Below are 54,759 nucleotides of genomic sequence, written 5' to 3'. Positions count from 1 at the left end.
GAACGGTGAGGGCAGCCCGGGTGCCCAGCAGACGTCCCTGGGCTCGAGCATGGGTTGCAGCAACACGGTCGGCAAGTAAGACGCCGCCATTCCCCGGTGCCCCGCATTGTTGACGGGGCGCCGGGGATTTTCGTTTCGTCGCAAGCCTTCCCGGATAACCAAAATGCCGGGCCAGGAATCATCCTGGCCCGGCATTTGTCGTCATGCTCAGAACTCGATGTGCGGCTTCTTGAAATTCGCGGGCAGGGGGGTGTTGTTGGAGCACTCCACGACCGGCCCGACGCTCGCGGACCCACCGTCCAGCATATGGTCCTGCCAGTCCACCACATGCGGCTGGTCTGCCGTCGAGCAGTCCTGCGCCTGGTTGACGATATGCGCGTCGTCCTTGTCGATGTGCGTCTCACTCTTGCGAACGCAGACGGTGTCACCCTGTGCCGTTGTCGCGCAGTTGCCGTCGTCCGCGTAGGCGTACGGGGCGCCGAGGCAGATCGCGGCGAGACTGGTGACGAGCCCCGAGATGGCGGCGATCTTCTGCGAAGTGAACATGTGCGGTATTCCTTTACGACGGAGGCCCGAGCGCACCTGCCATTGACCGGTGTGCGCTCGAGCCCGAGAAGGTCAGAACAGAGAATTCTGCGTCTGGACGTGCTGTCGGCCGCGACGGACGGCAAGACGGCCGCAGCCCGGACGCGTGCCCTGATCGAGCGGCGCGTCCGGGCTGCATGTGCCACGGGGATTCACTCAGCACACCGTTGAACCCGCTGAAGCGGTGCGGGACCGAGACGTTGTGCTCGTGCAATGTGCGTCAGGCTTCCCGAGAGTGTGGGGGTGCCCGTCGTGGCGCTGTGCGGATGGGCTTGCGGCGCGGTTCTTACTCTTCGCCCTGCTCGTAACCCTGCTCGTCCTCGGGGTTCTTGTGCTCCTCCGGCTGAGCCTCGGGCTGCTGCTCCTCCGGCTGGGCCTCCGGCTGGGCCTCGGGCTGCCCCTCGGGCTGACCCTCGGGCTCGCCCTGCGGCTGGGCTTCGGGCTGGCCCTGCGGGACGGTGAAGTAGTCGCCCCCGAAGGCGACGGCGCTGGCCGACGAGTTGGCCACGGCCGAGATCGGCGGAGGCGCCTCGCCGTTGTCGCCGGCGAAACCGACGCCGGCACCGAGGGTGGACAGCCCCGCAATCGCCGCCGCTACGACTGCAGCACGCTGGAACATACGCATGGTTGACCCTTTCTCACCCGGGCAGAACCGCCCGGCTTGGCTACTCGGTGTGAGCATATACACACACTGTGTAGCTATCGAGGATCTAGATTCCCCATGTCGCGTCGTCGGCCTGAGTGGATCGGTGCGGCAGGCCGGTTGTCTCAGGTGCGGTGCCGGTCGCGTCGGGTGGTGTCGCTGCCGAGGGGGTGCAGGTCACCTCGGGGCCCAACCGGGCCCGGCCGTTGCCCAGGGCGGCGGGCACCGTCACGGGCTGTACCGGCGTGCAGGTCTCCTGGTGGGGGATGACGCCGTCCTCGGGAACCACCCCCACGATCCGCTGGGTGCAGGTGAAGCCGCCCAGCAGGTCGCGAGTGCAGGCTCCCGGGCCCGCCGCTGCATGCGCCTGGCCGATGCCGACGCAGGTCATGAGGAGGCCCCCGGTCAACGCCGAAAGGGCCGCGATCTTCCTTCTGTTGAACATCTGATGCGTCGTCCTTCGTAGAGGTGCCCGGGCGAGGCGTCGCGCCGACGGCACTACCGAGTTCAGCCCGTGAAGGCGGTGTTGAACTGGCCGCAGGTGGTGTCCATGGTGGTCGCGAGGCCGAGCACGCCGACCGGGACGTTGTTCTCGGCCACCGTCTGCGGGCTGCATTCCTGGTAGGGGCGGTAGAGGTTGTTCACCTGAAGCCCCCCGTCGGAGGTGTCGGCGGCGGCTGCGGTGCCGGCGCCGACGGCGGACAGGCCGCCCGCCGCCACTGCTGCTGCGATCACGACCTGCTGAAACTTGCGCATGGAACACCTCGTTCGTTGCTCGTACGTCACAGCCGATTGCCTAGCGTGACTGACCGAATACTAGCAGTAGTCACAGCAGGCGCCGCGCGCAACAGGCGTGTTCCTGAGGGGGATACACCCGGCACCTGATCCGGGTTGACGCCAACTGCCCGCCTCGGCAACGGGTTGCCGACGGGCGACGGGCCAACACGGTTGAAGCAGAAGCGCAGTCGCGTCAGGTGAACACCGGCTCCGCGACCCGCAAGCGACCGTGTGAGGGCACCGAGACGATCACATCCCGCAGTCCTTCGGCGTACCGCCGCACGTTCTTGCAGGCGACCTCCGTGTCCGGGTAGCGACAGGCGAACCACAAGCCCTCGTGCAACCGGTTGACCCAGGCGCACACCTGGTCGCCGTACGACACCCGGATCAGCCCGTACGCCCTCTGCTCCGCCCAACGGGCCGAGCCGGGGATGAGGCGGGCATCCACGTACGAGACCATCGAGTACATGTCGGGTGACGTCGGGCGGAAGTCCGTACCGAGCAGACGCAGGACACGGGCCAGCGGGATGCGCGCCAGCGACCGGTTGGCCCGCAACTCGGCGCGGACCGCGACGAGCGCTTCGTCGAAGTCCCGGGCCGCGGGCACCTCGATCGGAGCCCCGCCGACATACCAACCCACGGAATCCGACCACGCGGACTTCAGCCGGGTGTGGAAGGGCACGACCGTGCGGTAGACCGACTGTCCGCCGAGTTGGTGGACGATGAGACTGGTCGCCGCCAGGATGCCCACCAGACTGCCGCCGTAGGGACGGCAGTACTCCTCGAACGCGGCGGCGGCGCTCGCGTCGACGAGCGGCTCGCACAGCAGCTTCTGGGCGGGCAGAACCCCACCTGGCCGCACACCGAGGTCGACGGGGAACTCCGGGAGCCTTCCGTCGCACCGGCCCACGAACTCCCGCCAGCGCGCGACGATGGCGTGGGTGTCGTCGATCCCGTCCGCGTTCGCCCGTTCCTGCTCGCAGAAGTCGACGTAACTTCCCACAGGCGCACCGGCGATGGGCCGTCCCTTGACGCCGGCCAGGTACAGCTCGCTGATCTCCTCCGGGATGCGCTGCAGGGAGTAGGCGTCGACATTGGTGTGGTCGAAGGCCATGTACACACTGACGGAGTCCTCGCGAACGACCGCCGCGTACATGAGGTTCGGCCAACCCAGTGCGTCCGCCGCGATGTCGAACCGGCCCTGGAGGTAACTGACCAGCGCCTCCGGGTCGGTGAAGTCACCGACCACCTCGCGTTGCAGCGACACGTCGCTCGCGTCGAGCGTGAAGCGCTGCATGTCGTCCCCGGCCCACCGGAAACCGCTGCGCAGCGTCTCGTGCCGCAGCGTCCAGTCCCGCAGAGCCCCTTCCAGCGCGGGGAGGTCCACGGGGCCCGGCAGGTCGAAGGCCGCTCCGATCCACGTCGGTACGAACAGACCGTCCTCGCGCACCGACCGCGCCGTCCTGACGTGCGACTCCTGGATGTACGCCGGCGGCCGTGGATCCGGTGGCAGCACCGCCGCAGCCGCGACGGTCGCCGCACTGACCGTCCACTCGACGAGCTGTCCCGGCCGGACCTCGCAGCGCTGCATGTCAGAAATTCGCACGGTGGTGTCTCCTTCGCAGAAGACACCAGCTTGATCAAGGGGCCGCCGTGTGGCAGCAGTGGCCGTCGTGTCGCCGACATTTCAGCAACACGTGTGACGCCTCGAACGACGAAGCGATCCACGGGAGATGGCACGCTCGGCTCAACGGCCGTAGCCAGGACGGGTTTCGTGACGGCCCGGTTGAGCACGAGTGTCGCACAACAGGCCCGGGCGGCAAGCGGGTTGACCACGGGTCGGCGCACCGAGGGCGCAAGAAGGCGGGGCCACCGAACAGTTCGGTGGCCCCGCCCTCCTGTCGATGTCAGCCCTCGCCGTTCTGGGACAGGACCGAGACGTCCTCCAGCAGGTGCGCCAGCGCGCCGTCGCGCTTGACGTTCGAGGAGTTCTCGGTGCACTGCTGCTGCATGTGGTCGGACAGGATCGGAACGTCCTGGATCGCGCCACCGATGGCCCCGTTGGCCGAGGCCGGAATGTCGTTCAGGGCGACGCACGGCTTGTTGAAAGAGCCCTGGATGAGAGCGATCTGCGGGCTCATCTTCCCGTACGTGGTCGAATTGCCGAAGGACTGCCATCCCGCGTTGCCGTTCGTGACGCTCGGGCCTTGGTCGTTCCCCACCGCCAGTGCCTGCGGTACCGCGGCAGCGGAGGCGCCCAAGGCGGAAGCGGCGACAGCTGCAGTGGCGACAAACTTCTTGATCACTGGCCAACCCTTTCTGAGGAAACGTCTGCGCGGGAGCGCTCTGGTTCAACTGTGTCGGCGCAGCATGGTTTCTCGCGTTCACTCCGTCGGCCCATACCGAGGGCGCCCGGCGAGCCTCTTCGGCCCTGGTGGTCAGGGCACCGGCATTTCATGCGGGCCAACCGGGTGAATCCCCGCAACCAATTCACGGGGGTCCGGTTGATGAGGCCGTAGGACATGCGTCGCTACGACGAAAGGAACGCGAAGTGCTCAAGAAGGCAATGGTTGCCGCGGCGGCTGCCGCTTCTGTCATCGGAATGTCGGTGGCGGCCGCGCCCCAGGCGCTTGCCATCGGCGACGATAAGGGGCCGACCGTGGCCAACGGCAACGGCGCCTCGTCGAAATTCGGCAACTCGGTGACCAAGGGCGACATGAGCCCGCAGCTCTCGCTGGTGCAGGGCACGCTCAACAAGCCCTGCCTGGGCGTCCAGGACACCGACGTCGCCGTCGACGGGTTCATCGGCGGCACCATCCAGGACATCCCGGTTCTCTCGGACCACCTGCAGCAGCAGTGCAGCGACAACTCCTCGAACGTCAAGCGTGACGGCGCGCTCTCGCACGTCCTGGAGGACGTGTCGCTCCTGTCGGCCAACAGCGAGAAGTAAGCCGCCGCGCAGGGTGAGGGCGTCGGCGGCCGTGTAGCTCTCTCGGCGGTACGGCGGCGGTATTGTGCGGCCCATCCGAGTGAATGTCGGAGTGTCGCGCGTTCATTTTTCCTTCTTCGGTCAATTTTCTCGTGTGCAGGCTGCTGGTCATGGTGCGAGCCGTACGGCTGTGCTCGCGCGGTTTCGGCCGTCAATGAGGCATGACCGCAGAGAAGGGAAAGTTCATGAAGAAGACCGCTGCTGTCGTTGCGGGCGTGATCATGGCTCTGGGCGCGGCCACTCCGGCTTTCGCTGACGCGGAGGCCGAGGGTGTCGCCGTCGGGTCCCCAGGATTTCTGTCCGGCAACGTGGTCCAGGTTCCCATTCACGCGGCCATCAATGTGTGTGGCAACTCCGTGAACATTGTCGGGATCTTGAACCCGGCGTTCGGCAACGTGTGCGTGAACGGCTGACAACGTTCCGTACCAGCCGTACAGCTGCGTCATGGCCGGCCTTGGACATCGTCGTCCGTTCCAAGGTCGGCTTTCCCATTTCTTCAAGCAGGAAGACGATCAAGAGTGCGACAGACCCTGAGCAGGGGAATGTTCGCGGCCGCTGCCGCGACGAGCGTTCTGTCCCTGTGCGGTAGTCCCGCCCTGGCCGATTCGCAGGCGAACGGGTCCGCCGTGGACTCGCCGGGTGTGGTGTCCGGCAACGACGTGCAGGTGCCGGTCGACGTGCCGTTGAACCTGTGCGGCAACACGGTCGACGTGATCGCCGCACTCGACCCGGCCTTCGGCAACGACTGCGCGACGCGGGACGAGGGCGGTGCGCACGACTCCGCGGACGGCTCGGGTCATGACCACGACGAGGACGCGGACGGCGGGACCGAGGGTTCGCCCGGCGCCGGCTCCGGCAACGACGTGGGGGCTCCGGTCGAGGTGCCGGTGAACGTGTGCGGCGACAGCGCCGACCTGGCCGCCGTCCTCGCCCCCGCCTTCGGCAACGCCTGCACCGAGGACACCCCGGACGGATACGGCGACACCCCTGCGACGACTCCTCCGTCCACCCCGCCGCCCGGGGGGAAGAGCACGCCTCCCCCCGCCGACAGCGGCCACACGCCCCCGCACACCGGAAGCGAACAGCCCGCTCTGGCCGAGACCGGCAGCGCGGCCCTGCTGGGCACCTCGGCCGCGAGCGCCGCACTGATCGCGGCCGGAGCCGTCCTGTACCGGCGAAGCCGAGCAGCGTCCCGTCGATGACACGCGGAGATGCCGGCCGCGGACGCCCGGCATCCTCCCCGTGGACGCCGGGCAACCCGGCCAGGATCCATGTCAGGGACGCACGGCGGGCGCCGGCCCGCGCTGCCCCCGGCCGCTGGGCGCCGGGATGGTTCCGCCGGGTGTGCCCGTGCGCAGGCGACGCCGCACTCCGCCCACGAGTGTGCTCGCCGTGAAGGTCGCGCCGTGCACGAAGCGCATGGCCGGGCCGAAGCCGGACGCCGTCACCAGGCCCGCGAGGAACAGTCCTGGACAAGAGGACTCGAAGTCCCGCCCGACCTGCGGCGCGCCGTCGGCCACCGTCACCAGGGAGCCGCGCAGTTCGTCGGAGAGCAGCCGCAGCCGCTCTCCGGTCGCCCTGAAGCCCGTGGCGGCGATGACATGCTCCGTCTCAAGGGAACGCAGGACCCGCCCCGACCCCGACGGTTGCGATCCGCCCCCGCCGCTCACCACATCCAGCCGTACCCCGCCGTGCACCGGACGGGCCGCCGCCACCTCGTGGCCGAGCCGCACCTCGACGACCGGTTCGATCCGGTCACGCAGCCACCAGGCTCCGGCCGGCCCCAGCGCCGTGGTGCAGATCCGCGTCCGACTCGCCTCGGGAAGCCGGTAGAAGAGGCCGGGGCGTTCGGAGTAGAACCAGTTGCGCCAGCCGGGGCCGAGGCCGCTGTGAGGGGCGCGTGCCCGCTGCCACCAGGGGCGTTGCCAGGGCGGCGGCACGTCGTTCCACTGCAGCTCGTCGGCGCGCGCCAGGACGCGTACGCGTGTGCCCTGCTCGGCGAGGAGGGCCGCCGTCTCCAGGGCCGCCTGGCCACCTCCGATCACGGTGACATCCCGGTCGCGGAAGCGGACGAGATCGTCGTGATGGCTGCTGTGCGACACCAGGGAGGCGGGGAGCGCGCGCAGGGCGGCCGGCAGCTCCACGAAGGGCATCACGCCGACCGCCAGCGCGACCGTGCGGGCGTGCAGGGTCTCGCCGTCCTCGGTGACCGCCTCGAAGCCGCCCGGGCACGGGGCGATCCGCGTGATCGTGCGCTCGTCCACCTCCGGTACCGCGTTACGGGCGAACCACTGGCCGTACGCGGCGAACATCTCCACCGGGATCGGCTCCCCGTGCTCGGCTGCCACGCCCTGGCCCGCGCAGTACGCGTCCAGCCGCAGACGGCCCGCCGGGTCCGACAGGTTGGACGCCCACGGCTCGGACTTGAGGAACATCCCGCGCGGCATGTGGTCGCGCCACGAGGCCATCGGGCGGCCGAACACCCGCAGCCGCAGTCCGGCGGCCGCGGCATGGGACGCGATGGACAGACCGTACGGGCCCGCGCCCACCACCAGGAGGTCGTACATCAGCAGCTGCTCACTTTCTTCTCGTCCGACAGCTCGTCAGGGAGCCCGTTCGCAAGGGCGGGGGACCGGTAGGGCGTGGCGGGGGAGGGCGGCGGCACGGACACGGTGGCCCCGACCAGGCGTCCGGTTCCGACTCCGCCCGGCCGTCGCAGTCGCTCCCGAACGCGGCGCGACACATGGCGTGCCCACAGCCCCCGCATCACCCGGCCCGGCTCCCGGTCGTCCTCCGCGTGCCAGGCCAGTTCCCGTCCGTCGGGCGCGGGGCGCAGCAGGGTGAACGGGGAGTAGTTCTCCACCACGAAGGCGCGCCCCGGCAGGGGCGAACCCTCCGGCAGCGGACGGTGCGTCAGGTCCAGGTGCAGGGCCCGTACGACGTCCAGGTCCGCGCTGTCGGCGAAGAGCCGGAACTGGGCACCGGGGCGCGGGTTGAAGTCGAGGAGGTGGTAGGCGCCGGTCGCGCCGCAGCGGCGGAAGTCGAGATCGAGGATTCCGCGGTAGCCCAGTGCGCCGGTGAGCCGCTCGGCGAGCGCCTGCACATCCGGGTTCGGCCGCCAGCGACCCACCGCCGTCAGGCCCGCCGCGCGCGGCCAGGACCGTTCCTTCACACCGGGGCCGCCACCGATCACCGCGCCCGAGCGGGCGGCGTAACCGTGGAAGAACCAGTCGCGGTCCGGGCCCGGCGGCAGGAACGCCTGCAGCAGCAGCCGGCTGCCCGCTTCCTCGGTGCGCAGGTACAACTCGTGCGCCTCCTGCGGGCTGCGCACCACGACGGTGCTGCGCAGCCCGCCCGTCGTCGGCAGCAGCCAGGGGCGGCTCCACTTCGCCACCACCGGAAGGCCCAGCCGCCAGGCCGCTGCGGCGGCCTCGCCGGCGCTGGTCGGGACCACCGTCTCCGGATGCGGGATGCCCGCTGCCGCGCACACCGCGGCCAGTTCTGCCTTGTCGGCCACCCGCTCGGGCAGCGCCGGGGGTTGCTGCGGCAGGAGGTAGGAGGGGGCCAGCTCCTCACGCAGCCGCCCGACCGCGACCGCGCTCGCGTCGTCCATCGGGATCAGGACGGCGGGCCCGGCGATCCGGGCGGCCACCTGACGCAGTACGACAGCGATGTCAGCCGGGGACGCGCCGGGCGGCGGCGGGGGGTGCAACTGCCGTACGAAACGGGACGCGCGGACCGGACTTCCCGCGCAGTCGGCGACCAGGTGCACCTCCAGACCCGCCCGGCCGAGTGAGCGCACGGCACCCAGCGTTCCGTGGTGAAAGGGATTGGGGTCGATCCGCAGCAGTACTGCGGGGACCCGGACATCGAACGGCGACACGGCATCGTCCTTTGGTTGTTTCACTCGTGCGGGCGATCGGAGCACACGAAAGCCGTAAGCACGGTGGCGGAATTCATATTGATATGACTGAGTGTCAGGTAAGGGAAAGGCCTGAGGGCGAGGCGAAGAGAGCGAAAGCGAAAGTCCGAGCGTGGAGAGAGGAGCAGGCATGGCCCCACAGCATCGACGGACCCGGTCCGGGCGGTTGGCCGTCGTCGCGGCGTCGGTCGTCGCGACGACGGCACTGGCGTCCGGTCCGGGATTCGCGGCGGGTGCGGGGGTGGCGCGGATCGCCGATCCTCCCGCTCCGGCACCCGCCGTCACACCGGTCCCCGTGATCCCGGCCCTGCCCGAGCAGCCGAAGGTGACCCCTCCGCCCCTGCCGGCCCCGCAGCGGCCCGGAAAGCATGCCCCCGCGTTCGGCGCCTATCTCGACTACGGCCCCAGCGGCGTGGCCCGCATGCTCGACCTCAGCCGCTGGCTGGGCGGTGCCGAACTGCGCGTCGGGCACACCTATCTGCCCGGAGACCGCTGGAGCAACATCGAGGGCGCCCCCGGCTTCCTCGACGCCTGGGCGCGCTGGCGCACCGGGCGGGACGACAGGATGTTCGTCCTCAACGTCCCCATGCTGGAGCGCAACGAGGAGAACGTCTCCGACCCCGAGGTGCGGCAGCTGCTGCGCCAGGGCGCGGCCGGCCGGTTCGACCATCACTTCCGCGCCCTGGCCGAACGGCTGGTGCGGCTGAAGGTGCCGGACACGGTGATCGTGCTCGGCTGGGAGATGAACGGCACCACCTACACCCATCGCTGCGGGCCCGATCCGGAGGCATGGAAGACGTACTGGAACAGGATCGTCACGACCATGCGTGCGGTGCCGGGCCAGAAGTTCCGGTTCGACTTCGCGCCGTCCCGGGGGCGGGACGCCGTGCCCTGGACGCGGTGTTATCCGGGGGACGACTCGGTCGACATCGTTGGCATGGATTCCTACGACCAGCCGTCCGGGGTGACATTCGACGAACAGGTGAATGAGCCCTACGGACTTCAGGCGCAGGTCGATTTCGCCAAGGCCCACGGAAAGCCCGTCTCCTATCCGGAATGGGGACTGTTCCGCAACGGGGACAACGCCGAGTACATGCGGCGCATGCTCGCCTGGATGAACGAGCACAAGCCGCTCTACAACACGCTGACCGACTACTGCCCGCACGGTGTGTGGCAGTGCCCGGACAACCCGAGGGCGGCGGAGATCTACCGGTCCCTCCTCTCCGGCACCATCCCCGACCCCGTCACGGAGCCGGCCGAGCCCACGGACCCGGTCACGGAGCCCGTCGAGCCCACCGCCCCCGTCACGGAGCCGGTCGAGCCCACCGTCCCCGCCAACCCGACGAGTCCGCCCAAGTGCACGCCGGTGGATCTGGGCGACTGGGTCGAGTACTGGCTCGGCGGGAAGCTGTGCCTGCGCTTCGACTGGTTGTCGCGCAACCGGTAGCGCGGTGGGCCGGTGGCGGCGGACTCCCTCAGGACCCGCCGCCATCGGGGCGCTCCTTCCGCTCCGTCCGGCCCTGCCAGTGGAGCAGCAGTTCCTTGCCCCGCCGCCGCGCGGCCACGTCGCACTCGACCGCCGCCAGCAGCGGGGCCGTGCGCCGCCGGGCCAGCAGCAGCCGCTGGTTGACGACCTCCTTGGGCCGCCAGTGGTGCTTGTACGGCTCGTTGCCGCGCAGCAGGCTCAGCGTGCCGTGGCCGCCTTCCTGGGTGCGCCGGCTGCACGCGTCGAGCAGCATCACCGCCACGTCCGCCTTCCGTTCCCGCAGGCACGGGTGGGCGCCGTACAGGTAGCCGCCCGCGAGCCGCCGCGACAGCAGGGTCAGGTCCACGGCCACCACGTCGTCGTCGAGGCGGAACTCGGTGACCACCGCGTCCCCGGAGCGCACCATCGGCGCGACCGAGCGCACCAGGTGGTCACGGAACCGCGGTCGCAGATGCTCGGGCGTCACCCCTCGGCCCTCCCACTGGAGCGTGTGCAGCTCGATGAGCCGCCGCAGCGCCTTGTCCACCTCGTCCGGTGTCACGGTGTGCCGCTGGATCCCGAGCGCGCTCAGCTTGCGCAGCTTGGCGCGGACCCGCTGCTGGGCCTTGGCCGTGGGCAGGCGCGTGATCAGTTCGTCCATGGACACGGCGGGCAGTTCCAGGCACACCGAGTCGTCCACCCGGCGTCGGGGCCCGCTCCAGTGGCCGTAGATCCGCTCGGCGGCGCCGCCCGGGCGGACCTCGCGCAGGTCGATCAGGGCGGTGCGAGCGGCCGCGGACAGGCCCCCGGCGAGCGCGGTGACCGCCTCCGAACCGCGCTCGTCGTCCAGCAGCACGTCCCCGTAGTCGGAGATGGACCCGCCGAGCGGCACGAGGGACGGCACCGGGCGGTCCACGCGCATCAGCGGCGCGGCGGCGGCCAGGTCGGCACCGTCGCGCACCAGCACCAGCCGCAGCCGGCCGCGTCTGCCGTACGACAGCCACCAGGAGTGCAGCCAGGCGTGACTCTGGAAGGGGGTGGCGGACCCGCACCGGCGGTACAGGTCACCCCACTCCGCGGCCAGTTCGGCGAAGCCCTGTTCTGTGGTGACGAGTTCCGCCCGGTACGTCACAGCTGCCCGTGGGTGTCGGCGGCCAGGGCCGGACCCGGTACGGACGCGGGGCGCCCGGACGCGTCCCCGGACCGCCTGGGCCGGGCCAGCAGCACCAGCCCGCCGAGCAGCCCGCCCGCGCTCGCGCCCACCAGACCGAGCAGGGCCGGAGAGGCCGAGGACGGCTCGCTGGGCTTGGTGGCGCGGGCGAACTGCTGAAGCTCGACACGGGTGGCGCCCTTGGTGTCGTTCGCGTGCCGGGTCAGCGCGCGGGAGACGGCGTTGGCCATGTCGGCGGCGAGGTCGGGGCGGGTGGAGGTGGCCGTGACGGCGACCATCGGGGCGTCCGGCGAGGTCTGAGTCCGCACGCTCGACTTCAGCGTCGTCACCGGCACCCCGGCCCACACCTGAGCGTCCCCGAGCACCGCGAGCTGCGTGGCGACCCGGCCGTAGGCCTGCGCGAAGCCGGTCGCGGTCGCCGGGTCGGACTTCGCGGTCGGGACGGCGACGACGTAGGAGGTGGCGGTGTACTCGGGCGGCTCGACGACTCCGTACGCCCCGCCGAGCAGCCCGCCGACGAGGGTTCCGGCCGCGAGCAGGGTCCAGGGCGGCAGGGTCCTGACGCGGGCCAGGCCGGTGGCGGGGTGGCTTGGTCCGGTGGGGTTCTCGGTCATGAGGAAGGGACTCCCTGGGGTGATGGAGACGTGGAAGGAGCGGCCACCGCGGCCGCGTAGACGTTCAACAGGCGATCGGCGCTGCGGGTGATGCTGTAGCGGTCGGCGGCCTCGGGCGCGGTGCGCGGGCCGGGGCCCATGGCCCGGGTGGCGGTGACGGCCCGCGCGAAGGCGTCGGGGCCGCCCCGGACCAGGCGCGCGGCCGCCGCGGTCTGCGGTGGCAGGTCCTCGAGCGCCGGACAGGACGAGTAGAGGACGGGCAGCCCGGACGCCAGCGCCTCCACCATCGCCAGACCGAAGGTCTCCTCCGGGCAGGGGGAGGCCAGCAGGTCCATCGCCGAGGTGAGGGAGGGCAGGTCGGGGCCGGGGGTGCCGTCCGGGACGCAGGGGCGTTCGCCGGTGAACAGCACGCGGTCCGTGACCCCGGCGTCCTGCGCGGTCCGCCGCAGAGCGTGCTCCTCCGGCCCGCCGCCGACCAGCAACAGCCAGTGGTCGGCGGGCAGTCGGGCCAGAGCGCGGATCAGGACGTCGAAGCGTTTGGCGGCCGTGAGCCGGCCGACGCCGCCGATGAGATACGCCGTCTCGGGCAGGCCGAGCCGCTGCCGGGTGCGCAGACGACGGTCCGGGTCGAAGCGGAAGCGCTCCAGGTCGACGCCGTTGGGGACGACCTCGATCCGGGGAGCGGGAACACCCCAGCGCCTCAGCCGTTCGGCGACGGCGGGGGAGACGGCCACCGTGGTCCGGCCCAGGCGCTCGCTGGCCAGGTAGAGCCCACGTACCCCCGCCGTCAGCGGGCGGCCCTCCATCTGCGAGTCACCCAGGGAGTGCTCGGTGGCGACGATCGCCCGGACGCCCGCCAGCCGCGCGGCGAGCCGCCCGTAGACGCAGGCCCGGTAGAGGTGGGTGTGCACGAGGTCGTAGCCGCCCGCGCGGATCAGCCGGACCAGCCGGGGCAGCGCGCCCAGGTCCCGGTTGCCGGCCATCCCCAGGTGGGTCACCCGCACCCCGTCGGCGGCCAGCCCGTCGGCGACCGCGCCCGGGTTGGTGAGCGTGACGACCTCGCAGTCGACCGGCAGGTGCCGCAGCAGGAGCCGGAGCTGCTGCTCGGCACCACCGACGCCGAGGCCCGTGATGACATGCAGAGCGCGCACGTCAGACCCCCTCGACAGGGCGTCGGCGCAGGCGGTGCAGCCGGTACTTCAGAGACAGGCGTACGGCGTTGTCGCCCTGCCCGATGTACAGCCGGGGCAGTGCGTACGGGCCGTTCAGCGCACCGGGGTCGATCGCGCAGGCGTACGAGTATCCGGCGTCGCGGACGGCGTCCACGGCACGCTGGTCGATCGTGCCGTACGGGTAGCAGAAGCCGTTGACGGGAGAGCCCGTCAACTGCTCCAGCGCGGCCCGGCTCTCGACGACCTCGGCCTTCACCAGGGCGTCGTCCGCCTTGGTCAGGTCGACGTGGGTCAGCCCGTGCGAGCCGATCTCCACGCCCTCGGCCGCGGCCTGCCGGATGCCGTCCGCGGTGAGCAGCGGCTTGCGCGGGCCCAGCCGGTCCCAGGCGTTGTCCCCGCCGAGCCGGCCCGGCAGCGCGAAGAGCGTGGCGCCGAAGCCGTACCGGCGCAGCACCGGCAGGGCATGGTCGACGAAGTCGGCGTAACCGTCGTCGAAGGTGAGCCCGACCAGCTTGCGGCCCTCGCCGCGGGCGCGGGCGGCCAGCAGGTCGGCCACGGAGACCCCGGTGAGGCCGCGTCCGCGCAGCCAGCGCAGCTGCCGGTCCAGCCGCTCGGGCGTGACCGTGACGCGGTAGGGGTCGTCCGAGTCGTCGCCCACGGAGTGGTACATAGCCACCCAGGGCACCGGCCCTCTGAGAGGGGTGCTGTCAGCGGAAACGGGCATACGAGAGCCTTTGGGTGACGGTGCGTACGGAACGCAGTGCGGAAGCGACGCCCTGGACGTTCAGGGCCCTGGCGAACAGGACGAAGACGGCGACCACGGTCATGGAACCCGCGGCCAGACCCGGTACCGCCGAGCCGAACAGGCTCGCCGTGAACGCGCCGGCGACGGCTGCGACGACCGCCGCGCACAGCGTCCTGCCGAGCCCGACGAGAACCCGCCGGGTACGGATCGGGACGTTGCGCGGGCCCATGCCGGCGAGCAGCACCATGGCCGTGACGGTGATGCCGATGGCGTTCGCGGCGGCGATCCCGGCCACTCCCCACGGGCCCACCGTCCAGGAGCCGACCCCGGCGGTGGTGACGATGCCGAGGGCCATTGCGCCGAGTGGGTACCAGGTGGAGCGGCCCGCCGAGAAGTGCGACCGGACCAGGCACCCGACCAGGGTCTGCCCGAGCAGCCCGAGTGCGTACACGCGCATGACCCCCGCGGTCGCCGCCGTGTCCGCCGCGGTGAACTCACCGCGCTGGAAGAGGAGTTCGACCATCTGCGGGGCGCAGGCGATCACCGTGGCCGCGCCGAGCAGCACCAGACACGCGGCCAGCGCCAGGTCCCGCTCCACGCGGTCCCGGGCCCGCTCCGTGTCGCCGTCGGCCAGCGCCCGCGCCACCACCGGGAAGGTGACCGTGCACAGCATCAGCGACAGCGTCATCGGGATCTGGGCCACCTTCTGCGCGTAGTTGAGGTGCGAGATGGCGCCGGCCGGGAGGGCGGAGGCGAGAAAGCGTTCGATGAGGATCTGGGACTGTCGGCACAGGGCGAACAGGAGGACGGTGGCGACCATCGTCAGCGTCATGCTCTGTCCGGGCCCCTCGGCGGATGCGACCCGGGGCGCCGCCCGGCGCCGCGACTGCCGCCAGACGGACGGCAGTTGGATCGCCACCATCAGGCCACCGCCCACCGCGACCCCGACGGCAGCCGAGCGCACGCCCCACTGACTGCCGAGCACGAACATCGCGGTGATGATGCCGGTGTTGTAGGCCACGTAGATGGCGGCCGGCGCGAGGAAGGTCCGGTGTGCCCTGAGGGCGGCGCTGCAGTACCCGGCGAGCCCGAAGCCCAGCACGCTCAGCGCCGTCAGCCGGGTGCAGTCGACGGCGAGGCCGGGGTCGGGCAGCCCCGGTGCCAGGGCCTCGACCAGGTAGGGGGCGGCGCCGATGACCATCGCGGACACGCCGACGAAGGCCAGCGACAGCCAGGGGAGCGTGGCGGCCACCAGCGAGCGGACCGGGTCGCCGGGAGCGCCCTGCGCACGGCGGGCCAGCGCCAGGCTGAACGCCGGGATCAGTGCGAAGGACAGCCCGTCCTCGATGAACAGGGTGGAGGCGAACTCGGGCACGGTCCAGGCCACCAGGAAGGCGTCCGTCTCGCTCCCGGCACCGAACAGCCGGGCCAGCGCCTGGTCACGGACCAGGCCGAGCAGGGCTCCCACGATGGAGAGGGCGGCCGTGACCAGGGTGGCCTTGGCGAGGAACCCCCCGGAGACGGGGGCGAGTTCGCTCGCGTCGGCGGTGCGGGCGGAGGGAACCGCCACCGGGGTGTCGTTGTCGGCGGGCGCTTCGGGCCGGGATGGGGTCACCTTCACCGCACCGTGCCCCGTGCCGTCGTCTCGCCGCTTCCGGCCAGCGCCCACCATGCCGCCAGCCCGAAGCACACCGCCGTCAGCACCGTCGAGGGGCCGCCGATGTCGGCGTACAGGAAGTCGGTCAGCTGCCAGATCAACAGGCCGCAGGCGACGAGTGCGCAGTCGAGCCCCGGGCCGTCCCGCCGTACCCGCGACAGCCCGCGCAGCCCGCACACCAACAGGCCCAGCCAACAGCCCGCGAGCGCGAGCAGACCGAGCAGGCCCTGTTCGGCGAGGACGAGGAGGTACATGTTGTGCGGGGACAGCAGCGGCTGCTTGCGGAAGTCGGCGCCCGCGCCCTCGGTGTCGCTGCCCGCGGACAGCGCGAGGGAGGCGTGTGTGTCCCGGTGCTCGGGGAAGCCCTTCAACCCGACGCCGGTGAGCGGATGTTCGCGCCACATGCCGGCCGCCGCCGCCCACAGCGTGTAGCGGTCGGTGACGGACTGGTCGGGCGCGTCGGTGACCCGGGTGACGCTGCCGATCCGTTCCTGGAGCTGCGCCGAGCCCAGTCCGAACCCGCCCACCAGGATCACTCCCGTCGCGGCCACCACCGCGGTCACCGCCAGCGCCCGCCGCAGCCCGGCCAGCACCAGCTGTGCCCCGCACGTCGCGGCCGTCGCGATCCACGCACCGCGGCTGAAGGACAGCGCGAGCGGCAGCAGCAGCGCGACCGCGCAGCCGGCCGCGACCGCCCGCTGCCGTACGGACGTCCGGCCCAGGGCCAGCCCCACCGAGCACACCAGCCCGAAGGAGACGACGGTCGCCATCCCCATCACATCACTCGCCCCGAAGGTACCGACGGCCCGGATGTCCTGGCCCTGGTACGAGGCGCCGGTCCCCGTCATGTACTGATGCGTGCCGATCGCGCCCTGCCACACGGCGAGTCCCACGAACGCCCAGGCCAGCAGCCGGAAGTCACCCCGGTCGCGGATCAGCAGCAGGACAGCGGCCGGGACCAGCACGAACACCTGCAGATAGCGGCCCATGCCGCTGATCCCCGCTCCCGGCGAGGCCGCCCCCGCCGCGGCGAGCGCGAGCCCGGCCACGGGCAGGCCCAGCAGCACGGCCGCCGTACGGGACAGGGGGCGCCGCCGGTCCCGTACGAGACGGATCGCGCAGTACACGACGACGAGCGCGGAGGCCGCGTCGGCCGGTCCCGCGCCGCCCTCGTCGCCCGGGGTGAGCGGCAGCGCGAGCAGGGCGACGACGGCGAGAGCGGGCAGGACGGGGGGCCACTGCCGGACGCGGGGCAGGGTCAGGGCGTGGGTCATGTGCTCAGCTCCCCGTCGGGCGCACGAGCGCGGCCGCGGTGCGCAGCAGGATGCAGACGTCCTGCCACAGCGACCAGTTGTCGATGTAGGCGTTGTCGAAGCGGGCCCGGTCCTCGATGGAGGTGTCCCCGCGCAGACCGTGGATCTGGGAGAGACCGGTGATGCCGGTCTGCATGCGGTGGCGGGCCGCGTAACCCGGGTGGGCCTGGCTGAACTTGGCGACGAAGTACGGGCGTTCGGGACGCGGTCCGACCAGGCTCATGTCGCCCCACAGGACGTTCCACAGCTGGAGCAGCTCGTCCAGTGAGGTGCGGCGCAGGAAGCGGCAGAACCACGGCATGCGGTGTTCGTTCGCCACACTCCAGCGGGTCGCCGCCTCGTGCTCGTCGACCGGTCTGTGGGTGCGGAACTTCAGCAGGGTGAAGGGCCGGCCGTCCTTGCCGATGCGCTCCTGCCGGAACACCACACCGGGTCCTCCGGTCAGCCGCAGCGCCACCGCGCACACCAGCAGCAGCGGGCTGACCATCAGCAGCAGCGACCCGGAGACGGCCACGTCCAGTGCCCGCTTGCCGAGGCCACCGCGCCGCCGCGAGCCCATGTCCAGCCGACGACAGGAGAACCCGGCGAGCTGGTCCTTCGAGGCGTACGACGGTGAGTCCGGCTCCACCTCCCACACCGCGCAGCCCGACTCGGCGAGCGCCCGCAGCAGCGGGGCCTGGGCGGAGCGTGCGGAGGGATGGACCACCAGGACGTCGCGCACGCCGTTCTGGATGAGGGCCCGCTCGACCTCCTCGCCGGTCGTCAGCACCGGCAACTGACCGCCGCCGTCCGGCTGTTCGGCCACGATGCCCACCGGCCGCACCCCGCATCGCGGATGCCGCAGCACGGCGGCGGCCACCCGCTGCGCGGTCCCGGCCGGGCCGACGACCAGCGCGGCCCGCGGCCGGGCGCACCGCAGCACGCGCCGCCGCCAGTGCACGGTGCCCCGGGCCACGCAGGCCGTCGCCGACTGGAGCACGAAGCCCGTGGCGAGGGTGCGGGCGGACAGGGCGTGGTGGGGCGCGTAGGCGGCGACGAGCGCCGCGACCGCCAGCCAGGCGATCGCGATCCGGCCGCACACGGTGGGCAGTTCGTCGAGGATCCCCGGCACCGGCCGGGTCGGGTGCCGGCGCAGCAGCATCGACGCGGTCACCAGCAGCGCCACAAGGAGCACTTGGTGCTCGGCGCCGGCGAGTGTCACGGCGCCCAGCAGGGCGGCGAGGCTGTCCGCGGCGAGCAGCGGGGCCGGGGAGGCGGGGCGGGCCGGGGGTCTACGGGCCGGGAAACGGAAACCGGGTGCGGTGCCGCGCGACGGTTTGACGAACAGGGGCGCGAAACCGGGATCCCGTGGCTGGGCACCGGGCGAGGGGACGGTACTTTCCGCGGTCACGAGTGGATGAACTCCCTGTACTCGGTGGGCACGGCGCATACGGCGGCCGGGCCGCCGAGCACGTCGCGGTACACGGCCGCCACCGCTTCGGCGGTGAGCCGTACGTCGTGCGTGGACAGGACGTGGCGGCGCCCCTGATGGCCGAGCGCCTCGCGCAGCAACGGATCGAGCAGCAGCGTGATGACCGCCTCGGCGAGCGGCGTCGGATCACCCGGCGGCACCAGGCAGCGGGGGACGAGGGCGGGTGGCAGGCTCTCCCGGGCACCGTCCACGTCCGTCAGCACCACGGGGCGGCCGCAGGACATCGCCTCCAGCGGGGCGAGCGCCATGCCCTCCCAGAGCGAGGGCAGCACGACCAGGTCGGCGGCCTGATACCAGGGCGCGGTGTCGGTGACGGCCCCGGCGAACAGCACGGACCGCGGTGCGCGGGAGCGCAGCCGTTCCTGGTCGGGCCCGTCACCGACGAGCACGAGCCGGGCGTCCGGAACCCGCCGCGACACGCTGTCCCAGGCATCCAGCAGGACGTCCTGCCCCTTCTGCCGGCACAGCCGCCCCACGCACACCACGAGAGGCGCCGCCGGATCGACACCGGGAAGGACATCGGACCGTACGGTGTCGACGGGGGCGGGGTGGAAGCGGTCGGGCCGGATGCCGTTGGGGACGACCGTCCACCGCCCGCCGATCCCGGCGCGCACGCCGGTCGCGCGCTCCGCCGCGCTCACACACACCACCCGGGATGCCCAACGCGCCCCCCACCGCTCCCATCTCAGCGCGAGCGCCGCCGTCATCCCGCCGACCGCCTCGAACGACCAGGCATGCGGCTGGAACACGGTCGGGATCCGCCCCCGCACCGCGAGCCGGCCGACCAGGCCGGCCTTGGCGCTGTGTGCGTGCACCAGGTCGGGGCGCACGTCCTCGAGCACCTGACCGAGCCGCCGTACCTCCCGCACCAGGGCCGGACCCGGTGAGCGGGTGGCGTGCCAGTGCCGCACGTCGGCGCCCAGCCCGCGCACGGCGGGGGCGAGGGGGCCGTCAGGGCAGGCGACCGTGACATGCAGACCGGCCGCGAGCTGGGCTCGGGCCAGGTCCGTCACCACACGGGCGACCCCGCCGTCCACGGGCTGGGTCAGGTGCAGAACCCGCGGCCGGGGGTCGGGGACTGACTGGTGCATGCGCGTTTCCTCGCTCACGGACGGCGCTCGGGACGGGAGGGAAGGCGCCTACGCGCGGGCAGCAGCAGCGACGAAGAGCACGCCGGCCCTGGCCGCGTCGCGCTGGGAAACGAGCCGGCAGGCCGACTGGTCACCACCGGACCGCGGCGCCTTGCCGAGTTCGAAAAGACCGGACCGGTCGACGCCGGACGCGTCGAGGTCGTTGTCCGCCGCGCGGACGGTGCCCCGGACGCGGACGGGAGCGGCCGGCACCCCGAGGGCGTTACCGCCGACCCTCGCAACGTGGCACAGCGGGACCCGGGAAATACGCATGACCGGCATTGCCCTTTCGGCAGGTGGCGTGACGAATGCGATGTGCTGGCCGCATGGGTGCGTCAAGAGCTTCGCACCCTATCCGGTATGCGCATTTAGTCCGTGAAACCCGACATGTGTGTCGGACTGGTGAGGCACGTTCGTTCGTGAGATCACCCCATTGGCCGCACAACCCGCGCGGGCGTCACGCGTTGACACAGCACCGGGCATCCCCGCCCGGTCTGTGTCAATCCCCAAGGAGTACCTCCCCATGTCGCGTATCGCGAAGGGCCTGGCCCTGACCACCGTTGCGGCCGCCGCCGTTGCGGGCACCGCGGGCATCGCCGCCGCCGACAGCGGCGCGCAGGGCGTTGCCGCCCACTCCCCGGGCGTGCTGTCGGGCAACGTCATCCAGGTCCCGATCCACATCCCGATCAACGTCTGCGGCAACACGGTCAACGGCATCGCCGCGCTGAACCCCGCGTTCGGCAACGAGTGCGAGAACGACTGACCTCGGCTAGCCGCCTCCGCCGGCCGCACTCCCGTGGACCTCTCCACGGAGTGCGGCCGGTCCGCGTTTCCCCGGATGGGGGGTGACCTGCGAAGCGGGCGGTCCATGTCTTGGCATGCCCTTACCAGGGGTGATGTCCGAGGGGCGCGGCCGGAGCGGTGTCAGGGGGTGATCGTTTGGGTTGCAGGGCGTGGTGGTCGCTTCCACGGTGAGCTCAGGATCCGAGCACATCGAAAGGAACCCCATGCGTGGTCTGCCCGCACGGCGTATCGCCTCCTGCGCGCTCTGCGCCGCACTGCTCGTCGCGGTCGCCGGTCCCACCGCGGCGGCGGCCGAGAGGGACTCGGCCGCCGACCGCGTCGAGGCGGCGGCCCATGCGCCGGTACCCGTCCCCGACGCGGACGTGCTCCGCCCCCAGGTCGAGGCCCTGGCCGGACTGGGCGGCGTGCTCACCCCGGTCACCGATCTGCTGAACACCGTGCTCAAGGCCGACGACGGCCAGCTCTCCGCCGAGCAGGCGGCCAAGCTCGGGGACGCCGTCAAGAGCGCCTTCGCGAAGATCACCGGGGAGGTGGCTTCGGCGGCCGCCGTCACCCCGCCGGACACGGGTATGAGCACGACTCCGAGTACGGCGGCTCCGAGTACGGCGGCTCCGGGCACGGCGGCTCCGAGTACGGCTCCGAGTACGTCGACTCCGAGTACGTCGACGGGCGGCACGACGACGCCGAGTTCCTCCCTGCAGCTCACGCTCATCCAGAACCGCGACGACGCCGAGGCGCGGTCCGGCAAGGCGTCGGCCGACCTGCTGGACGACGTGATCGACGCTCTGGGGAAGGCAGTCGACGCCCTGCTCGCCGCGGTCACCTCCGGAGAGGCCACCCAGGTCGAGTCCACCCTCCCCGCCGTGATCAGCGCCCTGGTCGACACCGTCGCCGCCACCATGGTCGGCACCGAACTGCCCGCTCCCGACCTGGCGGGCCTGTCCTTGCTGCCGAGCAGTTCGCCGCCCGCCGGCTCGCTCGCCCCGGCATTTTCATGAAAGCCCAATATCCGCGTACGGAGTTTCCGCTCCGCCCGGGGCTCGTTGGGCACGGTGTCGGACTTCCCCGCCCGATGACATGGATTGCCGAAGAGAGGAACACGATGAAGTCCCTGAAGGCTGCTGCTGTTGTTGCCGGTTCCCTGGTTCTCGCCGGTGCCGCCGCACCCGCGTTCGCTCAGGACACCGCCGATCTCACGCCGACCAGCCTCAACGGCGCCGTCAACTCGCTCACCAAGGGCCCCCTCGACGTGCGGCCGCTGCAGCACCAGTCGGACGCGCTGAACACGGAGAACAAGAAGTCGGTGCTCCACACCGCCAAGAAGGCGACCGCCAAGGCGAACTCCAGGCGCGGACTCCTCGGTGGACTTCCCGTGGGCAAGTGACGTCATCCTCCACGCCGGGGCCGATTCCCCAGCGGCGGTCGCCGCCCGGGATCGGCCCTTCGTGCTGTTCGAGCCGGACAGCACGGCGCCGCGGCGCCTCCCTCGTTCGGATGGAGACGGCATCAGCGCTCCCCCGGCCGAGTGAGAAACGGCCACCCCACGTCCGGCCGCGTGGATACGGTCGCGCGGTGACCACAACCTCCGGCGAAGCCCGCTTTCTGCGCACCGCCGATCTCGGAACTCTCGCGATGACGGCCTGGAGCGGCGAGGCTCCCGACGGCCACGACATGCCCTTCCTTCTCGCGTATTCCCGCGGGGACGCCCCCGACGGCACCGAGGCCGCGACGGCCGCCGTCGAGAGACTGCTGAACGAGAACGGCCTGACCGTCGGCGGTGACCTCGTCGACGGGAACGTCAGGCCGAGCCTGCCGATCACCATGCTCGTGGTGGCCGGGCACGCCGTCGTCACCATGCCGCGGCTGAACGTCCGGTGCCAGGTAGGGCCGCAATGGCTCGCGGCGGTCGCCGAGCGCGGCTACGCCTACTTCGTGTTCACCACCCGCCCCTGGCCCAGGGCCGAGGGCCGGGCCGCCGTCACCTGGGACGAACTGGCCGCGTTCGCGAGTGCCGACGAGACGCTGAAGGCCGCCGCCCACATCGTCCTGCCGGCGCGCAGCCTGCGCTCCTGACACGGCGGGCCGAGAGCCGGTCGGGGGCGGCCCGAGAGCCCGTCGGGATCGCCGGCATCCGGGACGAGCCGACTGCCGTACGTCGTACTACTGCGGCAACCGGGGGAATCTCGCGCTGGTCACCCCACTAGGGTCGTTACCGGTACGGACGTTGAGCCCGCCGAAACCTGAAAGGGACCGTATCTGCCATGAGGTCGACCACCCTAGGAACCCTTGCCGCCGTCATCACGGGCGTCGCGGCCGCGGTAGGGGCTGCCGCGTCCCCCGCCGCGGCGGTGGCCACGGTACCCGTACCCGTGCCGCTGGAGGGCGCCGAGCGTGCCCTCCACACGGAGCTGCCCGAGGTCGGCGGGAAGATTCCGCTGGCGACGCCGGGGGCCCCCGAGGCACCGAAGTTCGTCGAGGGCCGACTCATGCCGGAGCGGACGATTCCGCCGGTGCCGATCAACGGCGGGCTGCCCGGCGCCGACCTGACCGCGCCGGTGCCGCACCTCCTCGACGACGACTTCGACCACCTCGGCCTCGACGCGCCCGCCGCCGACGCGCGGACGCTGACACCGGGCCTGGCCCTGGACGCCCCGCTGACCGCTCCGAAGCCCGGTAGCGGCGAACTGCCGCAGCCGAAGCTCCCGGAGGCGGGCGTCCTGCTGCCATCGGTGCAGGCTGCGCCGGGCGCCGACCTGACCGCGGGCCCCGGCCTGTAGAGCGCCTCGACCCCTCAGACGGGGCCCGGACCGTGACACGGCCCGGGCCCCGTCGGCGTTCCGGCACGGAAGTTCACCCCTTGGGCCCTCGGACGGTGACCGCGCGGGCCGTCGGGCGGTTACCGGTACGGACAACGGAAACCGACCCCTTTCGCGTACGAGACGAGGAGCACACGATGGTCATGAGCGTCGGCCGAACACCGGTGGGCGCCGATCCCTCCCGGGCGAGCCCGGAGAGCGGCGCGCCCGTCCGCCGGAGCAGGCGCGACCTGCTGCTCGGGATCTTCGGCCCGGCCGCCGTCGCGGTCGCGCTCACCCCGGTCGTCATCGCCTCGCGGGTGCCGCGTGCGACCGAACCGGCCGCCCACCTCGTCTTCGACGAGACGTACCGCGGCCGCCTGATCCGCGGCGTCCGCACCGCCGTCGGCGGGGCTCCCGGCGGCGGGCAGTGGCACGTCACCGTGGACGGACGGCCGCTGCACCTGATGCGCCGCGCCGACGGCACCTGGCTGAGCATGGTCGACCACTACCGGTCGTACGCCACCGCGCTGGACGCCGCCCGGGCGGCCGTCGACGAACTGGGGCCCGGGCGGCAGTTGCGGGAGCCGGGGAACGACGGGACGGACATGGGGGGACACGGTGGCGTACACGCGTAAGGACGTCAGCACACTGACCGCGACCGAGAAGCGGCGGTTCGTGCAGGCGATGCTGGAGCTGAAACGACGCGGCGAGTACGACGAGTTCGTACGGATGCACATCGACTTCTACGTCTCGGACGGCGAGGACGGCCTGCGTACGGCGCACATGTCGCCGTCCTTCCTGCCCTGGCACCGTCGCTTCCTGCTGGAGCTGGAGCGGGCCCTGCGCCGCGTCGACTCCTCGGTGACCGTGCCGTACTGGGACTGGACCCGCGACCGCACGACGGGGGCGGCGCCCTGGACGGACGATCTGCTCGGCGGCACCGGTCGGCTCCCGGACCGGCAGGTGACGACCGGGCCGTTCGCCCACGCGACCGGCAACTGGACGCTCAAGGAGCGCATCACCGACGAGGACTACCTCACCCGGGACCTCGGACGGCCCGCCGATCCGATCGAGCTGCCGACGCGGAGCGACCTGGAGTGGGCCCTGCGGGACCCCGTCTACGACACCTCCCCCTGGGACTCGACGTCCACCAAGGGGTTCCGCAACAAGTTGGAGGGGTGGGGGAAGGGCCAGGGTCCGGCCGCCTGGCGCAACCACAACCGGGTGCACCGCTGGGTCGGCGGGGTGATGGTGAGCGGCGCCTCCGTCAATGACCCGGTGTTCTGGCTGCACCACGCCTTCGTCGACCTGTGCTGGTCGCGCTGGCAGCACCGGCACCGTGACCACCGCTATCTGCCCGCGAGACCGCCCGGCCCGGGCAGCGCCCAGCGCGGCCGCATCGTCGCCCGCCACGAGAAGCTCCCGCCGTGGGACATGACCCCGGACGAGTTGGAGGACCACGGCAGGATCTACCGGTACGCGTAGGCCGTACGGCGGCACGGAACCGCGGGCGCGGACACACAAGAGCCCCGGCGCTGGAAAGTGCCGGGGCTCTGGAGTGGGTACGGGCGATCAGCCGCCGTAGCCCCCGTGGCCCTTCTTGCCACCGGCGCGGTGCTCCTTGTGAGCGCCGTTCTTGCCGTCGTCGCCCTTCTTGTCCTTGTGGTCGCCACTGTTGTTCTCGCAGTGGTTGCCGAACGCCGGGTTCAGCAGGCCGATCACGTTGACGGTGTTGCCGCACACGTTGACCGGGATGTGGATCGGGACCTGGATGACGTTGCCCGACAGGACGCCGGGCGAGTGGACGGCTGCGGCGGTGGCGTCCGCGTCCGCCATGGCCAGGCCGGCGCCGCTGATCATCACGGCACCGGTGCCGAGGACGACTCCGGCTGCCTTCACGATGCGAGACATCACGTTCTCCTTTGGTTCGTGGAGTACGACGACAGGACGCGCCGTCGCACTCCCCCTTCAACGCCGCCCCCCACGGCTGGTAACGGCGCCCCGGCGCAGATCACCCGTTTTGAAGAGTGACGGGGGACCTCAGGGCAGTCGCCGTACCGGAGAACCCGAGAGGAAGGCCCGGATGTCCTCGATCGCCTGGCCGTAGTACGTCGTGTAGTTGGCGCGCGAGACATAGCCGAGGTGGGGTGTGGCGAGCAGGCGGGGGGCCGTGCGGAACGGATGGTCGGCGGGCAGGGGCTCGGTGTCGAAGACGTCGACGCCCGCACCGGCGATGCGGCCCTCGCGCAGGGCCGCGAGGAGGGCGTCCTGATCGACGATGGCGGCGCGCGAGGTGTTGATCAGGTAGGCGGTCGGCTTGAGCAGGTCGAGTTCGGCCGGGCCGAGCAGACCGCGGGTACGGTCGCCGAGGGCCAGATGGACGGAGACGAAGTCGCTGGCGGCGAGGAGGTCGTGCAAGGAGGCGGCCGCTTCGACGCCCACCTCGTCGGCGCGGTCCTTGGTGAGGTTCTGGCTCCAGGCGCTGACCTCCATGCCGAAGGCGAGGCCGACCCGTGCCACCCGGCTGCCGATCTTCCCCAGGCCGAGCAGCCCGAGCCGGCGGCCGTGCAGGTCGGCACCGACCGTCCGCTGCCAGGGGCCGTTGTCGCGCAGGGCCCCGCTCTCCTCGACGATCCCCCGGGCGAGGCCGAGCAACAGCGCCCAGGTCAGCTCGACGGGCGGGGTGGAGGAACTCGCCGTACCGCACACGGTGACGCCGTGTGTCTCGGCGGCGGCGTAGTCGATGACGGTGTTGCGCATGCCGGAGGCGACGATCAGCTTCAGCCGGGGGAGGCGGGCGATCAACGATCCGGGGAAGGCGACGCGTTCGCGCAGGGTCACCACGATGTCGGCGTCGGCCAGGGCCGCGGCGAGGGCGTCCTCGTCGGGGAAGTGGGTGTCGTAGGTGACGACTTCGACCTCGTCGGCCAGCGGTGACCAGTCGGCGAGTTCGGTCGCCACGTTCTGAAAGTCGTCCAGCACAGCACAGCGCAGCCGCACGTCGGGCCCCTTCGGTTCCTCACCACCGTCAACGAGGCCGACTCTACGGGGGGATGGCCGGCCCCTTCCGGGCGAAGCCCGCCTGCGGACTTCGGGCGAGAGCACCAACGGACCTCGGGCGAGGCCGCCAACGGTCTTCGGGCGAGGGCTCCAACGGTCCTCGGGCGAGGCCGCCAACGGTCTTCGGGCGAGGGCTCCAACGGTCGGCCGGGGTGAGGTCGGCCTCGGCGAGGACGGTAGCCGTGGGCCCGACGGTGGGTGATCTTCGGCCAAAGAACCTCGACATGTATTCGACAGGGCCAGGGGCGCGCCCGGGGCTCTGTCATGCCGAGCGATGCCCGTTCTGAGCAGCAAAAACGCCCTCCCGAGGGGAGAGCGGAGACTTGCGCCCCCGGCAGGACTCGAACCTGCGGCCAAGCGCTTAGAAGGCGCCTGCTCTATCCACTGAGCTACGGGGGCCGGGTGTGGTGGCCTCTGTCTTGGGTGCCCGGGTGTGGGCCGTTCCGTGACGTCGCCGGGGACAAGGATAGGGCTCCCACGACCTTGTCCCTGTTGCTTCGCCTCCGTGGCTCGATGTGGAGGTTCAGTGAAGCGGTCCTGATAATCGCAGGCAGGTACGAATCGTGCATCGCTTTTGGCGCCTCATGCACTGGGTGTTGTGCACTCGTTATGCCTGGACTGTGCCTGCGTCCCAGTCATCCCTTCCGCCCCTTGTGTCCGGTCGGCGCGCAGACATGGTCATATGCTTCAGAATTCCCCCAAAATTGGGCATTCTTCACATGTGGTGACCTTGGACGTACGGCCTCAGCTGCTCGACGCACTCTCCGCCCTGCGCGACCGTGTCGCCGCCGCACGCTTCCCGCTGCCCCTGGCGGGGGCCGCACGCGCGCGTGCCAACCGCGACGAACTGCTCGCACAGCTCGACGACTATCTGGTGCCCCGGTTGAGGGACCCCGAAGCGCCGCTGCTGGCCGTGGTGGGCGGTTCCACCGGGGCCGGCAAGTCGACCCTCGTCAACTCCCTTGTGGGACGGCGGGTGAGCGAGGCGGGCGTGCTGCGGCCGACCACGCGGACACCGGTGCTGGTCTGCCATCCGGAGGACCACCACTGGTTCAGCGGAATGCGTGTATTGCCCGACCTCACCCGCGTGTGGGTGCCCCACCAGGAGCCGGGGGACGAACTCCTGCTGCCCGGCGAGAACCCCGCGCGCGTGCTGCGCATCGAGACCGCCGACACCCTTCCACCGGGCCTCGCCCTCCTCGACGCACCCGACGTCGACTCCCTGGTCGCCGACAACCGCGTCCTCGCCGCCGAACTGATCTGCGCCGCCGACATCTGGATCATGGTCACCACGGCCGCCCGCTACGCCGACGCCGTTCCCTGGCATCTCCTGCGCACCGCCAAGGAGTACGACGCCACGCTCGTGACCGTCCTCGACCGGGTGCCGCACCAGGTCGTCTCCGAGGTCTCGCGGCAGTACGGCGCCCTGCTCACCAAGGCGGGCCTCGGCGAGGTGCCCCGGTTCACGGTGCCGGAGCTGCCCGAGTCGGCCTGGGGCGGCGGCCTGCTCCCGGCCACCGCCGTGGCCTCACTGCGGACCTGGCTCGTCCACCAGGTGCAGGACCCCGCCGCCCGGCAGCACACCGTCGCCCGTACGGCCCACGGTGTCCTCGCCTCCCTCAGGTCCCGGATGCCCGAGCTGGCGGCCGCGGCCGCCGCCCAGTACGCGGCCGCGCTGCGGCTCACCACCGCCGTGGAGGGGGCGTACGACAACGAGTACGCGCGCGTGCGGGGGCGACTCCAGGCCGGTGCCGTGCTCGCAGGTGACGCCCTCAAGCGCTGGCGGGCCTTCCCCCTCGACTGCACCGCCGCGGAACTCCTGGACGCCCTGGTGGAGAGCCTGGGCGCCCTCCTGCTGTGCGCGGTCACCGCCGCCGACGAGCGCGTCCACGAGGCCTGGCGGCGCGAACCGGCCGCCGCCGCACCGGAACTGACGGACCGCGAGCCGACCCCCGAGAGTGTCGAACACCGGATCGGGATGGCCGTACGGCGCTGGCGGCGCGAGCTGGAGGAGTACGCCGAGGAGGAGATCCGCGACCTCGACCGGGGGGTCGCACCCGACCCGGAGACGGTCGCCGCGCTCGTCGCCACCGTGCTGCTCGGCGGACGCCGGGCGCGGGTCGCGGGCGAAGGGCTCGCCGAGCGGATCGGCGCCCACGGGGCCCTGCGGCTGCGCGACCGGGGCGGACGGCTGCTCGCCGAGCACCTCGACAGGGTCGTGCACGCCGAACGCGAGCGCCGGCTCGCCCCGCTCGACGCGCTCGAGGTACACCCCGAACCCCAGGCCGAACTCATCGCCGCGCTGTCCGTACTGCAGAAGGAGAGGTGACCGATGACCGCCGTCACGGATCAGGACCACACGGAGCAGGCCGGGGACGCCGGTTCGGAGAACGAGGAAGGGGCGGTCGAGGAACCGGCGTCGGGGGGCGCAGTGGACCCGGTCGGGAAGGACGAGCACGCACGCGTGGAGAGCGCTGAGGGCGGGGGCCGGCCCGCGGACGGCGGGCGGGCACGGAGGCAGGCGGCCTCCGGTCCCGCGCGGGCGGGTGCGGGCCAGGGGCACGCGCGCGGGGAGGACGCCGGTCACCCGCGCGGAAAGGAGCCCGGTCACCCGCGCGGAAAGGAACCCGGTCACCGGCGCGGAAAGGCCATGGAGACCTCTGGGGGGTCGGCCGACGTCGACCTCGACGCCGACGGCGCGAGCGCCTGGGACGACGGGCTCATCGCACGCAGGGTCACCGCCGAGACCGAGCAGGCCGCCGTCGTGGAGGTCCGTGGGACCAACGTCCCGCCCGCCGCCCCGCTCGCGTACGACGCCCCCCTGCACTCCCGTCTGGACGCGCTGCGGGAACTCGTAGGGCTCTCGCGGGCCCGGCTCGACAGCCGGACGCTCGCCGAGGCCGGCCAGGTCCTGGACGAGGCGGCCGCCCGGCGCAGGCTCTCCGGAGACCACACCGTCGTCGCCATCGCCGGCGCGACGGGCAGCGGCAAGTCGCAACTGTTCAACTCCCTCGCCGGAGTCGCCATCTCGGAGACCGGGGTACGCCGGCCCACCACGGCCGCGCCCATCGCGTGCAGCTGGAGCGACGGTTCGGCCAGCCTCATCGAACGGCTCGGCATCCCGCCCCGGTTGCGGCGACGCCCGCTGCAGAGCGCCGAGTCGGAGGCCCAGTTGCGCGGGCTCGTCCTGGTCGACCTGCCGGACCACGACTCGGCCGCCGTTCAGCACCGCGAGCACGTGGACCGGATTCTGGCGCTCGTCGACGCCGTCATCTGGGTCGTCGACCCCGAGAAGTACGCCGACGCGATCCTGCACGAGCGCTATCTGCGGCCCATGGCGGGCCACGCGGAGGTCATGTTCGTCGTCCTCAACCAGGTCGACCGGCTGCCCGGGGAGGCCGCCGAGCAGGTCCTCGACGATCTGCGGCGGCTGCTGGACGAGGACGGGATCGTCCTCGGGGAGTACGGCGAACCCGGCGCGACCGTACTCGCGCTGTCGGCGCTCACCGGGGACGGCGTCGGTGAACTGCGGGAGGCACTCGGTCAGTTCGTGGCGGAGCGCGGGGCTCCCGCGCGGCGCATCGCGGCCGACGTGGACGCGGCGGCATGGCGGCTGCGGCCGGTCTACGCGACGGGCCGGCGCACCGGGCTGAGCGAGGAGGCGCGCGACGACTTCGCCGCCCGGCTCGCGGACGCGGTCGGCGCCACCGCGGCGGGCGAGGCGGCCGAACGCGCCTGGCTGCGCAACGCCAATCGCGCGTGCGGGACGCCCTGGCTGCGGCTGTGGCGCTGGTTCCAGGACCGGCGCGAACCTCCCACGGGGCGGATGCCGTTGCGCGCCCATCCCGACGAGGAGGCGACCGCGCGCCAGCGTGTCGAGCAGGCCGTACGGACGCTCGCCGACCGGGCCTCGGCGGGACTGCCCGCGCCGTGGGCGCAGGCGGTGCGTGAGGCGGCCGTACGCGGCTCCCAGGGGCTGCCCGAGGCGCTGGACGAGCTGACGGCCCGGGCCGGGCTGCCACCGGGGCGTCCACCGCGCCCCGGCTGGTGGCCGGTGGCCGTGCTGGCGCAGGCGTCCATGACGCTCCTTCAAATCGTCGGCGGTCTCTGGCTGGTGGGCCAGATCGTCGGGGTCATGGCGCCGAACCTCGGGGTTCCGGTGCTGCTGATGGTGGCCGGCATCATCGGCGGCCCACTCGTGGAGTGGAGCTGCCGGATGGCCGCGCGAGGCCCCGCGCGACGGTACGGCGTGGAGGCGGAGCGGCGGCTGCGGGAGGCGGCGTCCGGGTGCGGGCGGGCGCGGGTGCTGGATCCGGTGGCGGCGGAGCTGCTGCGCTACCGGGAGGTCCGGGAGCAGTACGGCAGGGTCGTCGGAGTGTGACACCGGGAAGGACGGGGCGGTCCTGTGGACCAGATCCCTCGTTCGGGTGGCGGAGTTCTCCACAACCCGGGGACGGTCCACAGGGCGCAGCGGGCTCGGCCCGGCGGAGGCAGTCTGGCTTCGCGGCGATCGCGGTGACGCGGTCGGCACGCAGACTGCAGCAGCCGTACGGGACGGGCCCGTACGCATGTCCGGGAGGGGTTCCCAGCGATGAACGAGACCATGATCTGCGCGGTGGGCAATGTGGCGACGCAGCCGGTGTACCGGGAGCTGGCGACGGGGGCGTCGGTGCGGTTCCGGCTGGCGGCGACGGCGCGCTATCTGGACCGTGAGAAGAACGAATGGACGGACGGGCACACCAACTTCTTCACGGTATGGGCCAACCGCCAGCTCGCCACGAACGTGGCGGGGTCGATCAACGTGGGTGATCCCGTGGTCGTCCAGGGCCGGTTGAAGGTGCGTTCGGAGGTGCGTGAGGGGCAGCCGGCCTGGACCTCGGCCGACATCGACGCGGTGGCGATCGGCCACGACCTCGCGCGCGGCACCTCGGCCTTCCGGCGCACACAGCGGCCGGACAACACCGCCGCCGGGTCGTCCGCCCAGCCGGAACCGGTCTGGGAGACACCGCCGGGTGAGGCCGCGGACCGACAGGAGGCCGTCGCGGTGACGTGACGTCAGCCGAAGGTGCAAGGGCTGTGACCGAAGTACGGCTTATCGGCGAATGCGTTCCGGATGCCTCCGGTCGATTTGTCGATAAGCCATGCGGGTGAAAGGCCTTGGCGATAACGATTCCGAGTCGGATCGATCTTCCGACCGCATCCTCGGGAAGAGGGGGGCGGCCGCGTCCCTAGGATGCCGAACACAGCTCCCGGGGTTACTGATTCTGCTGGTGGGACCGCCACCCCGCTCGTCAACGGGTCCTGTTCGAAGGGGAATTCCGTGTTTTCTGCGTTCTCTGCGCTGTCCGTGCGCGGACGGGGGGCGGCTCGCCTCGCGGCCGTCACGTTCGTCTCCGGCCTGCTCGCCGCGGGTGCGACGGTGGCTGTCGCCGGCACGGCGTCAGCGGACGAGACGGCGCAGAACCAGAGAGGGGCGACCGCCACCATAGGAGGCCTGAAGACCTACGGTGACGCGGTGATCCACGACTCCGACGGCGATCTCCAGGTGCCGGCCGGGCTGTTCGAGATGTCCGTCGAGGGAGGCGGAACCCTCCAGACGTACTGCGTCGATCTCTACAACCCCACGCAGAAGGACGCCAAGTACCACGAGACCGACTGGAGTGGCACCTCGCTGGGCGCCAACAAGGGTGCGGGCAAGATCCGTTGGATCCTGGAGAACTCCTATCCCCAGGTCAACGATCTCGCGGCGCTCGCCGCCAGGGCCGGCGTCACCGCGGGGCTGACCGAGCAGGACGCGGCGGCGGGCACCCAGGTGGCGATCTGGCGCTACTCGGACGCCGCGGACGTCGACGCCGCCGACCCGCAGGCCGAGAAGCTCGCGGACTACCTGGAGAAGAGCGCCCGTGACGTCGGGGAGCCGACGGCGTCGCTGACGCTCGACCCGCCCGCGGTCTCCGGCCACCCCGGCGAACTGCTCGGCCCGGTGACGGTGCACACCAACGCGACCGGCGCCACGGTCACCCCACCGGCGGACGCGGCCACGACCGGCGTGCGGATCGTCGGCAAGGACGGCAGACCGGTGACCTCGGTGAGCAACGGCAGCGAGCTCTACTTCGACGTCCCCGAGGACGCGACGGCGGGTTCGGCCGACCTCACCGTGCAGGCCTCGACCACCGTGCCGGTGGGGCGTGCGTTCGCCTCCGAGAGCCGCAGCCAGACCCAGATCCTCGCCGGCTCCAGCGAGTCGACGGTCTCGGCCACGGCGAGCGCGACCTGGGCGAAGCAGGGGGCGGTACCGGCCCTCTCCGCGGCGCGGAACTGCACCGATGGCGGCCTGGACATCACGGCGGTCAACCAGGGTGACGAGGAGTTCACGTTCGAGCTGATGGGCACGGAGTACGCCATCGCGGCGGGCGAGTCCCGCACGGTGACGGTCCCGCTCCAGGAGGACCAGGCCTACGACTTCACGATCACGGGTCCCGACGGTCTTGCCGAGCGCTTCACCGGCGTCCTCGACTGCCGCACCCGCAGCAGCGAGGCGGGCGCCACGACCCAGACCCTCAGCGAGCCCAGCCCCGCCACCGTGGCCGTCCCCACCACCGACGTCAACCTCGCCGAGACCGGCGGCTCCGCCACCACCCCGCTCATCGCCGGTACCGCCATCGCCCTGGTCGTCATCGGGGGCGCGGCCCTGGTCCTCACCGGCAGGAAGCAGAACCGGGCACAGGACTGACCGCGGCGCGTCGGTGACGGGCACAATGGCGTCATGACCAAGCCATCCGCATCGCCGGCGCGTCACACCTCCTCGGACTCGGTGCTGTCCCTGTGGTCGCAGGACTCGGTGCTGTCGATCGGCTCGGTGGGGTCGGTGCTGTCCATCGGTTCCGTGGGCTCGGCCCTCTCGGTCGGCTCGATCGGCAGTGCCCTGTCCGTGGGCTCGATCGGTTCGGCCCTGTCGCTGATCTCGGCGGGCTCGTGGCTGAGCACCGGTTCGCTGCTGTCGGCGCAGTCGAAGTGGTCGGTGCTGTCGTGGCGCACGTCCCACGGGCTGATGCGGTCCGCGGGGGCGGCGGGAGCGGTGGCCGTAGGAGCAGCTGTGTTGCTGGCTGTGCGCGGGACGGGCGACTGATCCGACGTGCCGGTCGGGAGGCCAGCGCGGGGGCTTCTACGAACCGAGGATCCCGGGCAGCGGAGAACGTAGTGAGCCTCAGCACCAAGCTGATGCGGACGTCGTCGAGCTCGTTCCGGTGCACGACGACACCACGGTCGTCGGCCGCTAGCCAACCTTGCGATGTTCCGACGCGGTGCGATGAGTGGACCGAGCGGGGCTCTGTCAGTGGAAGCCACGGGCGCGCTAGCCGCAGTGAGCGATGTGCATCTTGAAAACGGCTGGTCATCGGGGCTGGTCTCGGTGGGTGGTCGTCTCCTTGGCTGGTCGCGGGCGGGTGCCTGTGGTGAAGATCGTCTGGCAGACCGATGAGTAATGCCGCCACGCCGGGTCTACACGCAGTGAAACCAGTCTGGAGGAAGACCACAGGAGGTCGAAGTGTCTAGATCAGTGCTCGACATGTCGGTGTCACTCGACGGGTACATCGCCGACACCGACGATTTCCTCGGCGGCGATGACGGCGAGCGGCTGCACAAGTGGGCCGACCCTGATGGGGAGACCGGCCAGCCGTCCGGGCCGGCTGCGCAATTCCAGGACGAATGGAATGCGGCCGGTGCGGTGCTCGCGGGACGGCGGACTGCCGAGCTCATGGATCACTGGGGTGGTGATCATGGCGGTCTCCCGATCTTTGTGCCCAGCCACCGCCCGCCCGGCCCGGCCGCCCGCTGGGGCTATCCACTGGTGACGTACGTGACCGATGGGATCGAGAGCGCGATGGCACAGGCCAAGGCCGCAGCCGGAGGCAAGGCTGTGCAGGTGCGTGGCGCGTACACGGCGCAGCGGGCGCTCGAGGCCGGGGTGCTGGATGAGGTGCAGATCCATCAGATCCCGGTGCTTCTCGGGCGTGGCCGTCGCCTGTTCGACGTGTTGCCGTCAGAGATCGAGTTGGAGATCGTCCAGGTGATCGACACTCCGCAGGCCACCCACATCCGCTACCGCGTCCGTCGCTGAGCGCGCGGACTTCAGTGCGACTCGGCTTCGGACGGGTCCCCTTCGAGGAGGAGTAGAGACGCCGGGAGCGAGGCGCGACGTCGTCGTACGGCGGCCGCGGCTGTTGAGGGTGACTCGGCCGGCCCAGCCTCCGACGCTCAGGCTGCTCGGCTTACTGCCGAGCCGGATGCGGACGCCAGGCGCAATCTTGAACGAAGACAGTCGATCTACAGCGGTCATCGGCGAAGCCCCAGGTCACAGCCCCCCGACCAAACGGGTTACCACCCGAGGGTGGACCTCAGGCAAGATGGGGTGTTACTTGCCGCGAGAGGGCATGAAAAGGCCCCTCACCAGCGCTTTTCTCGCCGATGAGGGGCCGTGTCAGGCAGCCTGGGCCGTCTCTGGGCCGTCGTGAGCGTGACCGGCGTCCCGGTACATCGCGGAGATGGCTTTCCGGGTCCGGGTCTCGCTGGACGGCATGAGGTGCGTGTAGACGCGGAGCGTGAACCCCGGGTCGCTGTGACCGAGGTAGAGACTCAGCGCCTTGATGTTCTCCCCGGCGTCCAGGAGGACCGACGCGTAGAAGTGCCGGAGCGCGTGCATCCCGTGCTCGCGTGCTGCCGCGTACCGTTGCCCCTTCTCCGGGGCGGTGATGATGCCGGCGGATGCCAACGCGGGCTTCCATGCCTGGTCGTTGAAACCCTGGCTCCAGATGGCGGCGCGAATGCCACTCGTGAAGACGAGGCGGTGTGTCACCTTCGGGCCGGTCGGAGTGAGCCAAGGCAAGGTCACGTCGACCGGCGGAAAGTGCTTCATGTGCTCCTGCAGCGCGGCCGACACCTCGGAGTCGAGGGGCACGTCACGGAGCTTGCCGCGCTTGGGCGGGGCGAAGACGAGCGTGCCGCGAACCTTCTTGACCTGCTGGCGGACGTAGAGCCAGCCGAGATCCCCGATGTTGTCGACGGCGAGTCCGAAGATCTCGCCCTGTCGCAGACCGCATCCGGCCCCTACGTCGACCATGGCCCTGTAGCGGTCGGGCAGGCCAGCCCGTACGCCGAACACCTGCTCAGCAGTCCACGGATGCACGCGAGTCGGCGCGGGCCGGGGTGCCTTGACCGATCGGGCTCGGCAAGGATTCGAGGCCAACAGGCGGTCATCTACGGCCGCGTTCAGTACGGAGGAAACGGCGTCGAAGATGAGGCGCCGGTACTGGGCAGACGCCACGGAGTCTTCGAGCTGCCGGTTCCAGTCGCGGATGTGCTCGGGCTGGAAGGAGCCGATGGGACGGGCGCCCAGGTACGGCAGAGCGTGAAGGCGCAACCTGCCTTCCACGGCGGCCCGGCTCGTGAGGTCGATCGTGAGGGCGCCGATCCAGCGTTCCGCGTACTCGCGGAAGGTGACGCGACCAGCCTTCGGGTCCATGTACTGACCGCGCGCCATGTCGGCTTCGATGTTGGTCAGCCACGTGTCGGCCAAGCGCTTCTGCTTGTCGGGGAAGCTCTTCGACTTCTCGGTGCCGTCGGGGGAGACGTACCGCGCTCGGTAGCGCATGCCCAGGCCGTGACGATCGGTCTTGACTCTGCGGGTCTTGCCGTCCGGTCCGACCTCGGTCCGGAACCAGCGGTCTTGCACGTGTCCGGCCATCAGGCAGCCTCCCCAAGCTGGGAGTCGACCCAGGCCCGCACGTCGTTCGGGTCGAAGCGCAGGTGCCGGCCAACGCGGAAGCCGCGGGGACCGGTGCGCTTGCGGCGCCACTGGTAGACCGTCTCGACGCTGGGCAGCTCGAACATGTCGACCAGGTCGTCGGGGGTCAGGAAGCGGCTCGGCAGCTCGGAGGACATGTCACCACTCCCTCTCGTCGGCGGATTGGTCGCGTAGGGCTTCGCGGGCGGTTTCGCGGTTGTGCTGGAGGTCGCGGGCGATGGTGGCGGCGAGGGCAGATTCGCCGGGGGTGTGGCCGTGTCCGGCGTACTGCCAGTCGGCGAGGACGAGGACGGTGTCCGGCTCGCGGTCGTCCAGGCCGAGGGCTTCGCGTTCCTGGGCTGCGCGGAAGTCGGCACGGGCTTGGCGGAGTTCGCCGAGGGTGGTCGAGTAGCGGCGGGACTTCGAGCTGAAGTGGCCCCGGAAGCCGAGCATGTGTGCCCAGGCCCAGATACGGCGGTCGGGGTACAGGGGGTCGAGCAGCTTGCAGGCTTCGATCAGGCGGCGGGTGTGGTCGGGGACCTGGTGGCGGTCGAGTTCGGAGAGTTCGCCGATGCGGCGGTCGAGGGTGCCGGTGTTCTCGGCTGCTTTGGTGGCGTACTTGGCGACGTAGGAGGCGACGGCCTGTTCGGTGATGTCGGAGCCGTCGCCGAAGGCCTTGACGGGGCGTACGTCGAGTTGGGTGCCCCAGCGGAAGGTGCGGGCGGGCTGGTCGTCGGCGGCCGGGACTGAGACCGAGGTGTAGGAGTGTGAGGCGGCGGCGTGTATCGCGTCGTCGAGCAACTGCACGGTGGCCCAGGCCGGGGGAGGTGTGCCGGGTCCCTCGGGGCCGTCGATGCGGATCACGGCGTGGAAGTGGAGGGCACCGCGCTTCTGGAACTCGGCAACCTTGCCGTACGAGACGCGCGCATGGTCGGGAAGCTCGCGACGGGTGATTCCGGCACGGGCGGCGATCTCGCGGCGCAGTCGAGTCGTGAAGCGCTGCCACAGGTTGCCTGCGTGGTTGTTGAAGAGGACGGCGCCCGCGTAGTCGTAGGTGGCCGGGTCGAGGGCCGTGCCGAGGGTGCGGTCGTCGGAGGGGTGGTGGGTGCCGCAGCGGCAGGCCCCGTGGTCGGGCCGGTTGTGGACCGGGCCGAAAGACGGGGCGGTGAGGGTGGCGAAGACGCGGGGGTGGTCGCGGACGGTGGACGGGATGTCGCGGCGGTCGTCTCCGGCCAGGCCCGCGCGGATGAGGTGGTAGGTGTCGCCCGCGTACGTCCAGGCGCAGGACGGGCAGCGGGAGGCACGGCGGTTGCCGCACGCGACGCGGAGACGTCCGCCGGGCTCGTTCTCGGTGGAGTAGTGGTGCAGGGTCTCGCCGGTCGTCTTGTCCTTGGCGATCGTCCAGCCGGTGAGGTGGATCGGGTCGGCGCAGCCGCCGGTGCGGCGGATCTGCTCGTTCCAGCGGTCGTAGTCATCGGCCGAGGCCACCCTCAGCAGGTCGCCGAGGGTGGCCGGGTCGAGGAGCAGGTCAGGCACGGGCGCCCTCCCGCGTGCGACGGGTGCGGCGGTGAGTGGTGCCGGTTCCCTGGCAGGCCGGGCAGTGTGCGGTGATGGTGCGCAGGCGACCGTGCGGGTCGCGGCCGCCGAGGGTGATGGCGGCGGAGGCGAAGCCGTCGCAGTTGGGGCAGATGCGGGGCGGGGGTGTGGTGCGGTGCGTCATGCTGGGGGTTCCTTCCGGATCTTCGGGTTCGGTAGGGGCAGGGCTCCCGGGCGGCGGAGACTTGGCGGTTGAGGTCGCCCGGGGGCCGGTCAGCGCCGCTTGGCCTCGGTGTTGATGAGCGAGCGGATGACCAGGGCGCAGACGGCGACCGAGGCGCCGGTGATGGCGACCGCGAGGAGCATCGAGACCAGGACCGCGCCGACCACCAGGACCACGGCCGTACCGCCACCGATGAGGGCGACGACGGCGCCAGGGGTGAGGTGGACGGTGGGTCGGGGAGACGCCGGGGCGGCCGGGGCGACCGGGACAGCGGTGCTGGGCTGCTGCTGGATGACGGCGGTCGGCTCGACGACGGCGGGCGGAGTGATGAGGCCGGTCGGCTGGGGCATGGTCGGGATCTTCGGGTGGAACATCAGCGGGTCTCCCTACTTGATGGCGGTGTCGATGACCGGGGCCAGGAGGCTGTCGGCGATGAGGTAGCCGCCGAGGAGCAGCACCAGGACCAGCCAGAGCGGCGGGCGGATGAGCTTGATGCCGAGGTAGCCGACGACGGCGAGGGCGAACCAGAGGGGGACTTCCACGGGGTGGCCTCCTATCGGGCGGTGCAGCGGTGGGTGCGGGCGGCGAGCTGGGCGGCGCTCTGGCTGGAGTAGTCGGCGGACCAGCCGCAGCGGTCGTTGGTGCACACGGCGGCGTGCTTGGTGCGGCCGTGGCGGTCGCGGTGGGTGCCGATCTGCACGGGGCCGATCCGCATGACGGAGTGGAAGTGATCGCGGGCAGGCATCGAGGTCGTGTCCTTTCGGCTCAGGCGAGTTGGGCAGCGATGGCGTGGGCGAGCTGGGGCGGGACGCCGAGACGGGCACGCAGGGTGTCGGTGTCGATCGGTGTGCCGGTGCGGGTTTGGTAGTCGGCGGCGACCTTGCGGGCGTGGGCGACCAGAGCGGCCGGGACAGCGGGTGCAGCCGGGGCGGCGGGCGCGGCGGGCTTGGGAGTCGGGAGGGGTTCGGCGGGCGGGAGTGCGGGGGTTTCCTCGGTCTCGGTGACTGCGGCCGGGAGGGTTTCCGGCTCGTGGGAGGGGACCGGCTCGGGCTCGGTCGTGGTGGCCGGCACTTCGGGTGCCGGGTGGTCGGTGGCGGAGTGGGCGAGGAGGGTGCCGCCCATGAAGGCCAGCGCGGGCCAGGCGGCGACGAGGATGCGCAGCCAGGCCGGGACCTGTTGGAGGTCGAGGAGTCCGGCAGTCGCGACGTTGGCGCCGAGTGAGGCCACCAGGGCGATCAGGAACCAGCACCAGGCCAGCCGGGACGGGCCCTCACTGCGCAGCCGCCGCCAAGAGGCGACCAGGAGCAGGTCCACTGAGATCGGGTAGGCCCAGGCCTTCCAGCCGTCCTGTCCGGCAGCGGCGGCGAGATCGTGAAGATGGGCGAAGGACAGCGCTCCGGCGATGACTGCCTGGACGAGGACGGCGTCCACGCGGAACACGGGGCGGCCCATCACGAGCCGCCGGGGTAGTCGGGGCCGTCGGCGGGGTCGTAGCCGGGCGGGAACGTACCGGGCGGAGGCTCGGGCAGCGACGCGGCGAGGGACGGGCCCACCGCCTCGATGAAGCCGTGGTCAGCATCGGATACGTCGGCGTAGAGGGCGAGTTGGCCCAGCAGGAGCACGGTGCGGGCGAGGTCTTCGCAGTCGGGGCACATGACGTGCTCTCCCTTCAGCAGGCATGGGGCGGGTAGGGACCCGGCGCGAAGGCGGTCGCGCCGACCGGTGGAGCAGGGAGGGTCAGGCGGTGGCGGGGGCTGTCTTGGACAGCGGCACGCGGGCCGGGGGCAGCGGGGCAACCACGGGGCGGAAGGCCGCCAGGGCGGGCAGGTCCGGCGTGCGCTCGGCGTGCTTGTTGCAGATGTTCACGGCCTCGCGCAGCGAGGTGTGCGGGGCGCGGATACGGGCCCAGCCGCCGGAGGCGTCGCCCGTGACGGCAATGCCGGGAGTGTCGGTGGGGATCTGGATGGCGGCGAGGACGGCGTCCGGGGCGATGTCGCCGAAGGCCATGTTGGCGGAGGACTCGTCGTTGACACGGTGGGCGGTGCGGCCGGTGAGCTGGGCGCGGAGCATGGTGATGCCCTTGCCGAGTTCGGAGCCGAAGCGCTGCCCGCAGATCTCCAGGTAGATCCCCGCGGCGCGGCCGAGCTGGGCGAGGCGGACCAGGGCAGTGATGATGCGGTCCCGGCGCTTTTCTTCGTCCTTGGTGGCGAACAGGGCGAGTTCGGCGACCTCGTCGACCAGGACCACGACCGGGACAGGACGTATGTCGGCGGGCAGGTCCCAGATGTCGGCGGCGATCTCCGCATCCGGAACGTCCGCCGTGATCCGCTGGTTGGCCCGGATCAGCTGATAGACGCCTTCCATGTGGGTCACCAGGGATTCGAGGAGGTCGAGGGCGGTATCAGGGTTGTCGGCGAGGGCGGAGAAGCGGCGGGCCAGCGGGAAGAGTTCGACGCCCTGCTTGCAGTCGATACCGACCAAGGCGACATCCAGCGCGGCCAGCCCGGCAACCAGGTTGCGCTGATAGACGGACTTCCCAGATTCCGTGGCGCCGAGCGTGAGGCCGTGCGGGACAGCGCGGTAGTCGCGGTAGTGGACCGAGCCGTCTTCGCGCAGGGCGACGGGAACCCGCATGGGTGCTCGGTCAGTCTTGGCAGGCATCTGCACCCGCTTGAGGACGTCATAGCCGGTCATCCTCAACTCGACTACTCCAGAGCGAAGTTCGCGGGAGGTGACGCCGTACAGGCCGAAGGAGTGGCGTAGCCGGTCTGTTGCGGCGGAGACGTCGAAGGCATCCTGTCCGGGGCGGAGCTTGAGCCGTAGCACCAGGCCGGTCCGGGTCGGCCGCAGTCGCAGGATGCGCGGGGCGCGGGACTCGGGAGCTGGACGATTGGTCATCCGGGCGAGAGCGAGACGCCAGCGCGAGGGCGGGACGGTCAGCCCGCAGGCGTCCATGACGGAGGCGTAGCGGACCAGGACTCGCAGGGCAGCGAAGGTGACCCCGAAGGTCATCCAGTACCAGGCGGGGCGCCGCCACCGCAGGAGACCCGCAGCGGCGACGACCAGCACCAGCGCGACCGTGAACCAGGTCATGGTCAGGCCGCCTTGGGCTTCGAGGCAGCGGCGGCGAGCGAGGTCACGGCGACCGCGCGGAAGGCGATGCCGTGCCGCTTCTGCCCGTTGAACTCGTTCTCCCATGCCGAGGCGACCAGGCCCGTGAGCGCGACCGGGGTACCCATGGCCAGGTCCTCGGAGACGCCGGGCTGGGGGACGGTGAGCTTGAGGATCTCCACCTCGTCGGGCGTGGAGAACATGACCTCCACGGTCATCAGCGTGACGCCGTCCTTGTCGACGGCGATCTCACCGGTGCGACGGTCCTTGACCTTCGGCTGCGGGGCCTTGGCGACCATCACGGTCGCGTTGGAGGTGTCGACGGGAATCTGACGCATGGCGCGCTCCTTGGATCGCTGAACTTAACGTACTTAGTACGTCATCTTGCTGTAGAGGATGGACCTGTACTACTTGGTGTGTCAAGTGGTTGTCTCGACGCCTGTCAGCGCGATGTGCTGCACTAGGTACGACAACCACTGAGAGGGGCTATGGCCGACTTCACTGCCGGACGTGCCGCGTACTTGCAGATCGCGGACGACTTCAAGCGCCGGATCCGAGACGGAGAGCTCACACCGGGGGACAAGCTCCCCTCGGAGTCGGACCTGATGGCGCAGCACTCTGTGTCTCGCACGGTCGCCCGGCAGGCGATCTCGCGTCTCCGCGAGGACGGCTACGCCATCTCCCACCAAGGCAAGGGCAGCTTTGCCGCGTTGCCTGGCGAAGGCGGTTCCGCCAAGCGCAGCCCCGAGTTCGAGCAGATCACGGAGTACCTGTCCGAGGTCCGTCGGGATGTGCGCCGCCTTGCGGAGCGGATGGACCAGCTGGAGGACCTGGTTCGGCAGCAGGCTCAAGGGCGATGACCAAGGCGTCGGCTCGACGCGCTACCTCGGCCAGCTCTTCACCAAGTCCCCTTGCCTGGTTGATCAGTTCTCGCTTCTCTCCCGGGCTCAGCACGATCACAGCCCCTTCGTTGCCCTTTCGATCTGACAGCCCCTCGGCCTGTGAGCAACGCTAGGGCCGACCGACCTCACCGACCCGGAAGAAATTTCCCCCCAGAAAAATTTTCCGGGTCCGCAGAGACAGACGGGTGGACGCTCTTCCCATGCGAGGAATGACGACGAACCTGACGATCGGTGAGCGAGTCGCTTGGTACCGCCGTAGGCGCGGCATGTCCCAAGAGGTGTTGGCCGGACTCGTCGGCCGAACGGTCGACTGGCTGAGCAAGGCCGAGAACAACCGGATGGAGCTTGACCGACTCTCGGTCATCAAGACCCTGGCCGATGCCCTGGACGTGTCCCTCGGTGACCTGCTCGCTGAAGCGACCCTAATGGAGTGGACCGCCGACAGCGGCAACCGCACGGTGCCGGCACTTCGGTCGGCGCTGATGAACTACCGCCAGCTGACACCGTTGTTGGGGGTTCCGATCGAGGGTGACCCCACGCCCCTGGACGAGCTTCGCACCAGCGTCGTAGAGATCATGGATGCCTACCAGGCTTCCCGCTACGGCTTCGCCACCCGTCGCCTGCCCTTGGTGCTGGCGGACGCTCTCATCGCGGCGCAGTCCTACGACGGCCGGGAACGCGAGCAGGCCAACGAGCTGCTCGCGCTGACGTATCAGAGCGCTGCCATGGTCCTCGGGAAGGTGGGCGAGGTGGACCTCGCTTGGATCGCCGCCGATCGGGGATTGGGCGCGGCGCAGCAGTCCGGCAACTCGGCGGTCATCGGATCGCTCTTCCGGTCCGTGGGGCACTGCCTCTTGTCGACTGGCCGCTTTGACGCCGCCGTACAGCTCATCGGTGATGCGTCTGACTACCTTCGGCCGGGCCTGTCCGGGGCCAGCCAGGATTTCCTGTCGATCTACGGGACGCTCTTCCTCACCGGATCCATGGCAGCCGCCAGGGCGGAAGAGCGCTCGACTGTGCGTGAGTTCCTCGCCGAGGCTGACCAGGCAGCCCGCCAACTTGGGCAGGACGCGAACCACATGTGGACCGCTTTCGGCCCGACCAACGTCGACATCCACCGTGTGGCCACGGCGGGCGAGCTGGGCGACATGCAGGTAGCCGCGGACCTCGGGCCGCGTATCGACACCAGCAGCCTTCCGACGGAGCGCAGGACCCGGCACAACATCGAGGTAGCCCGGGCGCTGAGCGCACACAACCGTGTCGACGACGCCCTGGCGATGATCCTTGAGGCCGAGTCCTGGGCACCGGAGCAGCTGCGGAGCCACTACCTGGCCCGCGAACTCGTACTCACATGGGTGCGCAACCAGCGCGGCCGACCGAGCCGGACGATGGCGGATCTCGCCGATCGGCTGCATGTGGTCTAGGTGGGTACGCTCGGCTGCATGGCAGCGAACGAGCATGAAGCGAAGATGGCGCATCCGCGTATGGCAGCGGGTGCGCTTTTCTTTGATGCCGGCGGGCGCGTCCTGATGGTGGCGCCCACGTACAAGGACTACTGGGACATCCCCGGGGGCTATGTCGAGACCGGTGAGTCTCCGCTTCAGGCTGCCAGTCGTGAGGTGCGGGAAGAACTCGGCATCACGCCGAAGCTCGGCCGTCTCCTGGCCGTCGACTGGGCGCCCAGCATCACCGAGGGCGACAAGGTGTTGTACCTGTTCGACGGCGGCGAGCTTGCCCCGGAGACCGTGGAGGACATCCGCCCGCAGGCCGAGGAGCTGAAGAGCGTCACGTTCGTTGCCCCGAGCGAGATCGCGGACCGGACGATCCCTCGGTTGGCCCGACGAATCCTTGCGGCGATCGATGCCCGAGCGGCGAGCGCCCCGGTGTACCTGGAGCATGGCCAGGCGCCGAGCGATGTAGCGGCGTAGCCGAGACCGAAGCTCCCATCCCAGCGGGATAAGACTTTCCCTACTTCATCAAGGGCCCGCGCAAAGCGCGGGCTGGCCCCTTGGGCCTGGCCCCTCTGCGCCTACGGCGCCGGGGCCTGGCCCTGGGGCCGCAAGCATGTTACGGCCCAGGCGGTCGAGCCCTAGACGGGCAAGGCCACGGTCAAGACGATGCCTCCGGCGGGGGATCGGCCGGCACCGGGATGGAGGGGGCGCCGTATGCGACCGCGGGTTCGTAGTGGCGTGCGGGGGGGAGCTCCCATCCCGTCCACCATCGACCCAGGCAGAGCCGAGCAGACGCGGCCCATGGCGTCCAGGTCGTTCGTACAGTGGCGCGCTCCACCTGGACGCCATGAACCACGCCCGCTCCACGGTGTGTGGGTCGACGGCGGACGGGATGGGAGCTGGGGGAAGTAGTGGGTTGAGGTTGTGCGGGAAGGCTCCGCTTTCACACCGATCCAAGCAAAAATCACGAAACCGCAAGGACGCCGTGAGAGATGCCCTCCGGCGCCTAGTCTCTTTGGGTGAGGGGGAGGCGTGCAGCGGACGATCCCACCGGTGCGCGACCTATAAAGATGATCAATTTGCTGATAGGGGCATTGGGTGGGGCGTTGAGCACCATCCTTGTGTCCGCCTGTGTTGCGTGTACCCGTGGCGGACAAGAACTCTTGGCCTGGTTACTGTCCTATCCGCAACGGCGGCGAGTAAGAAGCGAAGCTCAGGCAGGATCGGGACAAGGGAGCCGGGCCTGGCTCACCAACCCGATCGAGGGGGATGGTTTCGACACTGAGATCAATGTCGAAGGAAGAGTCCTTGACCTGCCTCAAGATCATGAAGTGTGGATCGTTCACCGCGTTCCCAACGGCAGTGAGATATGGCCGAAGGAGAAGCTGACCTTGGACGCAGGTGGGCGGTTCAAGGTGACCACGTTGGAAGGGGGCAGGTCCCGTTCGATGGCTGTGGTTGTTTTGCTGACGTCGAAGCAGGTGAGCCAAGAGTTCGACGCGTGGTTTCAGCGAGGACGACGAACCGGCCGTTTTCCGAGCGTTCAGCTTCCGTCCTCTGCTCGCGTGCTGGCCAGCGCTGTCGTTCGCAGCCAACGTGTGCGGTAGCGTGCTGAGCCGAGGCCGTCAAGGGCGGCCCTGGTTCCTGATACCAATGCTTGACACCAACAGAGGCGAACGTCAGCGATCGAAGCCGCATCGTGGCGAACGGTCTGCCCTGCTCTGGAGCGGGTTGTTCGAGGGCAACGATGCCTCATGATCGACCTGATAAGGATGAAGCCCCGCCGCAAAGTCTGGACACTGACCCGTCGCATCGGAGGACTGGGCACCATAGCTACATGCCGCGACGACGCTTGAATGACGACGAGTCCCCCCGCTTCTGCCGCTCGCATGAGGTGGGGGGCACTCAATGGCCAAAGAATCGGGCTCTTGAGCGGAACCGCCGCGGTGTGTGCGGCGCCGAAGGGTGCAATTTCAAGATCGACAGACGAGGCAGAGTCCGCCAGATAAGCGGCTCGCACGTTGAGGATGTCCTGCGGGCCCACCGGGAGGTGTCGCGGGAGGCCGGGGGGCGGCCAAGCGGACCCTGGCTCAGCGGATCGTTCTACCTTGTCGCCGTCTTGGCAATCACAGCCGCCACGATCAGCACTAGTCGCCTAGCACCCGCGTGGGCGGTGCCCGTCGTAATCGTTGGCTCTCTGCTCGGGGTTGGAACGGTTGGTGCACTCCAGCTTCGCCATGACGACAGGCTGAGCGAGCGGCGTTTTGTGGATCTCATCAAGTTGACCTTCCTGAACCTGCCCGCCCTACTGCGGCGGTCTTCTCCCCCTGTCGATCCACTGCCTAACGACCAAGGGACCCCCAACAGCCAAGAGGCGCCACCAGCGTAGGCGCGTGTCAGACCCATGCCAGGTGGTCGGGGAACCGGGGGAACACCGGCGAGCTGCCCCAGAGAACGGCATCCACGTCCTCCAATGGGGAGACGCTCACCTCGAGCCCGACCGCACCTTCACCTGGCTCCACAACGAGCAGCCTGCGGTTGGCGCCCCAGCCGCCTGTGCCTAGTCCCAGTCCCGGGCCGTCTCTGGGCCGTGCGAGGCTGCCCGAGGCCGACCGGTGACGACCGGCAGTGACAGTCGATCTACAGCGGTCATCGGCGAACCCCCAGGTCACAGCCCCCCGACCAAACGGGTTACCACCCGAGGGTGGACCTCAGGCAAGATGGGGTGTATCTGCCCACTGCCAGATTTCAAGCTGCCGGACGGTTTCTCTTGGCTGAGTACATCTACACCATGCGCAAGACGCGCAAGGCAATCGGCGACAAGGTCATCCTTGACGACGTCTCGCTCAACTTCCTGCCTGGCGCGAAGATCGGTGTGGTCGGCCCGAACGGTGCCGGTAAGTCGACCATTCTGAAGATCATGGCGGGGCTGGAGCAGCCGTCGAACGGGGATGCCTTCCTGTCGCCGGGTTACACCGTGGGGATCCTGCTGCAGGAGCCGCCGCTGAACGAGGAGAAGACCGTTCTGGAGAACGTCCAGGAGGGCGTCTCCGAGGTCAAGGGCAAGCTCGACCGGTTCAACGAGATCGCCGAGCTGATGGCCACGGACTACTCCGACGCGCTGCTCGACGAGATGGGCAAGCTCCAGGAGGAGCTCGACCACGCCAACGCGTGGGACCTCGACGCGCAGCTGGAGCAGGCCATGGACGCGCTCGGGTGCCCGCCCGGCGACTGGGCCGTCACCACCCTCTCCGGTGGTGAGCGGCGCCGCGTGGCTCTGTGCAAGCTGCTGCTGGAAGCTCCTGACCTGCTGCTTCTCGACGAGCCCACCAACCACCTCGACGCCGAGTCGGTGAACTGGCTGGAGCAGCACCTCGCCAAGTACGACGGCACCATCGTGGCCGTGACCCACGACCGGTACTTCCTGGACAACGTCGCCGGCTGGATCTGCGAGGTCGACCGCGGCCGCCTGCACGGCTACGAGGGCAACTACTCCAAGTACCTGGAGACCAAGCAGACCCGTCTCAAGGTCGAGGGTGCGAAGGACGCCAAGCGCGCCAAGCGGCTCAAGGAAGAGCTGGAGTGGGTGCGGTCCAACGCCAAGGGGCGTCAGGCCAAGTCCAAGGCCCGTCTCGCTCGCTACGAGGAGATGGCGGCCGAGGCCGACAAGATGCGGAAGCTGGACTTCGAGGAGATCCAGATCCCGCCGGGCCCGCGGCTCGGCAGCATCGTCGTCGAGGTCAACAACCTCACCAAGGGCTTCGGCGACAAGGTCCTGATCGACGACCTGAGCTTCACGCTGCCGCGTAACGGCATCGTCGGCGTCATCGGCCCGAACGGCGCCGGCAAGACGACCCTCTTCAAGATGATCCAGGGCCTGGAGGAGCCGGACTCCGGCACCATCAAGGTCGGCGACACCGTCAAGATCTCGTACGTCGACCAGAGCCGCGCGAACATCGACCCGAAGAAGACGCTGTGGGCGGTCGTCTCCGACGAACTCGACTACATCAACGTCGGTCAGGTCGAGATGCCGAGCCGGGCCTACGTCTCGGCCTTCGGTTTCAAGGGCCCGGACCAGCAGAAGCCGGCCGGTGTGCTCTCCGGCGGTGAGCGCAACCGTCTGAACCTCGCGCTCACCCTCAAGCAGGGCGGCAACCTCCTGCTCCTCGACGAGCCGACCAACGACCTCGACGTCGAGACCCTCGGCTCGCTGGAGAACGCGCTGCTGGAGTTCCCGGGCGCGGCTGTGGTCGTCTCCCACGACCGTTGGTTCCTGGACCGGGTCGCCACCCACATCCTCGCCTACGAGGGCGAGTCCAAGTGGTTCTGGTTCGAGGGCAACTTCGAGTCGTACGAGAAGAACAAGATCGAGCGGCTCGGCCCGGACGCGGCGCGTCCGCACCGTGCCACCTACAAGAAGCTGACCCGGGGCTGATCGATCTTGCGTCACCTCTACCGCTGCCCGCTGCGCTGGTCCGACATGGACGCCTACGGCCATGTCAACAACGCCGTCTTCATCCGCTATCTGGAGGAAGCCCGGATCGACTTCCTCTTCCGGCCGGAGAAGGACTTCAAGCAGGGGTCCGTGGTGGCGCGCCATGAGATCGACTACAAGCGGCAGCTCGTCCACCGGCACCACCCGGTCGACATCGAGCTGTGGGTCTCGCAGATCAGGGCGGCGTCCTTCACCATCTCCTACGAGGTGAAGGACGACGACCTGGTCTACGTACGGGCCTCGACAGTGGTCGTGCCGTTCGACTTCGCGGAGCAGCGGCCGCGCCGGATCACCGATGAGGAACGGGAGTTCCTGGAGGGATACCGGGACGACGACGAGGACGAGGCCGTCGCCGCATGACGGTGCTCCATCTGGCCGACGAGTCGGAGGCGGCCGACCTCGCCGCCTTCCTCTCGCGGCTGCTCCACTACGACCGCTCGGCCGCGGTACGCCTCCAGGGGGCCGGTACCGCGCTCGCCGTCTTCGGGCGTCCGCCGTCCTTCGAGGTGCTGGCGATCCGGGCGGTTCGGCTCGCGAAGCCGTACGAGAACGGGCTGGACGTCGCGCTCGACGTGACCGTGTCCGCCGGGGAGTTCCTCGAGTCCGTCGACGAGGCCGCCGGTACCGCGGTCGTGCCGCAGGCGGTGACCGGGCCGCCGTGGGCCGGGGTGCTGCCGCCGCGGGGCGGGTGGCAGGCGGTGACCGGGCTGCCGGAGCCGCAGGCGCTGCGGGCGCTCGTCCACGCCGGGGTCGCCGAATTCCGTTCCCGGACCGAGGAGTTGGGCCCCGAGGGGCGTACACGGGCCGAACTCGACCGGATCGGCCGGGAGATCTGGTCCCGGACCGTGGCGGACACCTGGCTGCCCGTGCGGGCCGTGCACGCAGCCCAGTCGCTGGGATTCCTACGGCCAGGCGGGGAGCCGGCGCTCTTCTCGTCGGGGGCGTGGCTGCGGCTGCGTACGCCGTACGGCTCGATCGCCGTACGGCAAGGGGGACTTGGGTTGCTCGGCGTCAGCGTGCGCTAGGTGGCCGTCAGTCCTGGTCGCTGTCGCCACCGGCTGTGTCAGCCCGTCGGCTCGCCGGCCAGGAGGACCGCCGGGTTGCCTGCCGGCGCAAGCGGGCGCCGGGGCCGATGTGGAGGGCGCGGGCGGCGGCCTGCGGGAAAGCCCCCTCGACCCACCCCTCGACCAGCCGCGGCCGGCTGCGGTCCAGCGCCGCGAAGTGGGGTCGGATCCGAGTCGACCGGCCCCCTGGAGGCGTACCGCGGCCGCGAGGACCGCCGTGGTGAGCGCGAAACGTGCGATTCCCGAACCCCGCCGGAGGGGACGGTCACGGGTAAGCGCAGTGAACGGTGGTCACTGCGTGGTGATCAGTCGGCGGTGTTCACCATCGACGCGGCCGCGTACGTCAGGTAGTTCCACAGCTGCGTCTCGTGCTCCTCGGACAGACCGAGTTCGTCGACGGCGTCCCGCATGTGCCTCAGCCACGCGTCGTGTGCCTCGCGGTTGACGACGAAGGGGGCGTGGCGCATCCGCAGCCGGGGGTGGCCGCGGTTGTCGCTGTACGTCGTGGGGCCGCCCCAGTACTGCATCAGGAACAGTGTGAGGCGCTCCTCGGCCGGGCCGAGGTCCTCCTCGGGGTACATGGGCCGCAGGACCGGGTCCTCGGCCACCCCCTGGTAGAAACGGTGGACGAGGCGGCGGAAGGTCTCCTCCCCGCCGACCTGCTCGTAGAAGGTCTGCGTCTGAAGCGTGCCGCGCCGGATTTCTTTCACGTCAACCATGGTCTCAGACGGGGCGGACGAGGACTCAAGGCTTAGGACCTCCCGCACTCAGGGTGCAGAGTGGAGGTATGGGCGCGCACGCTCTCGACAGGGACCTCACCGGACTCGCCGCCTCCGCGCGGGCCGCGCTGGTGCGGGAGATCGACGCGAGCGGGGCCTGGGCCGCCGACCCGGGATGGCGGGAGGCCTTCGAGGCGGTGCCCCGGCATCTGTTCGTGCCGTACTACTACGTCGGCGTCATGGGGGGCTACGAGCGCCGCTGGGGCGAGAGCCCGGACGCGCGCACCCGGGAGAAGTGGGTGCGCGGGGCCTACGCCGACGCCCCGCTGGCCACCCGGCTGCGCGACGGCGAACTCGTCTCCTCCAGCAGTCAGCCCTCGCTGATGGCGATGATGCTGGCCGAACTGCGGGTACGGCCCGGCGACCGGGTCCTGGAGATCGGCGCGGGCACCGGTTACAACGCCGCCCTGCTCGCACACCGGCTCGGCGACGACCGTGTCACCACCGTCGACCTGGAGCCGGAGATCACCGAGGCGGCGCGCAGGCATCTGGCCGCCGCCGGGTATCACCCCGCCGTCGTCACCGGCGACGGCGCACGCGGGGTGCCCGAACGCGCCCCCTTCGACCGGATCATCGCCACCTGCACCCTGGCCTCGGTCCCGGCCGTCTGGCTCGCCCAGTGCCGCCCCGGCGCGCGCATCCTGAGTCCGCTCGCCACCGGCCTGATCGCCCTGACGGTCCAGGACGCCGGGCACGCGACGGGGCGCTTCCTGCACACGCCCGCCTACTTCGTGCCGTTGCGCGGCGCGGGCCGACGGGACCAGGAGCCGGCGGACCCGAGCGGGGTCCCGCGCCAGGCCCGGGAGAGCGACCTGTTCCGGTTCCTGCTGGCCCTCACTCGAGACAGCCTCGAACCCCGGGAGGCGTACGCGCTGTGGGAGCACGAGGGGCAGCCGCAGCGGGAGCGGTACGGCGTCACGGTCAGCGGAGACCGGCAGTGGGCGTGGCTGGACGACCCGGAGGGACCGTACGCCTGGCCCCTCCGGTGACGTGGCCGTTCGCCGGCCGTGGCTTCGCTAGCCGCGGCGGATCGTGATCGTCGTCCAGGCGCCGACGTGCACCCGGTCGCCGTCCTGGAGCGGCACCGGCACGAAGGGTGTGATGGGCTCCTCGGCGCCGTTGACCGTGGTGCCGTTCGTCGAGTTCTGGTCGACGACCGCCCAGGAGCCGTCCGGCTGCTGGACCAGCACCGCGTGCTGGTGCGAGACGCCCGGGTCCTCCGGCGGCACCGACAGGTCGACGTCGGGGGTGTCGCCGGTGGAGTGCCGACGGCGGCCGATGGTGACCTGGTTGCCGGTGAGCGTGCGCTGCTGCTCGGGGGAGTACGCAGGCAGGTTCAGGCCCGCGGCCTCGGGGCCGGAGCGCTGCATCATCGCCATGAAGTAGTCGCGGTCCGGGCCGATGGTCGCCGTCCAGGTCGCCGGCTGCTGCGGGAAGGAAGGGCCGGGGGGCGCGGGCGGGGCCTGGGTGGAGCCGGGCTGCGGGTAGCCGTAGCCGCCGGGGCCACCAGGACCGCCCGGACCTCCGGGAGCGTTGGAGGACGGTGGGGAGATGACCCAGTCGTCGGCGCCGCCGCCGAAGGGCTGACCGCCCGGCTGCGGACGGTTGGTCTCCTGCGGGAAGGCGGGCGGGGCCGATGCGCCCTGCGCCGGGAAGCCCTGCGGGGCACCGCTGGTGGCACCGGGGCCGGCGGGCGGGGTCGGGCCCGGGTGCGGCGGGACCGGGCGGGAGGGATCCGCACCGAAGTTCGGCGGACCGCCGGGGCCACCGGGACCGCCGGGTCGGGACGGGTCGCCGGGGAAGCCCTGAGGGCCACCGGGGTTGGACTGCCCGGGGCCACCGGGACCGGGCTGAGTGGGAGGGCCGCCGAAGCCCTGCGGGCCACCGGGACCGCCCGGGCCGGGCGGAGCCTGGGTGGATCCGGGCTGGGGGTAGCCGTAACCGCCGGGGCCACCAGGACCGCCGGGACCACCAGGGCCGGACTGGCCGCCGGGGCCACCAGGACCGCCGGGTCGGGACGGGTCGCCGGGGTAACCGGAGGGGCCGGGGCCACCGGGGCCACCGGGGCCGCCCGGGAAACCGGAGGGGCCGGGTGCGCCGGGGCGTCCGGGGTCGCCCGGGAAGCCCTGCCGGCCACCAGGACCGGACTGGCCGCCGGGACCACTGGGGCCACCCGCACGGGACGGGTCGCCGGGGTAACCGGAGGGGCCGGGGCCACCGGGGGCGCCAGGACCACCCGGGAAACCGGAAGGACCGGGGCCGCCGGGTCGGGACGGGTCACCGGGGTAGCCCTGCGGGCCTCCGGGACCACCAGGACCGCCGGGCCCACCCGGACCGCCGCCGGGCCCGCCCGGACCCGAGCGGCCCGACGGCTCCGAGCCGAAGGGGATCGGTTCCGCGGGGCGGTTCACCTGGGACGGGCGCGAGCCCTGGTACTCGTACGAGTCACCGCCGCCGCCGCCGAAGGACGGACCGGGCCCGGGCGGCTGCTGCTGGAAGTGCGAGGGCGGGCCGCCGGAACCGGCCGGCGGGCGCGGGGCGGCCGGAGTGTACGAGGTCGCCGTGTTCGTCAGGAAGTTCCACCGGCACTCCTCGCAGAAGGGCGCACCGCCCTCGCGGGGCGTACGGCACTGCGGGCAGAGCTCCGGCTCGGGGTCCGGTACGGAGGACAGGTGCGGACGTCCACCGGGCTGGCCCCCGGGACCACCGGGCGGCGGGAAGCCGTAGCCACCCCCACCCGGACCGGGCGGCGGCGGAGGGGGCGGAGGTACGGCACCGGCCATGCGGTGACCGCAGACCTCGCACCAGTCGTCGGAACCCGACTGGTGTCCGTTCGGGCAGGTCGGCATGTCGGCGCTTCCCCCTCTCGGATCAGGGAACTTCTACGTCGGAAACTGTCTACTTCTTTACACGAACTGTCTTTGTCGACCGAGTCTCGAGAGTCATCTCGTCGGCCTCCTCGACCTTCGCCTTCAGTCGCACAGTACCTGTCGTGGCGTCGACCACGTCGACCACCTTCGAAAGCAGTTTCGCAGTATCGGCGTTCCCCGAGTCGTTCGCGAGCTGGACGGCCCGGCCCAGTTTGGCCGTTGCGCCATCGATATCGCCCGCTTTGCGAAGATCGAGCCCTTGCTGGATGGCCTGCGCCAGTTCGGCCTGGCCGGTGTAGTGGGCGACTTGGGGGTTGATCGACGTCGAGGCGACCATGTCGTCGGTCCACACGGCCCTGACGAGACCCTGTGCGCCCAGGTTCTGTGTGCTGCCGTCGGGCTGCGGAACGACCAGGGAGACCCGGGCCGCGAGCATCTCCTGGCCGATGTTCGCGGCCGGGACCTCGACGCAGACGTGGTAGTCACGGGACTCGTCTCCCCAGGAGCCGGTGGGGTAGTCCCCGGCGCGCGGACCGGCCTCGGTGCGGCGGTCGGTGAGCTCCTCGACGGTGGGCGCGACCTGCTTGACGAACTTGATGGCGGTGCCCACCGGGGTCCAGACCCTGAGGGCGACGTCGGCGACCTCCTTGCCCATGGCCGTCTCCATCATCTGCGTGAAGTCGGCGGCGAGGGCGGCCGGGTCGGCGACGATGTCGGCCGTGCCGAGCAGGGCGGAGGCGATCCCTGTGACTTCTTTCACTTCCCAGTCGGTGCCCACGCCCCGGGCGTCGCAGGTGAAGCGTCCCGCGCAGGCGTCGAGGGAGGCCTTGAGGTCCTCCGGCGACTCGTGTTCGTTGCGCCCGTCGGTGAGCAGGATGCCGTGGCGTATGGCGACGTCCGCCGAGGACAGCAGGCGGTCGGCGAGGCGCAGCCAGGTCCCGATGGCCGTACCGCCGCCCGCGCTGAGCTTGCGCAGGGCCTGCTTGGCCTGGTCGCGGGTGGTGGCGTCGGCGACGGCCAGACGGCCGTCCCCGGGATACACCTCCTTGGCCACGTGGGTGCCGCCGATCACCGCGAAGTGCACACCGTCGCGCAGGGTGTCGATCGCGGCGGCCGTGGCGCCGCGGGCGTTGCGCATCTTGGTCGGTGGGTAGTCCATGGAGCCCGAGCAGTCGACCATGATCGCTACTGCCGCCGAGGGTCCCTGTCCCGCCGACCAGAGGTGCGGGGCCGCGACCGAGCTTCCGATCGTGCCGCCACCGGTCGAGGTCACCGTGACGATCGCGTTGACCTCGCGACCGCCGTCGGGCAGGTACTCGTTCTGGTATACGTCCATCGCGAACTGCGGCACGTTCGACTTCGAGAAATTGGCCATGCCTACTCAAATCCCCCTCGCGAACCCCACTTTCGTGGGCCGATGACTGATCGCGGACCGGTCCCCTCCGGTCCGACGCTGATGCCGCGACGCGTTCCCCGTGTACGGCCTCAGGCCGATCCTGCCCCCTGCGCGGGGGTCGGGAACGGCACGACGGCCACTGTTACGTTGTCGTGGCCCCCGCCGTCCAGGGCGTGACCGACCAGGACCCGGGCGGTGTGCAGCGGGCGCGCCGCTGCGTCGGCGGGCACGGCCTGAGCCATCTCGTCCGCCGCCTCCGCGTAGTTCCACAGGCCGTCGGTGCACACCACCACCACACCAGGCCGGTCCGGCTTGAAGGAAGCGGTGTGCGGGTCGAGTTCGTAGGCGTCCGCGCCGAGCCAGCCGGTGATCGCGTGGGCGCGCTCGTCGGCGTACGCCTCGGCCTCGTTCATCAGGCCCGCGGCGACCATCTGCGCAGCCCAGGAGTCGTCCTCGGTGAGCCGGGCCGGGGGTGAACTGCGGTCCGTGGGCACCCAGTAGACGCGGCTGTCGCCGACCCAGCCGACGACCAGCAGGCTGGGGGTGACGATCGAACCGACGATCGTGCACGCCGGGGCGTTCTGGTGCGGCTGGTGCTCGCGGGCCGTGGCGGGTTCCGCGGCGAGCGAGTTGACCGCGCGGGAGGCGGCGACGATCGCCTCGTGCATCGCCTGCTGGGGGTGGGTGCCCTGCGGCAGCGCGGCCAGCAGCGCGTCGGCCGCGGCCCGGGAGGCGGCCAGGGAGGCGTCGTCGGGGCGGGTCGCGGAGGACACGCCGTCGCAGACGACCGCGAAGGTCGCGGGCCGGCCGTCGGGCAGCACGCTGGTGCCGAGGG

61 protein-coding genes and 1 tRNA gene (2 of these 62 cut by a window edge) are annotated in these 54,759 nt (G+C 71.0%); 26 read left to right on the top strand and 36 right to left on the bottom strand.

Features of this window, described 5'->3' with window-relative positions:
- Positions 1 to 79 carry the 3' end of a hypothetical protein gene (locus ABZT93_RS04995; protein ID WP_356099024.1) on the top strand. Its footprint begins 209 nt before the window's first position, so the window shows 79 of its 288 coding nt (coding positions 210-288); its start codon lies beyond the left edge, outside the window; its stop codon occupies positions 77 to 79.
- Positions 80 to 207: 128 nt separating this feature from the next.
- Here the strand turns inward: ABZT93_RS04995 and ABZT93_RS04990 are convergent, their stop codons facing one another.
- The 6 genes from ABZT93_RS04990 to ABZT93_RS04965 all read right to left on the bottom strand — a co-directional run bounded on the left by ABZT93_RS04990 (position 208) and on the right by ABZT93_RS04965 (position 4,311).
- A complete protein-coding gene (locus ABZT93_RS04990; RefSeq protein WP_356099021.1) occupies positions 208 to 546 on the bottom strand; it encodes a hypothetical protein in 339 nt (112 codons plus the stop codon).
- 325 nt (positions 547 to 871) lie between these two features.
- Complete coding sequence (locus ABZT93_RS04985) at positions 872 to 1,210, bottom strand: hypothetical protein (protein WP_356099018.1); 339 nt, start codon at positions 1,208 to 1,210, stop codon at positions 872 to 874.
- Between the two features lie 85 nt (positions 1,211 to 1,295).
- On the bottom strand, positions 1,296 to 1,673 hold the full coding sequence (locus ABZT93_RS04980) for a hypothetical protein (RefSeq protein WP_356099016.1): 378 nt from the start codon (positions 1,671 to 1,673) through the stop codon (positions 1,296 to 1,298).
- Positions 1,674 to 1,735: 62 nt separating this feature from the next.
- Positions 1,736 to 1,984: a hypothetical protein gene (locus ABZT93_RS04975; RefSeq protein WP_356099013.1), complete on the bottom strand. Its 249-nt coding sequence runs from the start codon at positions 1,982 to 1,984 to the stop codon at positions 1,736 to 1,738.
- Between the two features lie 214 nt (positions 1,985 to 2,198).
- Positions 2,199 to 3,611, bottom strand: coding sequence for a condensation domain-containing protein (locus ABZT93_RS04970; RefSeq protein ID WP_356099010.1), 1,413 nt, complete (start codon positions 3,609 to 3,611; stop codon positions 2,199 to 2,201).
- A 301-nt stretch (positions 3,612 to 3,912) separates the two neighbouring features.
- Entirely contained in the window at positions 3,913 to 4,311 is a 399-nt protein-coding gene (locus ABZT93_RS04965; RefSeq protein ID WP_356099007.1) for a rodlin, read from the bottom strand.
- 245 nt (positions 4,312 to 4,556) lie between these two features.
- Between ABZT93_RS04965 and ABZT93_RS04960 the strand changes: the two genes are divergently transcribed.
- The 3 genes from ABZT93_RS04960 (at position 4,557) to ABZT93_RS04950 (ending at position 6,196) form a co-directional block, all read left to right on the top strand.
- Entirely contained in the window at positions 4,557 to 4,955 is a 399-nt protein-coding gene (locus ABZT93_RS04960; RefSeq protein ID WP_356099004.1) for a rodlin, read from the top strand.
- A 200-nt stretch (positions 4,956 to 5,155) separates the two neighbouring features.
- Positions 5,156 to 5,407, top strand: coding sequence for a chaplin (locus ABZT93_RS04955; protein WP_356099001.1), 252 nt, complete (start codon positions 5,156 to 5,158; stop codon positions 5,405 to 5,407).
- 105 nt (positions 5,408 to 5,512) lie between these two features.
- Complete coding sequence (locus ABZT93_RS04950) at positions 5,513 to 6,196, top strand: chaplin (protein ID WP_356098998.1); 684 nt, start codon at positions 5,513 to 5,515, stop codon at positions 6,194 to 6,196.
- Positions 6,197 to 6,268: 72 nt separating this feature from the next.
- Here the strand turns inward: ABZT93_RS04950 and ABZT93_RS04945 are convergent, their stop codons facing one another.
- On the bottom strand, positions 6,269 to 7,561 hold the full coding sequence (locus ABZT93_RS04945) for an NAD(P)-binding domain-containing protein (protein WP_356098994.1): 1,293 nt from the start codon (positions 7,559 to 7,561) through the stop codon (positions 6,269 to 6,271).
- Positions 7,561 to 8,877 carry an ATP-grasp domain-containing protein gene (locus ABZT93_RS04940; RefSeq protein ID WP_356098991.1) on the bottom strand — a complete coding sequence of 439 codons (1,317 nt, stop codon included), beginning with the start codon at positions 8,875 to 8,877 and terminating at the stop codon, positions 7,561 to 7,563. Before ABZT93_RS04940 ends, ABZT93_RS04945 begins: the two co-directional genes overlap by 1 nt.
- A gap of 169 nt (positions 8,878 to 9,046) precedes the next feature.
- On the opposite strand from ABZT93_RS04940, the gene ABZT93_RS04935 reads away from it, so the two are divergent.
- The gene (locus ABZT93_RS04935; protein ID WP_356098987.1) at positions 9,047 to 10,363 is read left to right on the top strand and encodes a glycosyl hydrolase; all 1,317 of its coding nucleotides are present in this window, start codon (positions 9,047 to 9,049) and stop codon (positions 10,361 to 10,363) included.
- A 28-nt stretch (positions 10,364 to 10,391) separates the two neighbouring features.
- On the opposite strand, the gene ABZT93_RS04930 is transcribed toward ABZT93_RS04935, so the two are convergent.
- Genes ABZT93_RS04930 through ABZT93_RS04890 form a run of 9 tightly spaced genes read right to left on the bottom strand, consistent with a single transcriptional unit; the run spans position 10,392 to position 19,927 of the window.
- Positions 10,392 to 11,513 carry a GNAT family N-acetyltransferase gene (locus tag ABZT93_RS04930; protein ID WP_356098984.1) on the bottom strand — a complete coding sequence of 374 codons (1,122 nt, stop codon included), beginning with the start codon at positions 11,511 to 11,513 and terminating at the stop codon, positions 10,392 to 10,394.
- A complete protein-coding gene (locus ABZT93_RS04925) occupies positions 11,510 to 12,166 on the bottom strand; it encodes a lipopolysaccharide biosynthesis protein (RefSeq protein ID WP_356098981.1) in 657 nt (218 codons plus the stop codon). The genes ABZT93_RS04930 and ABZT93_RS04925 overlap by 4 nt, the downstream gene beginning before the upstream one ends.
- Complete coding sequence (locus ABZT93_RS04920) at positions 12,163 to 13,317, bottom strand: glycosyltransferase (RefSeq protein WP_356098978.1); 1,155 nt, start codon at positions 13,315 to 13,317, stop codon at positions 12,163 to 12,165. The genes ABZT93_RS04925 and ABZT93_RS04920 overlap by 4 nt, the downstream gene beginning before the upstream one ends.
- Position 13,318: 1 nt before the next feature.
- On the bottom strand, positions 13,319 to 14,008 hold the full coding sequence (locus tag ABZT93_RS04915; RefSeq protein WP_356099788.1) for a polysaccharide deacetylase family protein: 690 nt from the start codon (positions 14,006 to 14,008) through the stop codon (positions 13,319 to 13,321).
- Between the two features lie 37 nt (positions 14,009 to 14,045).
- The gene (locus tag ABZT93_RS04910; protein ID WP_356098976.1) at positions 14,046 to 15,704 is read right to left on the bottom strand and encodes a lipid II flippase MurJ; all 1,659 of its coding nucleotides are present in this window, start codon (positions 15,702 to 15,704) and stop codon (positions 14,046 to 14,048) included.
- On the bottom strand, positions 15,701 to 17,014 hold the full coding sequence (locus ABZT93_RS04905) for an O-antigen ligase family protein (RefSeq protein ID WP_356098973.1): 1,314 nt from the start codon (positions 17,012 to 17,014) through the stop codon (positions 15,701 to 15,703). The genes ABZT93_RS04910 and ABZT93_RS04905 overlap by 4 nt, the downstream gene beginning before the upstream one ends.
- A gap of 4 nt (positions 17,015 to 17,018) precedes the next feature.
- Positions 17,019 to 18,443, bottom strand: coding sequence for an exopolysaccharide biosynthesis polyprenyl glycosylphosphotransferase (locus tag ABZT93_RS04900; protein WP_356098970.1), 1,425 nt, complete (start codon positions 18,441 to 18,443; stop codon positions 17,019 to 17,021).
- Entirely contained in the window at positions 18,440 to 19,615 is a 1,176-nt protein-coding gene (locus tag ABZT93_RS04895) for a glycosyltransferase (protein WP_356098966.1), read from the bottom strand. Before ABZT93_RS04895 ends, ABZT93_RS04900 begins: the two co-directional genes overlap by 4 nt.
- A gap of 48 nt (positions 19,616 to 19,663) precedes the next feature.
- A complete protein-coding gene (locus ABZT93_RS04890; RefSeq protein WP_356099814.1) occupies positions 19,664 to 19,927 on the bottom strand; it encodes a hypothetical protein in 264 nt (87 codons plus the stop codon).
- A 250-nt stretch (positions 19,928 to 20,177) separates the two neighbouring features.
- Here ABZT93_RS04890 and ABZT93_RS04885 point away from each other — a divergent pair, with 250 nt between their 5' ends.
- From ABZT93_RS04885 to ABZT93_RS04855, 7 genes are all read left to right on the top strand, one after another.
- A complete protein-coding gene (locus ABZT93_RS04885) occupies positions 20,178 to 20,417 on the top strand; it encodes a chaplin (RefSeq protein ID WP_356098963.1) in 240 nt (79 codons plus the stop codon).
- Between the two features lie 244 nt (positions 20,418 to 20,661).
- Positions 20,662 to 21,456, top strand: coding sequence for a hypothetical protein (locus tag ABZT93_RS04880; RefSeq protein WP_356098960.1), 795 nt, complete (start codon positions 20,662 to 20,664; stop codon positions 21,454 to 21,456).
- A 104-nt stretch (positions 21,457 to 21,560) separates the two neighbouring features.
- A complete protein-coding gene (locus ABZT93_RS04875) occupies positions 21,561 to 21,842 on the top strand; it encodes a hypothetical protein (protein ID WP_356017378.1) in 282 nt (93 codons plus the stop codon).
- A gap of 188 nt (positions 21,843 to 22,030) precedes the next feature.
- A complete protein-coding gene (locus tag ABZT93_RS04870; RefSeq protein ID WP_356098957.1) occupies positions 22,031 to 22,531 on the top strand; it encodes a DUF5949 family protein in 501 nt (166 codons plus the stop codon).
- A 188-nt stretch (positions 22,532 to 22,719) separates the two neighbouring features.
- Positions 22,720 to 23,235, top strand: a complete 516-nt coding sequence (locus ABZT93_RS04865) for a hypothetical protein (protein ID WP_356098954.1) — start codon at positions 22,720 to 22,722, stop codon at positions 23,233 to 23,235.
- Positions 23,236 to 23,411: 176 nt separating this feature from the next.
- On the top strand, positions 23,412 to 23,891 hold the full coding sequence (locus ABZT93_RS04860; RefSeq protein WP_356098952.1) for a tyrosinase family oxidase copper chaperone: 480 nt from the start codon (positions 23,412 to 23,414) through the stop codon (positions 23,889 to 23,891).
- Complete coding sequence (locus tag ABZT93_RS04855; RefSeq protein WP_356098949.1) at positions 23,875 to 24,741, top strand: tyrosinase family protein; 867 nt, start codon at positions 23,875 to 23,877, stop codon at positions 24,739 to 24,741. The genes ABZT93_RS04860 and ABZT93_RS04855 overlap by 17 nt, the downstream gene beginning before the upstream one ends.
- Before the next feature lie 87 nt (positions 24,742 to 24,828).
- Here the strand turns inward: ABZT93_RS04855 and ABZT93_RS04850 are convergent, their stop codons facing one another.
- The 3 genes from ABZT93_RS04850 to ABZT93_RS04840 form a co-directional block, all read right to left on the bottom strand.
- On the bottom strand, positions 24,829 to 25,167 hold the full coding sequence (locus ABZT93_RS04850; RefSeq protein ID WP_356098946.1) for a chaplin: 339 nt from the start codon (positions 25,165 to 25,167) through the stop codon (positions 24,829 to 24,831).
- Between the two features lie 129 nt (positions 25,168 to 25,296).
- Positions 25,297 to 26,256: a D-2-hydroxyacid dehydrogenase family protein gene (locus ABZT93_RS04845; protein WP_356098942.1), complete on the bottom strand. Its 960-nt coding sequence runs from the start codon at positions 26,254 to 26,256 to the stop codon at positions 25,297 to 25,299.
- 386 nt (positions 26,257 to 26,642) lie between these two features.
- Positions 26,643 to 26,715, bottom strand: a tRNA-Arg gene (locus ABZT93_RS04840).
- A gap of 322 nt (positions 26,716 to 27,037) precedes the next feature.
- On the opposite strand from ABZT93_RS04840, the gene ABZT93_RS04835 reads away from it, so the two are divergent.
- From ABZT93_RS04835 to ABZT93_RS04810, 6 genes are all read left to right on the top strand, one after another.
- The gene (locus ABZT93_RS04835; RefSeq protein WP_356098939.1) at positions 27,038 to 28,645 is read left to right on the top strand and encodes a dynamin family protein; all 1,608 of its coding nucleotides are present in this window, start codon (positions 27,038 to 27,040) and stop codon (positions 28,643 to 28,645) included.
- A gap of 3 nt (positions 28,646 to 28,648) precedes the next feature.
- A complete protein-coding gene (locus ABZT93_RS04830; RefSeq protein ID WP_356098936.1) occupies positions 28,649 to 30,697 on the top strand; it encodes a YfjP family GTPase in 2,049 nt (682 codons plus the stop codon).
- Between the two features lie 210 nt (positions 30,698 to 30,907).
- Positions 30,908 to 31,369 (top strand): single-stranded DNA-binding protein, encoded by a 462-nt coding sequence (locus ABZT93_RS04825; RefSeq protein WP_356098934.1) that lies wholly within the window; start codon positions 30,908 to 30,910, stop codon positions 31,367 to 31,369.
- A gap of 267 nt (positions 31,370 to 31,636) precedes the next feature.
- Positions 31,637 to 33,049, top strand: a complete 1,413-nt coding sequence (locus ABZT93_RS04820) for a Cys-Gln thioester bond-forming surface protein (RefSeq protein WP_356098932.1) — start codon at positions 31,637 to 31,639, stop codon at positions 33,047 to 33,049.
- A gap of 33 nt (positions 33,050 to 33,082) precedes the next feature.
- Positions 33,083 to 33,445, top strand: a complete 363-nt coding sequence (locus tag ABZT93_RS04815; RefSeq protein WP_356098930.1) for a hypothetical protein — start codon at positions 33,083 to 33,085, stop codon at positions 33,443 to 33,445.
- Between the two features lie 417 nt (positions 33,446 to 33,862).
- A complete protein-coding gene (locus tag ABZT93_RS04810) occupies positions 33,863 to 34,435 on the top strand; it encodes a dihydrofolate reductase family protein (RefSeq protein ID WP_356098929.1) in 573 nt (190 codons plus the stop codon).
- Here the strand turns inward: ABZT93_RS04810 and ABZT93_RS04805 are convergent.
- The 12 genes from ABZT93_RS04805 to ABZT93_RS04750 form a co-directional block, all read right to left on the bottom strand.
- Positions 34,358 to 34,654 carry a DUF4236 domain-containing protein gene (locus ABZT93_RS04805; RefSeq protein WP_356098927.1) on the bottom strand — a complete coding sequence of 99 codons (297 nt, stop codon included), beginning with the start codon at positions 34,652 to 34,654 and terminating at the stop codon, positions 34,358 to 34,360. The two genes, ABZT93_RS04810 and ABZT93_RS04805, sit on opposite strands and share 78 nt — an antisense overlap.
- A gap of 141 nt (positions 34,655 to 34,795) precedes the next feature.
- Positions 34,796 to 36,058: a site-specific integrase gene (locus ABZT93_RS04800; protein ID WP_356098924.1), complete on the bottom strand. Its 1,263-nt coding sequence runs from the start codon at positions 36,056 to 36,058 to the stop codon at positions 34,796 to 34,798.
- Complete coding sequence (locus tag ABZT93_RS04795) at positions 36,058 to 36,255, bottom strand: helix-turn-helix domain-containing protein (RefSeq protein WP_351805131.1); 198 nt, start codon at positions 36,253 to 36,255, stop codon at positions 36,058 to 36,060. Before ABZT93_RS04795 ends, ABZT93_RS04800 begins: the two co-directional genes overlap by 1 nt.
- Position 36,256: 1 nt before the next feature.
- Positions 36,257 to 37,633 (bottom strand): replication initiator protein RepSA, encoded by a 1,377-nt coding sequence (repSA, locus tag ABZT93_RS04790; RefSeq protein WP_356098920.1) that lies wholly within the window; start codon positions 37,631 to 37,633, stop codon positions 36,257 to 36,259.
- Positions 37,626 to 37,817, bottom strand: a complete 192-nt coding sequence (locus ABZT93_RS04785; RefSeq protein ID WP_356098917.1) for a hypothetical protein — start codon at positions 37,815 to 37,817, stop codon at positions 37,626 to 37,628. The genes repSA and ABZT93_RS04785 overlap by 8 nt, the downstream gene beginning before the upstream one ends.
- Before the next feature lie 89 nt (positions 37,818 to 37,906).
- Positions 37,907 to 38,230, bottom strand: coding sequence for a SpdD-like protein (locus ABZT93_RS04780; RefSeq protein ID WP_356098914.1), 324 nt, complete (start codon positions 38,228 to 38,230; stop codon positions 37,907 to 37,909).
- Between the two features lie 12 nt (positions 38,231 to 38,242).
- Positions 38,243 to 38,398, bottom strand: coding sequence for a hypothetical protein (locus ABZT93_RS04775; RefSeq protein WP_356098911.1), 156 nt, complete (start codon positions 38,396 to 38,398; stop codon positions 38,243 to 38,245).
- An 11-nt stretch (positions 38,399 to 38,409) separates the two neighbouring features.
- Positions 38,410 to 38,601, bottom strand: a complete 192-nt coding sequence (locus ABZT93_RS04770) for a mobile element transfer protein (RefSeq protein WP_143614700.1) — start codon at positions 38,599 to 38,601, stop codon at positions 38,410 to 38,412.
- 20 nt (positions 38,602 to 38,621) lie between these two features.
- On the bottom strand, positions 38,622 to 39,308 hold the full coding sequence (locus ABZT93_RS04765; protein ID WP_356099786.1) for a DUF2637 domain-containing protein: 687 nt from the start codon (positions 39,306 to 39,308) through the stop codon (positions 38,622 to 38,624).
- Positions 39,308 to 39,511, bottom strand: a complete 204-nt coding sequence (locus ABZT93_RS04760) for a hypothetical protein (protein ID WP_356098906.1) — start codon at positions 39,509 to 39,511, stop codon at positions 39,308 to 39,310. The genes ABZT93_RS04765 and ABZT93_RS04760 overlap by 1 nt, the downstream gene beginning before the upstream one ends.
- 82 nt (positions 39,512 to 39,593) lie before the next feature.
- Complete coding sequence (locus tag ABZT93_RS04755; protein ID WP_356098904.1) at positions 39,594 to 40,949, bottom strand: FtsK/SpoIIIE domain-containing protein; 1,356 nt, start codon at positions 40,947 to 40,949, stop codon at positions 39,594 to 39,596.
- A 2-nt stretch (positions 40,950 to 40,951) separates the two neighbouring features.
- Complete coding sequence (locus ABZT93_RS04750; RefSeq protein WP_356098901.1) at positions 40,952 to 41,305, bottom strand: hypothetical protein; 354 nt, start codon at positions 41,303 to 41,305, stop codon at positions 40,952 to 40,954.
- A gap of 150 nt (positions 41,306 to 41,455) precedes the next feature.
- Between ABZT93_RS04750 and ABZT93_RS04745 the strand changes: the two genes are divergently transcribed.
- The 7 genes from ABZT93_RS04745 (at position 41,456) to ABZT93_RS04715 (ending at position 48,840) form a co-directional block, all read left to right on the top strand.
- A complete protein-coding gene (locus tag ABZT93_RS04745) occupies positions 41,456 to 41,827 on the top strand; it encodes a winged helix-turn-helix domain-containing protein (protein ID WP_062043675.1) in 372 nt (123 codons plus the stop codon).
- Between the two features lie 251 nt (positions 41,828 to 42,078).
- Positions 42,079 to 43,293 (top strand): helix-turn-helix transcriptional regulator, encoded by a 1,215-nt coding sequence (locus ABZT93_RS04740; RefSeq protein ID WP_356098897.1) that lies wholly within the window; start codon positions 42,079 to 42,081, stop codon positions 43,291 to 43,293.
- A gap of 18 nt (positions 43,294 to 43,311) precedes the next feature.
- Entirely contained in the window at positions 43,312 to 43,797 is a 486-nt protein-coding gene (locus ABZT93_RS04735) for an NUDIX hydrolase (protein WP_356098895.1), read from the top strand.
- Between the two features lie 593 nt (positions 43,798 to 44,390).
- Complete coding sequence (locus ABZT93_RS04730) at positions 44,391 to 44,927, top strand: hypothetical protein (RefSeq protein WP_356098892.1); 537 nt, start codon at positions 44,391 to 44,393, stop codon at positions 44,925 to 44,927.
- 1,163 nt (positions 44,928 to 46,090) lie between these two features.
- Complete coding sequence (gene ettA / locus ABZT93_RS04725) at positions 46,091 to 47,755, top strand: energy-dependent translational throttle protein EttA (protein ID WP_031049838.1); 1,665 nt, start codon at positions 46,091 to 46,093, stop codon at positions 47,753 to 47,755.
- A gap of 6 nt (positions 47,756 to 47,761) precedes the next feature.
- Complete coding sequence (locus tag ABZT93_RS04720; RefSeq protein WP_356098888.1) at positions 47,762 to 48,175, top strand: thioesterase family protein; 414 nt, start codon at positions 47,762 to 47,764, stop codon at positions 48,173 to 48,175.
- Positions 48,172 to 48,840 (top strand): hypothetical protein, encoded by a 669-nt coding sequence (locus ABZT93_RS04715; protein ID WP_356098885.1) that lies wholly within the window; start codon positions 48,172 to 48,174, stop codon positions 48,838 to 48,840. The genes ABZT93_RS04720 and ABZT93_RS04715 overlap by 4 nt, the downstream gene beginning before the upstream one ends.
- Positions 48,841 to 49,184: 344 nt before the next feature.
- Here the strand turns inward: ABZT93_RS04715 and ABZT93_RS04710 are convergent, their stop codons facing one another.
- A complete protein-coding gene (locus ABZT93_RS04710) occupies positions 49,185 to 49,598 on the bottom strand; it encodes a globin (RefSeq protein ID WP_356098882.1) in 414 nt (137 codons plus the stop codon).
- Between the two features lie 68 nt (positions 49,599 to 49,666).
- Between ABZT93_RS04710 and ABZT93_RS04705 the strand changes: the two genes are divergently transcribed.
- Complete coding sequence (locus ABZT93_RS04705; protein ID WP_356098879.1) at positions 49,667 to 50,647, top strand: methyltransferase domain-containing protein; 981 nt, start codon at positions 49,667 to 49,669, stop codon at positions 50,645 to 50,647.
- Between the two features lie 27 nt (positions 50,648 to 50,674).
- Here ABZT93_RS04705 and ABZT93_RS04700 read toward each other — a convergent pair whose 3' ends face one another.
- From ABZT93_RS04700 to ABZT93_RS04690, 3 genes are all read right to left on the bottom strand, one after another.
- Positions 50,675 to 52,507 (bottom strand): FHA domain-containing protein, encoded by a 1,833-nt coding sequence (locus ABZT93_RS04700; RefSeq protein ID WP_356098877.1) that lies wholly within the window; start codon positions 52,505 to 52,507, stop codon positions 50,675 to 50,677.
- A 49-nt stretch (positions 52,508 to 52,556) separates the two neighbouring features.
- Complete coding sequence (locus tag ABZT93_RS04695) at positions 52,557 to 53,903, bottom strand: VWA domain-containing protein (RefSeq protein ID WP_356098874.1); 1,347 nt, start codon at positions 53,901 to 53,903, stop codon at positions 52,557 to 52,559.
- A 110-nt stretch (positions 53,904 to 54,013) separates the two neighbouring features.
- Positions 54,014 to 54,759, bottom strand: the 3' portion of a protein-coding gene (locus tag ABZT93_RS04690; protein WP_356098872.1) for a protein phosphatase 2C domain-containing protein. It continues 577 nt past the right edge of the window; 746 of the gene's 1,323 nt are visible here — the last part of the coding sequence; its start codon lies off the right edge, out of view; its stop codon occupies positions 54,014 to 54,016.

The sequence above is a fragment of the Streptomyces sp. NPDC005303 genome, from assembly GCF_040607335.1.
In the GTDB taxonomy this organism is placed as follows: Bacteria; Actinomycetota; Actinomycetes; order Streptomycetales; family Streptomycetaceae; genus Streptomyces.
Note: the sequence above shows the minus strand (reverse complement) of the source record. Positions and strands in the feature narration are given on the sequence as shown.

Coding starts and splice junctions, on each gene's coding strand:
- ABZT93_RS04890 (WP_356099814.1), bottom strand. CDS start 19,927: ATGCGTATTTCCCGGGTCCCGCTGTGCCACGTTGCGAGGGTCGGCGGT.
- ABZT93_RS04875 (WP_356017378.1), top strand. CDS start 21,561: ATGAAGTCCCTGAAGGCTGCTGCTGTTGTTGCCGGTTCCCTGGTTCTC.
- ABZT93_RS04745 (WP_062043675.1), top strand. CDS start 41,456: ATGGCCGACTTCACTGCCGGACGTGCCGCGTACTTGCAGATCGCGGAC.
- ABZT93_RS04765 (WP_356099786.1), bottom strand. CDS start 39,308: ATGGGCCGCCCCGTGTTCCGCGTGGACGCCGTCCTCGTCCAGGCAGTC.
- ABZT93_RS04705 (WP_356098879.1), top strand. CDS start 49,667: ATGGGCGCGCACGCTCTCGACAGGGACCTCACCGGACTCGCCGCCTCC.
- ABZT93_RS04805 (WP_356098927.1), bottom strand. CDS start 34,654: ATGACCGCTGTAGATCGACTGTCTTCGTTCAAGATTGCGCCTGGCGTC.
- ABZT93_RS04885 (WP_356098963.1), top strand. CDS start 20,178: ATGTCGCGTATCGCGAAGGGCCTGGCCCTGACCACCGTTGCGGCCGCC.
- ABZT93_RS04955 (WP_356099001.1), top strand. CDS start 5,156: ATGACCGCAGAGAAGGGAAAGTTCATGAAGAAGACCGCTGCTGTCGTT.
- ABZT93_RS04825 (WP_356098934.1), top strand. CDS start 30,908: ATGAACGAGACCATGATCTGCGCGGTGGGCAATGTGGCGACGCAGCCG.
- ABZT93_RS04935 (WP_356098987.1), top strand. CDS start 9,047: ATGGCCCCACAGCATCGACGGACCCGGTCCGGGCGGTTGGCCGTCGTC.
- ABZT93_RS04740 (WP_356098897.1), top strand. CDS start 42,079: ATGACGACGAACCTGACGATCGGTGAGCGAGTCGCTTGGTACCGCCGT.
- ABZT93_RS04815 (WP_356098930.1), top strand. CDS start 33,083: ATGACCAAGCCATCCGCATCGCCGGCGCGTCACACCTCCTCGGACTCG.
- ABZT93_RS04830 (WP_356098936.1), top strand. CDS start 28,649: ATGACCGCCGTCACGGATCAGGACCACACGGAGCAGGCCGGGGACGCC.
- ABZT93_RS04945 (WP_356098994.1), bottom strand. CDS start 7,561: ATGTACGACCTCCTGGTGGTGGGCGCGGGCCCGTACGGTCTGTCCATC.
- ABZT93_RS04735 (WP_356098895.1), top strand. CDS start 43,312: ATGGCAGCGAACGAGCATGAAGCGAAGATGGCGCATCCGCGTATGGCA.
- ABZT93_RS04780 (WP_356098914.1), bottom strand. CDS start 38,230: ATGTTCCACCCGAAGATCCCGACCATGCCCCAGCCGACCGGCCTCATC.
- ABZT93_RS04905 (WP_356098973.1), bottom strand. CDS start 17,014: ATGACCCACGCCCTGACCCTGCCCCGCGTCCGGCAGTGGCCCCCCGTC.
- ABZT93_RS04915 (WP_356099788.1), bottom strand. CDS start 14,008: ATGTACCACTCCGTGGGCGACGACTCGGACGACCCCTACCGCGTCACG.
- ABZT93_RS04710 (WP_356098882.1), bottom strand. CDS start 49,598: ATGGTTGACGTGAAAGAAATCCGGCGCGGCACGCTTCAGACGCAGACC.
- ABZT93_RS04760 (WP_356098906.1), bottom strand. CDS start 39,511: ATGTGCCCCGACTGCGAAGACCTCGCCCGCACCGTGCTCCTGCTGGGC.
- ABZT93_RS04770 (WP_143614700.1), bottom strand. CDS start 38,601: ATGCCTGCCCGCGATCACTTCCACTCCGTCATGCGGATCGGCCCCGTG.
- ABZT93_RS04800 (WP_356098924.1), bottom strand. CDS start 36,058: ATGGCCGGACACGTGCAAGACCGCTGGTTCCGGACCGAGGTCGGACCG.
- ABZT93_RS04925 (WP_356098981.1), bottom strand. CDS start 12,166: ATGACCGAGAACCCCACCGGACCAAGCCACCCCGCCACCGGCCTGGCC.
- ABZT93_RS04990 (WP_356099021.1), bottom strand. CDS start 546: ATGTTCACTTCGCAGAAGATCGCCGCCATCTCGGGGCTCGTCACCAGT.
- ABZT93_RS04700 (WP_356098877.1), bottom strand. CDS start 52,507: ATGCCGACCTGCCCGAACGGACACCAGTCGGGTTCCGACGACTGGTGC.
- ABZT93_RS04980 (WP_356099016.1), bottom strand. CDS start 1,673: ATGTTCAACAGAAGGAAGATCGCGGCCCTTTCGGCGTTGACCGGGGGC.
- ABZT93_RS04985 (WP_356099018.1), bottom strand. CDS start 1,210: ATGCGTATGTTCCAGCGTGCTGCAGTCGTAGCGGCGGCGATTGCGGGG.
- ABZT93_RS04865 (WP_356098954.1), top strand. CDS start 22,720: ATGAGGTCGACCACCCTAGGAACCCTTGCCGCCGTCATCACGGGCGTC.
- ABZT93_RS04850 (WP_356098946.1), bottom strand. CDS start 25,167: ATGTCTCGCATCGTGAAGGCAGCCGGAGTCGTCCTCGGCACCGGTGCC.
- ABZT93_RS04750 (WP_356098901.1), bottom strand. CDS start 41,305: ATGCGTCAGATTCCCGTCGACACCTCCAACGCGACCGTGATGGTCGCC.
- ABZT93_RS04975 (WP_356099013.1), bottom strand. CDS start 1,984: ATGCGCAAGTTTCAGCAGGTCGTGATCGCAGCAGCAGTGGCGGCGGGC.
- ABZT93_RS04785 (WP_356098917.1), bottom strand. CDS start 37,817: ATGACGCACCGCACCACACCCCCGCCCCGCATCTGCCCCAACTGCGAC.
- ABZT93_RS04895 (WP_356098966.1), bottom strand. CDS start 19,615: ATGCACCAGTCAGTCCCCGACCCCCGGCCGCGGGTTCTGCACCTGACC.
- ABZT93_RS04755 (WP_356098904.1), bottom strand. CDS start 40,949: ATGACCTGGTTCACGGTCGCGCTGGTGCTGGTCGTCGCCGCTGCGGGT.
- ABZT93_RS04730 (WP_356098892.1), top strand. CDS start 44,391: ATGATCAATTTGCTGATAGGGGCATTGGGTGGGGCGTTGAGCACCATC.
- ABZT93_RS04795 (WP_351805131.1), bottom strand. CDS start 36,255: ATGTCCTCCGAGCTGCCGAGCCGCTTCCTGACCCCCGACGACCTGGTC.
- ABZT93_RS04695 (WP_356098874.1), bottom strand. CDS start 53,903: ATGGCCAATTTCTCGAAGTCGAACGTGCCGCAGTTCGCGATGGACGTA.
- ABZT93_RS04860 (WP_356098952.1), top strand. CDS start 23,412: ATGGTCATGAGCGTCGGCCGAACACCGGTGGGCGCCGATCCCTCCCGG.
- ABZT93_RS04715 (WP_356098885.1), top strand. CDS start 48,172: ATGACGGTGCTCCATCTGGCCGACGAGTCGGAGGCGGCCGACCTCGCC.
- ABZT93_RS04880 (WP_356098960.1), top strand. CDS start 20,662: ATGCGTGGTCTGCCCGCACGGCGTATCGCCTCCTGCGCGCTCTGCGCC.